This is a genomic window from Rhodovulum sp. PH10 (assembly GCF_000293785.1).
Classification (GTDB): domain Bacteria; phylum Pseudomonadota; class Alphaproteobacteria; order Rhizobiales; family Xanthobacteraceae; genus Rhodoplanes.
On sequence record NZ_AKZI01000013.1, the window covers coordinates 1 to 57,276 of the forward strand.

A 57,276-nucleotide genomic window follows, 5' to 3' on the forward strand; every position below is an offset into this window, starting at 1 on the left:
CGTGCTGCAGCGCGGGCTCGCCCGGCTCCCCCGCCATTACGGCCTCGAAAGCGCCGCCCGCGGCCCCGATCGTGGCCGGATGCGCGCCTGGCAGGCACCGGCGGAGGTTTAGCGGCGAGGCGTGACGCTCGCGACCTCGGCGTTCGCGTCCTCGGCGGTGGCGCCGGGGCCGCGCAGTGTATAGTTCGGGACCCGCTTTCCCGAGGCCCCGAGTCAAAAATGCCCGCAGAACCGCTCGCCCGCCCGCTCGCGAAGGGCGACCACGTCTTCCTGATCGACGGGTCGTCCTTCGTCTTCCGCGCCTATTTCGCGATGTTCAAGGCGGCGCAGAGCCGGGGCCGTGCCTTCACCCGCTCGGACGGCCTGCCGATCGGCGGCGTGCTGACCTTCTGCAACATGATGTGGAAGATCCTTCGCGAAGGACTCGACGGCAAGACGCCGACCCACATGGCGGTGGTGTTCGATTATTCCGGCACGACGTTTCGCAACGCGATCTTCTCCGACTACAAGGGCCACCGCCCGGAGCCACCCGACGAGCTGATCCCGCAATTCCCGCTGATGCGGGACGCGGTGCGCGCCTTCGACCTGATCCCGGTCGAGCAGGAGGGTTTCGAAGCCGACGACCTGATCGCCACTTACGCCCGCGTCGCCCGCGAGGCGGGGGCCGACGTCACCATCGTCGCCGGCGACAAGGATTTGATGCAGCTCGTGCGCGACGGCGTCTCGATGTACGACCCGATGCCCGGCAACGAGCGGCGCATCGGCCCCGACGAGGTGTTGGCGAAATTCGGCGTGCCGCCGGAGAAGGTGCCGGACGTGCAGGCCCTGATCGGCGATCCGACCGACAACGTGCCGGGCGTGCCGGGGATCGGCGTGAAAACCGCGGCACAGCTGATCGGCACCTATGGCGACCTCGAGACGCTGCTCGCGCGCGCCTCCGAGATCAAGCAGGAGAAGCGGCGGCAGGCGCTGGTCGACAACACCGAGATCGCGCGGATGTCGAAGCGCCTGGTGCTGCTCGACGATCACGTGGATCTGGTCTGCCCGCTCGACGACCTCTTGCTCGACGGGCGCGACCCCAAGAAGCTGATCGCCTTCCTCAAGGCGATGGAGTTTTCCGGGCTGACGAAGCGCGTCGCCGAGGCGTTCGCCATCGATCCGAACGACGTCGAGGCCGATCCCGCGCTGCGCGCCAACGGCGGCGGCGAGGCGGAGGCGGACGCGGAGAGCACGCCGGACAACGGGTCGCGCCTGGCCGGCGCCTCGGCGCAGCTCGGGCTCTTGCCCGACGACGGCCGCCCGCGGCCGGCCGCGTCCCGCAACGGCGCGCAAACGCAGGCACAGACGCAGGGCATCGTGCTCTCACCGCAGGAGCTCGCCGACGCCCGCAAGGAGGAGGCGGCCCGGCAAAAGCTCGACCGTGCCGGCTACGAGACCGTGCACGATCTGGACAGCCTGTCGCGCTGGATCGCCGCCGCCACCGCGCAAAACCTCGTCGCGCTCGACGTGGCGACCAGCGCGCCCGACCCGATGCGCGCCGAGATCGTCGGGCTGTCGCTCGCGCTCGCGCCGGGGCGTGCGGCCTACGTGCCGCTCGGCCATCGCCGCGCCGACGATCTTCTCGCCGGTGGCGGGCTCGTCCCCGGCCAGGTCGGTCTCGGCGAGGCCCTCGCACTCCTCAAGCCGATGCTCGAAAGCCCGGGCGTCCAAAAGATCGGGCACGACCTGAAATCCGACCTGCACGCTTTTGCGCGCCACGGCATCACCGTCTCGGGCGTCGACGACGTGCAGCTCCTCTCCTACGTGCTCGATGCCGGCATCGGCGCGCACGCGCTGTCCGATCTCGCCCACCGCCATCTCGGCCACGAGGCGATGGCGCTCGCCGACGTGCTCGGCAAGGGTAAGGCGGCGGTGACCTTCGAGACGATCGAGATCGCGTCGGCGTGCCCCTATTGCGCCGAGCAGGCCGACCTCGCGCTGCGCCTGTGGCGGCTCCTGAAGGCGCGGCTGGTCGCCGAGCGGATGGTGACGGTCTACGAGACGCTCGAGCGGCCGATGGTGCCGGTGCTGATGCGCACGGAAAAGCGCGGCATCGCGATCGACCGGCAGGTCCTGTCGCGGCTCTCCGGCGAGTTCGCCCAGAAGGCAAACGGCCTCGAGGCCGAGGTGCACGGGCTCGCCGGCGAGCCGTTCAATCTCGGCAGCCCCAAGCAGATCGGCGACATCCTGTTCGGCAAGCTCGGGCTGCGCGGCGGCAAGAAGACCAAGACCGGCGCGTGGTCGACCTCCGCCTCGGTGCTCGACGAGCTGGCGGAGGAGGGCGAGATCCTGCCCGCAAAGCTGCTCGAGTGGCGGCAGCTGACGAAACTGAAATCGACCTACACCGACCAGCTGCCGACCTTCGTGAACCCCGACACCGGGCGGGTGCACACCACCTTCGCGCTCGCCGCCACCACCACGGGGCGGCTGTCGTCGGCCGATCCGAACCTGCAGAACATCCCCGTCCGCACCGAGGAGGGCCGAAAAATCCGCCGCGCCTTCGTCGCGCAGCCGGGCACCAAGCTCGTCTCGGCCGACTACTCGCAGATCGAGCTGCGGCTGTTGGCGGAGATCGCCGACATCCCGGCGCTGAAAGCCGCGTTCCGCGAAGGCCTCGACATCCACGCGATGACGGCCTCCGAAATGTTCGGCGTGCCGGTCGCGGGCATGCCCGGCGAGGTGCGGCGGCGGGCGAAGGCGATCAATTTCGGCATCATCTACGGCATCTCGGCGTTCGGGCTCGCCAATCAGCTCGGCATCGGCCGCGACGAGGCGGGCGCCTACATCAAGCGCTATTTCGAGCGCTTCCCGGGCATCCGCGACTACATGGAGGCGACCAAGCTCTTCTGCCGCACGCACGGCTACGTCACCACGCTGTTCGGCCGCAAATGCCACTACCCGGACATCGCCGCCTCGAACCCGTCGCTGCGCGCCTTCAACGAGCGCGCCGCCATCAATGCCCGCCTGCAGGGCACCGCCGCCGACATCATCCGCCGCGCCATGGTGCGGATGGACAAAGCCTTGGCCGAGGCGAAGCTGTCCGCGCAGATGCTTCTGCAAGTCCACGACGAGCTGGTGTTCGAGGTGCCCGAGAGCGAGGTCGAGGCGACGCTGCCGGTGGTCACGCGGGTGATGGAGGAGGCGCCGATGCCGGCGGTTTCGCTGTCGGTGCCGCTGAAGGTCGATGCCCGCGCCGCGGAGAACTGGGACGAGGCGCACTGATTTTTGCGGTCTCGGCGCTTCGGAGGGTGCGCAAAGCGGAGCGTGCGCACGCCTGCTGCAGCCCGTGTCTCGAGCCCGTGCGCACGGCGCGTTCCGCGCCGTTGCACACCCTACACGTCTCGTCTCGCGTTCACCGCCTGCGGATCGAGCCGACCACCTCGTCGGCGGCGGCCTCGAGGGCGGCCGCCTCCAGCACCGTGGCGGCAGGCCCCGCCGAGGCGATGCGCGGCGGCTGCGGCGCGCCCATGCTCGTCAGGAAGCCGCGCAGCGCCGGGTGGCGGGCGATCGCGTCGCTGCCGGCGTCGATCACCGCGTCGACCTGCGCCGCCGGCAGGCGGAAGCGGGTCGGCACCGCGTCGAGCACCTTGGCGCGCGCCGGCTCCAGCTGGTCGAAGGCGACGCGGCCGACGAACCACTCGACGTCGCGGCAGTTCCAGCCGGCGGTGGTGTCGCGCAGCCGCGCGACCTCGGACGACGACAGGCTGCAGCGCCACCGCACCAGGTCGTCGCGCCAGCGCGACAGCGTGGCGCGAAACGCGGTGTAGCTCGCCCTGACGCTCGCATCGAGCGCGGCATCGGCGGAGGCGGCGATCAGCTCGATGCCGCCCGGCCCGTCGAGCGTCTTGGCCCAGGTGCCCTGCGGCCCCTGCCCGGCATCGACCACGATGAACAGGATGCGGCGGAGCTTCACCGCCTGCCGCGCGCTGATCGGCCCGTAGGGCGTCGCCGCCGCCTCGCGCGCCACCGTGAAGCTCGACAGGCCGAAATTGTCGACCACCCCGCCGTCGACCAGCTTGACGTAGCGCATCGAGCCGTCGCGATAGCGCAGCATGCCGCGGGCGACCGCCTGCGCCATCGGGCTCGCCTGCGGGTCCTCGCTCGCGCGCAGCATCCAGGCGGGCAGCGGCGTGCGGCAGGTGTCGGGATAGGTCTCGAGCACCACCGGCGCGAAGGCGAGCGGCACCGCCGCCGAGGCCGCGACCGCCGCCGACACCGGATACTTGCCGAGGTCGCTGCACAGGGCCGCGAAGGTCTCCGGCGTGAAGACGAACGGCGTGCGGTTGTAGAGGTCGCTCGCATTGATCACGACCTGCGGACGCTTGCGGGCGAGCAGCGTGCCGAACGTCGCGCCGTGAAACAGGTTGGCGTCGAGCCAGCGGCGGAGCCCGACGTCGCCGTTGACGCCGCCGCCGAACGCCCGTGCGAGGGTGCCGAAGCTCAGTGTCGTCTCCAGCGCCGCCTCGGCGTCCTGGACGAGGAAGCGCTCGCGGAAATCGGCCAGCGCGCGCGGCCCCTTCAGGCCGAAATAGGCCGCCGTCACCGAGCCGCCCGACACGCCGGTGACGATGTCGACGCGGTCGAGCAGCGTCACCCGGTGACCCGCGAACGGCAGCGGGATGCGATCGAGCTCCTTCATCACGCCGAACGAGAACGCCGCCGCCCGGGTGCCGCCGCCCGAGAAGGCGAGCCCGACCATCACGTCGTCCTCGGACAGATAGTCGGCCGGACCACCGGTCACGGCGCCCGGCAGCGGCTGCGCGGTCGGCTGGTTGGCCGGCAGGTTCTGGACGTGAGCGCAGCCGACCACGGTCGCGGCGAAAGCGAGCGACACCAGCACACGAACGAAACGAACGAACACCATCACGCGACTCCCGGCGCGGCCCTCCACGCCGTACGACGATCGGGCCGACTATGTCACCGATCGGGTTACGTGGGCTTTACCTCGCCGGGCGCGGCGCGATTTCCCGGCGCGTGCGGCAAACGGGAGACACTTGCGCGCGCACTGCGCGGAACGTGCAGGAGTGCCATCGCACCATGTGGAAAAGGCGAGCCCTGACGAAAACGACCCGAATGGTGCGCGCCGAACTGCCCGCCAAGTGCCAGGGAGCAATGCGCTGCGGTTCTGGTGGTACGGTTGCGGCCGCCGCGCGCCGTGTGATCGACTTGACACCTGCACGAGCGTGATCGAGCTTCACGCCCGGTATCGGAGGGAACCAACCGATGAAGCTCGTCGGTGTCGCGGGCGTCGTCGTTTTCACGCTCATCACCAGCCCCGTTTTCGCCGCCGAGGGTCCGCATCTCGACGGCGCGAATCTCGATCTTCTGTGGGGCGTGCCGTTCGTCGGCATCCTGATGTCGATCGCGCTGTTTCCGCTGATCGCGCCGCATGTGTGGGAGCATCACTTCGGCAAGATCGCGACGCTGTGGGGCGCGGCGTTCCTGCTGCCCTGCGCGGCGCTGATCGGCCCGACCACCGCGGCGACCGAGCTGTGGCACACCGCGGCGCTCGAATACGTGCCGTTCATCATCCTCTTGTTCTCGCTGTTCGTGGTGGCGGGCGGCATCTGCATTTCCGGCAGCCTGGTCGGCACGCCGGCCGTCAACACGACGATCCTCGGCATCGGCACGATCGCGGCGAGCTTCCTCGGCACCACCGGCGCCTCGATGCTGCTGATCCGCCCGCTGATCCGCGCCAACCAGGCGCGCCCGACCAACGCGCACGTGTTCGTCTTCTTCGTCTTCCTGGTGTCGAACATCGGCGGCTCGCTGACGCCGCTCGGCGATCCGCCGCTGTTTCTCGGCTTCCTGAAGGGCGTCGACTTCCTGTGGACCGGCAAGGCGCTGATCGGCCCGATGGCGTTCGCGAGCGGCATTCTTCTGATGCTGTTCTTCCTGATCGACACTGTGCTGTGGCGCCGGGCGAGGATCACGCCGGTGCCGGCACCCGAGCCGGTCGGAGCCGCGGCGACGGACGCCGCTCCCGCGAAGCTGCGGATGATCGGCGGGCACAATATCGGCTATCTCGGCGGGATCGTCGCCGCGGTGCTGATGAGCGGCGTGTGGGAGTCGGGCATCGAGGTGCCGGTCGGGCTCGGCGTGACGGTGCCGCTCGAGGGCCTCGCCCGCGACGTCGTGCTGCTGGCGATCAGCCTCGCCTCGTGGCTGACGACCCGGAAGTCGATCCGCGTCGAGAACGCGTTCGCCTGGACGCCGATCCAGGAGGTGGCGATCCTGTTCGCCGGCATCTTCATCACCATCATCCCGGTCTTGGCGATTCTGCGCGCCGGGTCGGCGGGGCATCTGGCGTCGCTGGTCGCGCTGGTGTCGCACCCCGACGGCAGCCCCAACGATGCCGCCTATTTCTGGATCACCGGCGGCCTGTCGAGCTTCCTCGACAATGCGCCGACCTATCTGGTGTTCTTCAATCTCGCCGGTGGCGACCCGGCGACGCTGATGGGGCCGCTGCACACCACGCTGGTGGCGATCTCGGCCGGCGCGGTGTTCATGGGCGCCAACAGCTATATCGGCAACGCGCCGAACTTCATGGTGAAGGCGATCTGCGCCGAGCGCGGCATCGCGATGCCGAGCTTCTTCGGCTACATGCTGTGGTCGGGCGGCATTCTGCTGCCGCTGTTCGGGCTGATCACCTGGGTGTTCTTTTTGTGAGGCGCGCAAGAACCTCGTCGGCGAGCGACAGCGCCGCGGTGAGGCCGGGCGACTCGATGCCGAACAGATTGACGAGGCCCGGCAGACCGTGCTCGGCCGGGCCGTCGAGGAGAAAATCCGCGGCGGGCTCGCCGGGCCCGGTCAGTTTTGGGCGGATGCCGGAATAGTCCGGCACCAGCGCCCCGTCCTTCAGCGTCGGAAACCAGCGGCGGATGCTCTCGTAGAACGCGTCCGCCCGGTGCGGCTCGACGTCGTAGCTTTCGCGGTCGATCCACTCGACGTCGGGACCGAACCGCATGCGGCCGGCGAGGTCGAGCGTGACGTGGGTGCCGAGCCCACCCTCGACCGGGGTCGGATAGATCAGCCGGGAAAAGGCCGGGCGGCCGGTGTGCTGAAAATAATTGCCCTTGGCGAGGACGAGCGGCGGCACCCGCGCGGCCGGATACCCTTCGATGTTGCGCGCCAGCGCTTGCGCCCCCAGGCCGGCGGCGTTGACCACCGCGTCGACCGTGAGCGTGCCGGGCTCGGTGCCGCCAAAAGCGACCTGCCAGCCGGCGGGCGTCGGGGTCAGCCCGGTGACGGGCGTTTTAAAGGCGATCGCGCCGGAGCAATCCTCGATGTCGCCCTGCAGCGCGAGCATCAGCCGGTGGCTGTCGACGATCCCGGTTTCCGGCGACAGCGCCGCCAGCTTGCACCTCAGCGCCGGCTCGAGCTTTTGGGCATCTGCGCCGTCGAGCATTTGCATGCCCTCGACGCCGTTGCGCGCGGCCTGCGCGCACAGGCTCTCGACCTTGGCGGCCTCGGCGTCGCTGGTGGCGACCAAGAGCTTGCCGCACTTGCGGTGAGGAATCCCGTGGCTTTCGGCATAGTCGAAAAGCATCCGCCGGCCACGCACGCAGTGGAGCGCCCGCACGGATCCCGGCGGGTAATAGATGCCGGCGTGGATCACCTCGCTGTTGCGCGACGAGATGCCGGTGCCGATCGCGCCCGCCGCCTCGGCGACCACCACCTCGTGCCCGGCGAGCGCGGCCGCCCGCGCGACCGCGAGCCCCACCACCCCGGCGCCGACCACGAGGACTTGCATGCCGATCCTCCCGCGCCCGACCGAGGCGCCGAGCGGTGCCGGCTACCATCTCGGGCCAAGGACCGCAATCCGGCGCGGCTCGAAACGCCTCCGGCCCTCTACCGCCGGCGGAGCGCGCCCCCTACATGAATCCCGAAACCGGCGAGGTGCCTTGCAGGGCCTCGCCGACCCACCGAAGGCGCTCGCGCGCATCCCCGAGACAAAGGCGCCCACGAGCGCCGTTGAAACTCGGGCGCTCGCGCGCCCTGTGACGATGATCCGGTCGGCGCCAGCAGGGCTGCCGGGTCATGCCGAGGGAGAGACCGATGAATTTCGACAAGTACACCGACCGCTCGCGCGGCTTCGTGCAGTCGGCGCAGTCGCTCGCGCTGCGCGAGGGACACCAGCAGTTCGCCCCCGAGCATTTGCTGAAGGTTTTGCTCGACGACCCCGAAGGGATGGCGTCGGGCCTGATCCAGCGCGCCGGCGGCCGCGCCCGCGACGTCCATGCCGGCGTCGAGGCGGCGCTGAAGAAGCGGCCTAAGGTGGGCGGTAGCGGCGCCGGCCAGCTCTATATCGATCCGGGCCTCGCCCGCGTGTTCGACACCGCCGAGACCGCCGCCGAGAAGGCCAAGGATTCGTTCGTCACGGTCGAGCGGCTGTTGCTCGCGCTGGTGATCGAGAAGGACACGGAAGCGGGAAAAATTCTCGCCGCCGCCGGCGTCACGCCACAAAACCTCAACGCGGCGATCGAGGCGTTGCGCAAGGGCCGGACCGCGGATTCCTCCTCCGCCGAGAACGCCTACGACGCGCTGAAGAAATATGCCCGTGATCTCACCCAGGCGGCGCGCGACGGCAAGATCGATCCGGTGATCGGCCGCGACGAGGAAATCCGCCGCACGATTCAGGTTCTGTCCCGCCGCACCAAGAACAATCCCGTGCTGATCGGCGAGCCGGGCGTGGGAAAAACCGCGATCGTCGAGGGCCTCGCCCAGCGCATCGTCAATGGCGACGTGCCGGAAAGCCTCGCCGACAAGAAGCTCCTCGCGCTCGACATGGGGGCGCTGATCGCCGGCGCGAAATATCGCGGCGAGTTCGAGGAGCGGCTGAAGGCCGTGCTGCAGGAGGTGACCTCCTCGGACGGCGGCATCGTGCTGTTCATCGACGAGATGCACACGCTGGTCGGCGCCGGCAAGGCGGACGGGGCGATGGACGCCTCGAACCTGCTGAAGCCCGCGCTCGCCCGCGGCGAGCTGCACTGCATCGGCGCCACCACGCTCGACGAGTACAAGAAGCACGTCGAGAAGGACGCCGCGCTCGCCCGCCGGTTCCAGCCGGTTTTCGTCCCCGAGCCGACGGTGGAGGATTCCATCTCGATCCTGCGCGGCCTCAAGGAGCGCTACGAGGCGCATCACGGCGTGCGCATCACCGACTCCGCGCTGGTCGCGGCGGCGACGCTGTCGAACCGCTACATCACCGACCGCTTCCTGCCCGACAAGGCGATCGACCTGGTCGACGAGGCGGCGGCGCGGTTGAAGATGCAGGTCGATTCCAAGCCCGAGGAGCTGGATCTGATCGACCGCGAGATCATCCGGCTGAAGATCGAGCAGGAGGCGCTGAAGAAGGAGCACGACGCCGGCTCGCGGGCCCGCCTCGACGGCCTCGAGACCGAGCTCGCCGCGCTGGAGAAGCAGTCGGCCGACCTCACGGCCCGCTGGAAGGCCGAGAAAGAAAAGCTGTCGTCCGCCCAAAAGCTCAAGACCGAGCTCGACCAGCTCCGGGTGGAGCTGGCGAACGCGCAGCGCAAGGGCGAGTACCAGAAGGCGGGCGAGCTCGCCTATGGCCGCATCCCGGAGATCGAGAGGCGGCTCGCCGAGTCGGAGGCGGCCGAGCACAAAGGGCACCAGGGGGGCGCGATGGTCGAGGAGGCGGTCACCGCCGACCACGTCGCCCAGGTGGTGTCGCGCTGGACCGGCGTGCCGGTCGACAAGATGCTGGAGGGCGAGAAGGAGAAGCTCCTGAAGATGGAGGAGGGCCTCGCCCGCCGCGTGGTCGGCCAGGCGGAAGCGGTGCGCGCGGTCTCGACCGCCGTACGGCGCGCGCGTGCCGGCCTGCAGGACCCGAACCGCCCGATCGGCTCGTTCATGTTCCTCGGCCCCACCGGCGTCGGCAAGACCGAGCTGACGAAGGCCTTGGCGGAGTTCCTGTTCGACGACGAGCAGGCGATGGTGCGCATCGACATGTCGGAATACATGGAGAAGCACGCGGTCGCCCGGCTGATCGGCGCCCCGCCCGGCTATGTCGGCTACGAGGAGGGCGGCGCCCTCACCGAAGCGATCCGCCGGCGGCCCTATCAGGTGATCCTGTTCGACGAGATCGAGAAGGCCCACCCGGACGTCTTCAACGTGCTCCTGCAGGTGCTCGACGACGGCCGGCTGACCGACGGGCAGGGCCGCACAGTCGACTTCCGCAACACGCTGATCATCATGACCTCGAACCTCGGCTCGCAGGTCCTGATGGAGCAGGCGGAGGGCGAGGACTCCGACCTCGTGAAGGCGCAGGTGATGGCGGTGGTACGGTCGGCGTTCCGGCCAGAATTCCTCAACCGCGTCGACGAGATCATCCTGTTCCACCGGCTCGAGCGCGAGCAGATGGGGCGGATCGTCGAGATCCAGCTCGGCCGGCTGCAGAAGCTCCTGGACGAGCGCAAGATCGCCCTCTCGCTCGACGCGCGGGCGAAGGAGTGGCTGGCCGACAAGGGCTTCGATCCGACCTATGGCGCACGCCCGCTCAAGCGCGCGATCCAGAAGGCGGTGCAGGACCCGCTCGCCGAGCTGATCCTCGCCGGCAAGGTGAAGGACGGCGACACCGTCTCGGTGACGAGCGGCCCCGCCGGCCTCGTCTTCAACGGCGAGACGGTCGCCGAGGCGGCCTGACGGGCGCAGGTGCCGGCAGGCCGGGTGAACGGTCGAATCGGCCGGCGAATCCGGCGGCGAGCCGCCGAAAACGCCCCGCTTCGCGGGCGATCACGAACGACATCGCGGCAGGCGGTCGGAAACGGCCGCCTGCCGCTTGATTCTCGCCGTCGTTTGTCGTTCACGAGGACACGCTTTTCTTCACGCGTCGGGGGGACTCGTTCCGGGGGCTCGCCCTGGGGGACTCGTCTTCGGACCGACCCCGGACTCTTCCCCGCACCTGTTCGCAGGGACGAGTCCCCCGACGTTCGTTCGCACAAACCATCGGAGCACCCGCGCAATGACCACCTGGCCCGTGCATGCCCGAATCGACGGACCGATCGTCATGATCGGGTTCGGCTCGATCGGGCGAGGGACCCTGCCGCTGATCGAGCGGCACTTTCAGTTCGACAAGTCCCGCCTGGTGGTGGTCGATCCGTGCGACGCCGACCGCAAGCTCTTGGACGAGCGCGGCATCCGCTTCGTGCAGGCGGCGGTGACCCGCGACAACTATCGCGAGCTGCTGACGCCGCTGCTGACCGCCGGCGAGGGCCGCGGCTTCTGCGTCAATCTCTCGGTCGACGTGTCGTCCGTCGCGGTGATGGAGCTCGCCCGCGAGCTCGACGTGTTCTACATCGACACCGTCGCCGAGCCGTGGCCGGGCCTCTATTTCGACCGCACGGCGAGCACCGAAGCGCGCTCCAACTACATGCTGCGCGAGGCGGTGCTGGAGGCGCGGCGGCGCAATCCGGGCGGCCTCACCGCGGTGTCGTGCTGCGGCGCCAATCCGGGCATGGTGTCGTGGTTCGTCAAGCAGGCGCTGCTCGACGTCGCCCGCGACACCGGGGTCGCGACCGACGTGCCGACCACCCGCGAGGGCTGGGGCCGGCTCGCCCAGACGCTCGGGATCAAGGGCATCCACATCGCCGAGCGCGACACCCAGCGCGCCAAGTATCCAAAACCGCAGAACGTGTTCATCAACACCTGGTCGGTCGAGGGCTTCGTCTCGGAGGGCTTGCAGCCGGCCGAGCTCGGCTGGGGCACCCACGAGACCTGGATGCCGGACAATGGCTGCAGCCACAGCATCGGCTGCGGCGCGGCGATCTATCTGCTGCAGCCCGGCGCCAACACGCGGGTGCGCTCCTGGACGCCGACCGCGCAGGCGCAGTACGGCTTCCTGGTCACCCACAACGAGTCGATCTCGATCGCCGACTATCTCACCGTCCGCGAGGGCGACGCGGTGGTCTATCGGCCGACCTGCCACTACGCCTATCACCCGGCGAACGACGCGGTGCTGTCGCTGCACGAGATGTTCGGCGCGGCCGGCAAGCGGCAGGACAAGATCCACATCCTGGACGAGAACGAGATCGTCGACGGCATCGACGAGCTGGGCGTGCTGCTCTACGGCCACGCCAAGAACGCCTATTGGTACGGCTCGCAGCTGTCGATCGAGGAGACCCGTGAACTCGCGCCCTACCAGAACGCGACCGGCCTGCAGGTGACCTCCGCCGTGCTGGCCGGCATGGTGTGGGCGATCGAGAACCCGCAGCGCGGCATCGTCGAGGCCGACGACATGGATTTCGCCCGCTGCCTCGAGCTCCAAAAACCCTATCTCGGGCCGGTGATCGGCACCTACACCGACTGGACCCCGCTGACCGACCGCCCGGGCCTCTTCCCGGAGGACATCGACACCTCCGACCCGTGGCAGTTCCGGAACGTCCTGGTGCGCTGACCGCGGACGGGCACGGCGCGCCGGCTCACCGGTGCGCCTGCCTTCGGCTCATGAGACCTGCACGTCTGCGGCCGGGCGGCCACAGACGTGCGACGGGTTTGTAAACGGAACGTAAATGCGCTGGCACCGGCGGGACGGCTCCGACTAGCCTCGGAGCCGTTCCGTTCAGGAGTCGCCCATGCGTATCCGCGTCAGTCTTCGCCCGCTCGCGCTCGCCTTCACCGTCGTGCTGCTCGGCCTCGCCGTGTCGGCGTGCTCCAAATGCGACATCCCGACCTGGGGCGGCCCGGGCTCGTGCCGGGCCGGCGTGCCGCTGCAATGACGAGACTGCAGTGACGAGGCGACCGCCGGTGGTTTCACACGCGGGCGCGCGGAAAGAGAATCAACCGGAGCGCAGCACGAAGCGGCGATGCGGCTTCTGCACCGGCCGGGCGTTCATCGCATAGAGTTTTGCGAACGCATCGACGTCGGAGGACGCGACCTCGACCGGCTCGGTCATCAGCAGCCACTCGACCGTCTCGGAGCAGGGCGGCGTCGTCAGCGAGCCGGTGTAGCGGTAATAGCTGCGCGCCTTCGGCAGCAGATCCTCGGGGTGCAGGTCGCCGTCGAGCGCCGCGGATTTTCCGGCCTCCCTCGGCATCTCGTCGATCACCTCGGCGAACAGCGGGTTCTTGTCGCCGGTCTCCATCAGCACGCCGACCACCGCGAGACCCGCGTCGTTCTTGTGAACGAAGTGTACCTCCATCGGAAAATGCTTGCCGGCGACGGTGTGCTCGCTCGGCCGATGGAAGTGGAACTGGAGGAGCTGATAAGTCTGGTCGCCGAGCTCGAGCGTGCTGCCCGGCTTCACGTTCACCTGAATCGTGTGGCCGTTGTTGACGATCTTCTCGACGCCCTTGCTCCAGTCGATTTTCAGCTCCGGCAGCTCGGCGCGGATGGTCGGGCCGATGTCGATCGGCGACTGCTGCGCGCCCGCGCCACAGACATTGCTCGCCTTGTCGAGCTCGCCCCAGTGGGCGGGACCGTGGTCGCCGTCGTAGCCCCAGTGCACGCCCTCGTCGGCGCGCGCGATGCCGGCGCACAGCGGGCACAGCGCGAGACCGGCCAAGGCCTTCAGGGTGTGACGTCGATCGAGCTTCATCCGTGATCTCCTCGGGGTTTGGGCGCGACGAGGGGCGTCGCGAGCGTGAGGACGCGGCGGCGGACAAAAAAGAAACGCGACATCGAGTTGCAGAGGATTCGCTCTTAACGCAGCCGCTGAATCGGGGCAAGGGTGTGCGGCCCGCGCGCGCCTCGCGATCGCTCACGAGGGTTGACGAAGGCTTGGCCGACGCGCGAAGCGCCGGCGCCACGCTTTGTATAAATACGATGATACCGGAGAGTTTTCGTTCAGATGCCGGCGCCGCCGCAAACGTCCGCCTCGAGGTCGGCGCGCACCGCGCGCGCGGTGTGCTGGAGGTCGCGGTCGGTGCGCCGGCGGGGCCGCTCGGACGTGATCGCGTGGGTCGCGACGATCCGGCCCGGGCTGCCGGCCAGCACCACCACGCGGTCGGCGAGATAGGTCGCCTCGTCGATGTCGTGGGTGACGAACAGCACGGTCTTGCCGGTCTTCTCGCGCACCCTGATCAGCTCGTCCTGCAGGGTCTCGCGGGTGATCGCGTCGAGCGCCGAGAACGGCTCGTCCATCAGGAGCACGGCGGGGTCGACCGCGAGCGCGCGGGCGAGCGAGACGCGCTGGCGCTGCCCGCCGGACAGCTGGTGTGGCCAGCGCTGCGCGAGATGATCGAGCCCGACGGTGGCGAGTGCCGCGTGCGCTCGCGCCTTGCGCTGGTCGCGCGGCACGTCGCGATGCTCGAGGCCGAACGCGACGTTGTCGATCACCCGCCGCCACGGCAACAGCCGCGAATCCTGAAACACCAGCGCCACCGGGCGCTTTCCGCCGCCGCTCCCGGCGACCGTCACCGTGCCGGCGCTCGGCCGGGCGAGCCCGGCGATCACCCGCAGCAGCGTCGATTTTCCCACCCCCGACGGGCCGACGATCGCCAGAAGCTCGCCGCGGTCGATGTCGAGGTCGAGATCCTTCAACACCTCGGTCGACACGCCGTCGCGTGCAAAAGCGAGCGCGAGCCCGCGGATCTCGATCACGCCCGCCATCGCAACAGCCATCCCTGCAAGGCCACGAACACGGTGTCGATCACGCCGTAGAGCGCCGCCATGGTCAGCATGTAGACGACCACGAGATCGGTCGCGAGCAGGCTCGAGGCCTGCATCATCCGCTGCCCGAGGCCGAACACGCCGAAGATCTCCGCGGCGACCACGGCCATCCAGGCCTGACCGAGCGCGGTGCGGACGCCGACCAGGATGCCGGGCGTCGCCGCCGGCAACAGCACCTTGATCAGGCGCGCCCAGGCCGAGCGGAAGCCGAACGCGTCGGCCACCTCGATCAGATCACGATCGACCGCGCGCACCGCGCCGTGCGCGGCGAAATAGACGATCCAAAAGACGCCGACCGCGATGATGAACACGGCCGCCGCCGGCTGCACGCCGAACCAGATGATCGCGAACGGCACCCAGGCGAGGCCCGGCACCGGCCGCAGCACCCGCACCACCCACGCGGTGAGCGTCTCCAGAACGCCGAACATGCCGGTGAGGACGCCCGCCGCGATGCCGAGACAGATGCCGACCAAAAGGCCTACCACATAGTGCGAGAGGCTCGCGGCGATCGCCGCCGGCCACATGCCGGAGGCGAACTCGCGCAGGAAGGCTGCGGGCACCACGCTCGGCGGCGGCAGGAAGGCCGGGTTCACCAGCCCGAGCCGCGGCACCGCCTCCCAGAAAGCGAGGAAGGCGGCGAGGCCGAGCGGCGGAAGAAGAATTCGTTTCAGTTGCACGGAACGGCTTTCGGAGGTTTCTTGCGTCGCGAGGCGACGTGATCACATGGCGCCTGTCGCCGTCGGGCTCACAAGGTCGCGGACGCCTTCTCGTAATAACGCGGCTCGAACAGGCCATCGAGCGGCAGCTCCTTGTCGAGCGAGCCGAGCACGACCTGATAACGTTGCATCGCGGCGGTCGCCTCGACGATGATGCGCGGATCGGCGATGAACTTCGAGGCGGGCGAGCCGAGCGCCTTCCTGATCGTCGCGGTGTCGATGATGCCTTTTCCGAGCGCGGCCTCGATCGCCGGCGCCGCGCGGTCCGGCTTCTCCTTGATCAGCTTGGTCGCCTTCACCACCGCGTCGACCAGGCCCTGCGCCTGTGCCGGGTTCTTGTCGAGAAACGCGCCGGTCGCCGCCACCACGGTGCCCGGCTGATTGGGGAACATCTCGCCGCCGAGCGCCACCAGCGCGATCGCCGGATTGCGCTCGCGGATGATCGTCACCGCCGGCTCGCGCACCGTGGCACCTTCCACCGCACCGACCTGCACCGCCTGCTGCGTCGCATCGATCCCCATCGGCACGATGGTGACGTCGGCCTTGTCGACCTTGCTCACCTCCCACAGCCAGTGCTGCAGCGTGGTGTTGGGCACCGATCCGGGCGGCTGGGTGGCGAGCCGGGCCGGCGCGCCGGCCTTTGCCCGGTAGTGCGCGAAGGCCTGCGCCGGCGCGACGCCGCCGGCAAAATGCTCGGCGAGCTTCGGCGCCGCGACGAAGGTCATCTCCTCGATCGCGGTGGCCGCCACCACGCGCACGTCGACGCCGCGCGAGCGGGCGACGATCAGCGGCGAGACACCGGCGACATAGACGTCGATCGTGCCGGAGGCGACCGCCGCGATCATGTTCGGCCCCGACTCGAAGGTGGTGAAGGCGGGCGCGATGCCGGCCGCTTTCAGCCAGCCCTCGTGATCGGCGACGAACGCCTGCGAGGCGCCGAGCACCGGAATGAAGCCGATGCGCGCCGGCACGAGAGCGCCGGCGGCAGCCGCGCGACCGATCACGGCGGGGGCGGCGAGGGCGCCGGCGAGGCCGGCGAGAACGAGGCGGCGGGACAGGGCCATGACGGGGATGCTCCGAAAATGCGTCGGGGGCGGTCGCGAGCGACGGGGCGCTCTTGAAGAATGTTTTTCTTTGCATGGCAATATTGCCGCACCAAAAGAGGTGGCTCTTCGGTTCTGCCCGGTTTCGGTAGAACGATCTCGCTCCGCGGCGCCCGTTCGGAGAATCCCCTCCGCAGCCCGGCCGGCGGCGAAACTCTCGCGTGTGCGTCGCAGCCGAGACAGGCCGCCGGCCTCTGGTCCCGGCCCGGCGCTCGTGCTCTATGGCGACAGTCGCCAGGCGTTTTCCGCCCGGCGCCGTGTCCCGAAACGATCCGAGAGCCGCGACAAAAAATGCTCGACACCAAAGCCGGCGGGGCGACCCCCGCGCCCGACCGTCCCGATTCGCTGGCCGGTCTCCATCCCGAGACGCGTCTCGTCCATGCCGGCATCCTGCGCTCGCCTTACGGTGAGACCGCCGAGACGCTCTATCTGACGCAGGGCTTCGTCTACGACCGCGCGGAAACCGCCGAGGCGCGCTTCAAGAACGAGGACCCGGGTTATCAGTACACGCGCTACGGCAACCCGACGCTGTCGATGTTCGAGGACCGGCTCGCCGCGCTCGAGGGGGCCGAGGCGTGCCGCGCCACCGCGACCGGCATGGCGGCCGTGCACGGCGCGATCGTGAGTCTCGTCAAGGCGGGTGATCACGTCGTCGCCCCGCGGGCGATGTTCGGCTCGTGCCGCTGGATCATCGAGGAGATGCTGCCGCGCTTCGGCGTGTCGTTCACGCTGGTCGACGGCGCCGACGTCTCGTCCTGGCGGAACGCCGTGCGGCCGGAGACGACGCTGTTTTTCCTCGAGACGCCGTGCAATCCGACGCTCGAGGTGATCGACCTCGCGGCGGTGGCAGAGATCGCCCACGCGGCCGGCGCGCTTTTGGTGGTCGACAACGTGTTTGCCTCGCCGCTCTATCAGCGCCCGCTCGCGCACGGCGCCGACGTGGTGGTCTATTCCGCCACCAAGCACATCGACGGGCAGGGCCGCTGCATGGGCGGCGCGATCCTCGCCTCGCGCGAGCTGATCGAGGAGCGCATTCAGCTTTTCCTCCGCATGACCGGCCCGAGCATGTCGCCGTTCAATGCCTGGGTCTTGGTGAAGAGCCTCGAGACCTTGCCGCTGCGCATTGCGCGCCAGGCGGAGACGGCCGGAAAACTCGCGGACGCGCTGGCGACGCTGCCCGGCGTGACCAGGGTGATCTTTCCGGGCCGGCCGGACCATCCGCAGGCCGAGGTGATCGCCCGCCAGATGAGCGGGCCGTCGACGCTGATCGCCTTCGAGGTGGCGGGCGGCAAGGCGGGTGCCTACGCCTTCCAGAACGCGCTGAAGGTGGTGAAGATCTCCAACAATCTCGGCGACGCCAAGAGCTTGATCACTCACCCGGCGACCACCACGCATTCGCGCTTCAAGCCGGAGGAGCGCGCCCATCTCGGCATCTCCGACGGCTTGTTGCGGCTGTCGGTCGGGCTCGAGCACGTCGACGATCTGATCTGCGATCTGTCGCGCGCCGCGGGCGCGCCTGCGGCGGCGTGAGGCGAGGCGCCGCAGCAAGACTTGCGGCGACAGCGCGATCGCGACCGGATCTCGTCACGGCGATTCACATCGTCGTGACGAGGCGCCGCCGGCCCGACCACGAACAAATCATGTTCTGATCACGTCGTCGGCACACTGATGCGTCCGCGATCACCTCGGCGGCGCTCGGTGCCGCGCGCGTGCGCAGCCGCGTGCGCGATGGCGGAGTGGGTCCGCACGTCTCGGTAGCGTCACGGATTGCGTGTAACACGCCTCTCGTGTATCCATGACTCGTGCACGAGGGCTGGATCCGGTTCGGGTGGGCGCCGCCGGGTGCGGGCGCTTCGGGCGCACGACCGTGAGGATCGCCCCGTTCGTGACGTGACATTTCGCAGGTGCGAAACGCTGCCGCGCAAGACAAGAGGCTTCGTGCGGCATGATCGTATGTGACCGCTCGGCGTGACTGCTCGGGCGCGACTGGTGTGCCTGACGATCGGGTCGGCGTTGTTGGTCGGTACCCGACCCATTCGGTGCCCGACCTATTCGGTGCGTGACCTGTTCGGTGTGTGACTGCTGGAGCGAGACCGCGAGAGCACCGCGAGAACCGGGCCGCGGGTAGGGCGTCTCGAGGCGGACGGGTCGAGCCTTCGATCCGAACCTCGCGAATGTCGGCGCGTGAACTCGGACTCGTGAACTCGGACGCATGACTTTGGACGCATGACCTTGGACGCATGACCTGGGACTGGCGAACTCGGACCTCGCAGCTGCCGCCCTCGCGAACCTGGACCGTGCGAACGTGAACCTCGTGAACGTGAACCTCGTGAACGTGAACCTCGTGAACGTGACGTGTGACGTGACGTGTGGACGTGAAATCGTGACGACGTGAAACCGTGTGAAGGAGGGACCGTGGAGCATCTGCGACCGAATTATCTGCGCGACGTCGCCTACATCTCCCGCGACTGGATCGAGGCGCACGGCCTGCATCCGGCGGTCGGCGTGGCGATCGAGGTCGCCGCCGAGATCGAGCTGCCGGACGATCGCTCTCCGAGCGAGATCGTCGCGGCGCCGACCGACGAGGAACGCACGATCATCGAGCGTTTGGTGCGCTCCTACATCGCCAGTGGCGTGTTTCCGCCCTCCGCCGACGGCACCTACGGTTTTGCCGAGTGGGAGTTCTCGGTCGAGCCCCGTTGACGATCCAAGAACGACCCCGACGACCTCCGAACGAACGACCTCCGACCGAACGAAGAGCCGAATGCACGAAGAGCCCGGGATCTCCGGGCTCTTCGCGTCTCGTCTCGATGTGTCTCGTCTGACGCGTCTCGTCTGATGCGTCTCGTCTCGAGATGTCGCGTCACGATGTGCCGTCGCCGATCTGCTCCGCCGGGCGGATCGGCGACCGGCCGGCGATCACTGATCGGCCTTGAACGACGGCGCGTTCTGCAGGTCGGCCTTGGTCATGCCGCGCAGCACCACGCGGACCGGGTCGACCATCTTGGAATCGTCCGCATCGGCGCGGGCGCCGGCCGTGCCGCTGGCTCCCGTGCGGCCCGCATCGGCGCGGTTGCCCGCATTGGTGCCGGCGGCGTTCGAGCCGCTGCCGGTGGTCGCGGTGCTGCCGGTCGCGGTGCTGCCGGTGGCCGAGCGGTCGGTGGCGGTGGTGCCGGGCAGCGGCGCGCCGGGCGCCATCCGGCCGCCGGTGTACATCGCGGCGCGATCGGTGTTCTTCTCGTCGACGATCTCCAGCGCCTGGAACGGCACCGCGACGTCCTTCTCGCCGATCCCCAGGAAGCCGCCGACGCCGACGATCGCCGCGACCACCTTGCCGTCGCGGTCGAGCAGCAGGTCGCTGATGTCGCCGATCTCCTCGTTGTTGGCGCCGTAGACGGTGGTGCCGGAGAGGTCCGAGCCGAATATGTGGCCCTGTTGCGGCGCAGCGAGCGGCCGCAGGTTGCTCTGCGATTGGCCGGCCTGCCCGGCGCTCTGCGCCTGGCTGCCCTTCGGTGCGGTCTGGGAGCCGGATTGCGCGAGCGCGGGGCCGGTGATCATCGTACCCGCCAGCAGGCAGGCGAACAGTGTGCGAGTCATGTCGTCTCCTCGAAATGGCTGGGACGTGAGGGCAACGACCGAGGGCGACGATGGTTCGGGGACGCGCCCGAGAGAAAACGCCGCGGGATACGCCCGCGTGGCGGGTTACCGCCGTCTCGGTCCGGGTGCGAAAGGCGGGCGAAAGGCGTCACCCGTTCAGCGGCCACACCAGCACGATCAGCGGCACCGCGACCACCACGACGACGATCTCGAGCGGCAGGCCGAGCCGCCAGTAGTCGCCGAACCGCAGCCCGCCGGGGCCGAGGATCAGCGTGTTGTTCTGGTGGCCGATCGGCGTGAGGAAGGCGCACGAGGCGCCGACCGCCACCGCGATCAGGAACGGGTCGACGCTGACGCCGAGCGTTTGCGCCGCACCGATCGCCACCGGGCACATCACCGTCGCGGTCGCGGCGTTGTTCATGAAATCGGACAGCGTCATGGTCAGCACCAGCACCGCGGCGAGGCCGAGGATCGCGTTGCCCTGCGCCACCTCGTGCAGCAGGAAGCGGGCGACCAGATCGGCGGTGCCGGTGGTCGCCATCGCGCCGGCGACCGGGATCAGCGCGCCGAGCAGCACGATCACCGACCAGTCGATCGCCTCGTAGACCGTGCGGGCCGGCACCAGCCCGGTCACCACCGCGGCGAGCGCGCCGGCGGTGAAGGCGACCGCCGCCGGGGCGAGGCCGAGCGCGGCCGCGCCGACCGCGAGCGCCATGATCACCGCGGCGGTCACCGCATCGCGCAGGCGCGGCAGGCGGATCGAGCGGGCGGCGAGCGGCACGCAGCCGAGCTGCGTGGCAAAACTGTTCAGGCGCTCGGGCAGGCCCTGCATCAACAGCACGTCGCCCGCCTGCAGCGGCAGCCGGCGCAGTCGCGCGCGCGAGCGCTGGCCCTGCCGCGAGATCGCCAGCATGTTGATCGCGTAGCGGGTGCGCAGCTGCACGTCGGCGACCGAGCGGCCGACCAGGGGCGAGGCCGGCAGCACCACCATCTCGAGCAGCGCCAGCTCGCTGTCCTGGGTGGCGGCCGCCACCTTCTGCCCGCTGCCGTCGGCGCTCGCGACGCCGGCCGGCGGCCCGGTGCGCTCCTTCACCTCGGCGCGCTCGTGCACCAGCTCGAGCCCGAGCGCCGGAAGCGCCGCGGCGAGCGCCGCGGAATCCGCTTCGATCACCAGGATGTCGCCGGCGCGCACCCGCTGGCGCGGGTTGAAGGCGGCGAGCCGCACCTCGCGGCGGATCATCCCGACCACGATGGCGTCCGCCTCGTCGAGCTCGGCCTCGATCTCGCGCAGCGTCATGCCGGCGGCGCGGGCGTCGGGCGGGATGCACACTTCCGTGAGATAGACCTCGATCTCGAAGCTCTCCGCGCCCGCCCGCGGCCGCGCCGGCACCAGGATGCGGGCGGCGAGCACCAGGAAGGCGCCGCCGGCGAGCGCCACCGGTACGCCGACCGGGCTGAAATCGAACATCCCGAACCCGACCCCCTCGGCCTGCGCGCGAAACGCCGAGACGATCAGATTGGGCGGCGTGCCGATCAGCGTCGTCATGCCGCCGAGAATCGAGCCGAAGGCGAGCGGCATCAGCATCTGCCCCGGCGGAATCTTTTGGCGGTCGGCGATCTGGACGCCGATCGGCATCAAAAGCGCCAGCGCGCCGACATTGTTCATGAAGGCCGAGAGGAGGGCGCCGAGCGCGGTGAGCGCGGCGATCGAGGCGCCGGGGCCGAGCCCCTTCGGCAGCGCCCGCTGCACCAACAGATCGACGGTGCCGGACTCCTGCAGCGCCCGGCTGAGGATCAGCACCGCCGCCACCGTCACCACCGCCGGGTGGCTGAAGCCGTCGAACGCCTGGGCCGAGGGCACGATGCCGACCAGCACGCAGGCGAGCAGCGCCCCCACCGCGACGAGGTCGTGCCGCCAGCGTCCCCACAGGAACATCGCGGCAGCGGCCGCGAGGATCGTCGTGAGGGCGATCTGGGGAAAGGCCACGCGCGTAAAACTCCTTCGGCCGGAGGCTCGGGCCCGGTGGAGATCGTCGCTACGGTCTTTGCCGGCCCGGCGTCAAGCGCGGACGCGGCGGGCGTTGCGGCGCGGAACCCGCCTCGAGGCGCGGCATTGAGCCGGCATGGCTCCTCTCGACACCCTGGTCGGACTGGCGGCGGCGGTGCTCACCTCCGCGTCCTACGTCCCGCAGGTGCGCAAATGCTGGCGGACCCGGCAGACGGAGGATTTGTCGCTGCGGATGCTGCTGATCCTCTCCGGCGGTATCGGCCTGTGGGTGGTGTACGGCCTCCTGCGCGGTGACGCGGTGATCGTGCTCGCCAACGGCGTGAGTCTGATGCTGCTCGGCAATCTTCTGTATTTCAAGCTCGCCGAGCGCACTCGTGCGGGGGGAACTCGTTCGGGACGCACTCGTTCGGGACGCACTCGTGCGGGGCGCACGCGGGCCGGCCGCGCGGCCGGCGAAGACGTCAGCCGAGAGACTCCATCGTGACGTCGCGTTGTGCGGTGCGCAGAGAGACGACGAAGCCGGCGATCACGTCGAGGAAGGTGATCACCAGAAGGAGGAAGAAGGTCGAGGTGGCGGCCTGTGCGACCAGCAGAAACTCGACCAGCACGGCGATGAACAGCACCAGCGACAAAATGTGGTCGACCACGCTGCGGCGCGACATGCGGGTCGCCTTGGCGATCTCGAGAAACAGGAAGCCGAGGGCGAACACGGTCATCAGGTCGCCGAAGGTCATCGTCCAGGTCGCCTGCGAGATCATCGGCACCCGCAGCACGATGTCGGACCAGGCAAAGCCCGGCAGCAGGAAGGCGACGATGTTGTAGATCGCCACCGGGACGAGGAGCAGCGGAAATCCCATCAGAAACATCGGCGGGTCCTCGCAGGGGCGCAGTCACGGCTCGGGCGCGGTGACGGTTCGGACGCGAACGGCTCGTTCGCACCGGCACAAGACCGCGTTCCGGCCGCGCATGCAACCGGTTCCATCGCACCGAGGGGACTCGTCCCTCTCCCCGGCGCTCGTCGGGACGTCCTGCGTCGTGCGGACTGCTTCGGCCGGACCGCGGGGAGACCAACGCCGAAAACCGCCGCGGCGGGACACCACGGCGGTCGGGTAAAAATCAGTTCGGCGAAGCGCGGCGCGCGGGCGAGAAAAAATCCCGCGGACCGGTCCGCTCAGTCCTCGGACTTCTTCGCGAGGATCTGCCGGCCGCGATACATGCCGGTCTTCAGGTCGATGTGGTGCGGGCGGCGCAGCTCGCCGGAATCCTTGTCCTCGACATAGGACGGCGCCTTCACGGCGTCGGCCGAGCGGCGCATGCCGCGACGGGAGGGCGAGGTCTTTCGTTTCGGCACGGCCATCGTGCTGTCTCCTCGACGTGGGCCGGCTGCGAGAGCGCGCCGAGGCCCCGGTTTTCGGGAAAGTCGGGCTTATAGAGCATGCGGCCCGGCCTGGCTAGGGGGCCCGACCAGGAAATGGCGAGACGTCGCCGTCCGATGCCCCGTTTGCGGGGCTGCTGCGGCCGGAAACGAAACCTCAGCGCCGGGCGTCGAGCACGCAGCCGGCGACCGCCTGCCGGGCGCGCCGCACATAGAGCCCGGCGAGCCGCTGCAGCCCGCGGCCGGGCTTTGCCGCGTTGCGCTTCACCGGGTTCGGCAGGGTGGCGGCGAGCAGCGCCGCCTGGTGCCGCGTCAGGCTGTCGGCCGGCTTGCCGAAGGCGTGCCGGGCTGCGGCCTCGGCGCCGAACTGCCCGTTCGGCCCCCATTCGGCGATGTTGAGATAAATCTCCATCAGCCGCCGCTTGCCGAGCACCAGGTCGAGCCACATCGCCAGCGGCGCCTCCAAAACCTTGCGGACATAGCTGCGGCCGGACCACAGGAAGAGGTTTTTTGCGGTCTGCTGCGACAGGGTCGAGGCGCCGCGGGCGTCGTCGAGCCCGTCCTCCAAAGCGTCGCGGAGTTCCGCGAAATCGATCCCCCAGTGCTGGCAGAAGCGGCCGTCCTCGGCGGCGATCACCGCCTTGACGAGATCGGGGTCGATGTCGGCGATCGGCACCCAGCTGCGCTCGACCGGCATCCGGGTGAGCCAGCGCGCCAGCATCGGCGTCGAGACCGGCCGGCCGACGAGATAGAGCGGCGTCAGCAGGTAGGGCAGGGCCACCAGGACGACCAGCACGGCGGCGGCGAGCCGCAGCCACTCGAACGGCGTGGCCGGCCAGCGTGTCAGGGGGCGGAGGCGTTCGACGAGTTGCATGGCCATGATCTTACCGCGATGCCATGAGCACGTCGTCGTCCGATCTCCCGATTCCCCGAAGATTTGGCGCCGCCGCCGAGATGACCGCGATCATTCAAACCCTGCTGCTGCTGCTCGCCGTGCTGGTCGCGGTCGCGGTTCTGGCGCGCCGGCTCCATGTCGCCCCCTCGATCCTGCTGGTGATCGCCGGGCTCGCGCTGTCCTTCGTGCCGGGCCTGCCGGCGATCGAGCTCGCCCCGGAGTTCGTGCTGCTCGTCGTGCTGCCGCCGCTGATCTATCTCGCCGGCGTCGCCATGAGCTGGCGCGAGTTCCGCTTCAACCTGCGGCCGATCGCCCTGCTCGCCTTCGGCTGCGTGGTGTTCACCACCTGTGCGGTGGCGGCCGGTGCGCATTTCGTGCTCGGGTTGCCGTGGAGCATCGGCTTCGTGCTCGGCGCGATCGTCTCGCCGCCCGACGTGGTGGCGCCGCTCGCGGTCGCCCGCCGGCTCGGCCTGCCGCGCCGCATTCTCGTGGTGCTGGAGGGGGAGGGGCTCGCCAACGACGCGACCGCGCTGATCCTCTACCGCTTCGCGGTCGCCGCGGTGTCGACCGGCGTCTTCTCGCTGCCGGAGGCGATCGGCACCTTCTCGGCGATCGTGGTCGGCGAGATCGCCTACGGCCTCGCGGTCGGCTGGATCGGGCTTCGGCTGCGCCACTGGGCACGCGACCCGCGGGTCGAGATCACGCTGGCGATGATGATGCCCTATCTCGCCTACTGGGTGCCGGAGCATCTCGGCGGCTCGGGCGTGCTGGCGACCGTCGCGGCGGGCCTCTATGTGAGCTGGAACGGGCCCCTGCTGATCTCGTCGGCCACCCGGCTGCAGGGCATCTTCGTCTGGGACCTGTTCACCTACCTGATCGAGGGCTTCATCTTCCTGATCGTCGGCATGCAGGCGCGCGCGCTGGTCGACCGCATCGAGTCGCACTCGCTGTCGGAGCTGGTGGTCGGCGTGCTGGTGACCACCGCGATCTGCATCGTCGCCCGCTTCGTGTGGGTCTATCCGGCGATCTACCTCCCGCGAAAGATCCCGGCGGTGCGGCGGCGCGATCCGGCGCCGATCTGGCAGCGCCCGTTCATGATCGCCTTCGTCGGCGTGCGCGGGGTGGTGTCGCTCGCCGCCGCGCTCGCGCTGCCGCTCACCCTCGGCAACGGCGAGCCGTTTCCGCAGCGCGAGTTCATCCTGTTCGTGGTGTTCGGGGTGATCGTGCTGACGCTGGTCGGGCAGGGGCTGATGATGCCGCTGGTGATGCGCTGGCTCGGGCTCGCCCGGGTCGGCCTGGCCGAGCAGCGGCGCGAGCGCGAGGCGGAGCTGCGGGCCCGCCACGAGGCGACCGACGCCGCGCAGAAGCGGCTCGACGAGCTCGCCGCCGAGGGCGAGGTCGATGCCGGCATCGCCGCGCTTCTGAAGGCGCGCAACGTCCAGCGCACGCTCCAGGTGCCGCGCACGCTGGAGGAGGGGTTCGAGATCGCCGCGCTCGGCGCCAAGCTCAGGCTCGAGCTGATCGACGCCGAGCGGCGCCATCTCCATCAGCTCGAGCGCGACGGCAAGCTGACCGACTATGCCCGCCGCCGGATCGAGCGAGAGCTGGACCTCGAGGAGGCCTCGATCGCCTGCAAGGCGGAGACCTACGAGCCGCCGGTGTCGGGGGGATGAGGGGCAGATCCTTTTCACCTCGTTCTTGAGGGTGTCGGAACGATGAATGTTTATGTCTCCCGACATCCTCGAGATGACATCCTCGAGATTTTCTTGTGTTTCGCGGAAACCGTGTGTATTGTTAAGCTAGTTGGAGTCTGTGATGATGTCTGTTTCCGCATTGGCGGCAGCCAAGGCCGTGTGTGAGATGAGGGGTTGGACACTCTCCAACTTGGCCCTTCAAAAGATCCTGTACATCGCGCACATGTTTCACCTCGCTATGACAGGCAAGCCCCTGATTAACGAGGAGTTCGAAGCCTGGGATTATGGGCCTGTGGTGCCGGAGGTGTATCGACGAGTTCGGGCGTTTGGTAGTGATCCGATCAGAAACGTCTTTCATTGGGAGCCCGCCCTTGAGCGAGATACGACTGAATATCAGGCCCTCAAGGCGGCAGCGGATGCTACCAATGGAATGAGTCCTGCGAGTCTTGTTGCGTTCACGCATTCCCCAAAAGGCGCGTGGAGCCGTTGTTATAAGCCAAATGTCCGCGGTATAACTATTCCGAATGAGCTGATTTTGGACGAATACCGTGCCAGAAAATCTAAATGATGGAAATGAGCTGGGGCGGATTCTGTCGGGCGAGCCGGCTCCAGACCAAAAAGACGAGAAAATTGCAGCATTGGAGACAAAATTAAAAGACATCGAAAACATCTTTTACGAAGAGCGCTTTCTCTGGATAATTATTTCCATCATTCTTTTTGATGCATATATATTCACGCACATGGCGAATTGGGCTGGAGCTGTCGTAGTTGGCATATTTGAATTAATTTTTGTACTGATCATGGCGGATCGTTGCGGAGTTGACACAGTAGCTCCGTTAATTGACAAAATAACTGGATTTCTAGTCCGCACCTCTCGCGATGCGAGTTCGTAATCTATCACCTTATGACTATTGAGGTCGATGGCGACAGGAAAGCCGTCACCGCCCCTTCTCGGCCAGAAGGTCGCGATAGAGCTGGGCGTAGCGGCGGGCGGAGCGGCGCCAGGAGACGTCGGCGCGCATGGCGTTCCTCTGCACGCGGCGCCATACCCGGCCGTTCCGCCACAGCGCGGTGGTGCGCAGGATCGCCGCCTCCAGCATGCCGATCGTCGGCGTGAACTGGACGCCGGTGCCGACCCCCTCGGCGATCGCCATGTCGTTGCAGTCGATCACCGTGTCGGCGAGCCCGCCGACATGGGCGACCACCGGCAGCGTGCCGTAGCGCAGCGCGCACATCTGGGCGAGGCCGCACGGCTCGTAGCGCGACGGCATCAGCAGCGCGTCGGCGCCGGCCTGGATCAGGTGGGCGAGCTCCTCGTCGTAGCCGATCACGCAGCCGACCCGGCCCTGATGGATCCGCGCGGCATCGATGAAGGCCTGCTGAAGCGCCCGCTCGCCGGTGCCGAGCACGACCAGCTGTGCGCCGGTCGCGAGCAGCGTCGGCAGCACCTCGACCAGCATGTCGAGGCCTTTTTGCCAGGTCAGCCGGCTCACCACGCCGAACAAGAGCGCGTCGTCGTTGGCGAGCCCGAGCCGCTGCTTGAGCACCGCCTTGTTGGCGATCCGTGGGGCGATCCGGCGGGCGTCGAACTTTGCCGCGATCAGCGGGTCGGTCGCCGGGTTCCACACCGCGTCGTCGATGCCGTTGAGGATGCCGGACAGCCGCTCGGTGCGCACCCGCAACAGGCCGTCGAGCCCCATGCCGTATTCCGGCGTGCGGATTTCGGCGGCATAGGTCGGCGACACCGTGGTGATCCAGTCGGCGAGCGCCAGCCCCGCCTTGAGGAAGCCGATCTCGCCGTGGAACTCGACGCCGTTGATGCTGTAGGCCTGCGGCGGCAGCGCCAGCGCCGGCAGGAGCGATGCCGGAAACAGCCCCTGGAAGGCGAGGTTGTGCACCGTGGTGACGGTGCGCGGGCCGCGCTCGTGGCCGTAGCGCAGATAGGCCGCGGCGAGGCCGGACTGCCAGTCGTGCGCGTGCAGGACGTGCGGCTGGAACGACGGCACGGCGCCGGCGGCGAGGCTCGCCGCGACCTTGCCGAGCGCGCCGAAGCGGATCGCGTTGTCCGGCCAATCGCGCCCGTCAGGCGCCATGTAGGGGTTGCCCGGCCGATTGTAGAGATGCGGCGCGTCGATCGCGATCAGCTCGAGGCCGTGCGCCCGCCCGTGCAGCAGCTTTGCCGGGTTGCCGAACAGGTCGGCGATCTGCAGGACCGGGACGACCTCGTCGAGCGCCTTGAGAACGGCCGGATAGCCGGGCACCAGCGTCACCACCCGCACGTGCTCGGGCGCGAGCGCCGCCGGCAGCGCACCGGCGACGTCCGCGAGACCTCCGGTCTTGACGAGCGGGAAGATCTCCGAGACGACGGACAGAACGACGATCGGTGCCGAGGTGGTCACAACCGATCGATCATGTGCTGGGTGATCAGGCAGATCCCGCTCTCGGTGCGGCGGAACCGCTCCGCGTCGAGCTCCGGGTCCTCGCCGACCACCAGCTTGGGGGGAATCTGGGTGCCCTTGTCGACCACCACCTTGGTGAGCCGCGCGCCACGGCCGATATCGACCTGCGGCAGGATCACCGAGCTGTCGACCGAGGCGAAGGAGTGCACCCGCGCGCCGGTGCCGACCAGCGAGCGCTTGATCGCCGCGCCCGAGACGATGCAGCCGCCGGCCACCAGCGAGGCCACCGCCATGCCGCGCCGGCCCTGCTCGTCGTGCACGAACTTGGCGGGCGGGGTGATCTCGGCATAGGTCCAGATCGGCCAGTTGTGGTCGAACAGGTCGAGCTGCGGCACCACCGCGGTGAGGTCGATATTGGCCTCCCAATAGGCGTCGATGGTGCCGGCGTCGCGCCAGTAGACGTCGGCCTCCTCGCGCGAGCGTACGCACGAGCGCGAGAACGGATGCGACACCGCCTTCCCGTACTTCACGAGGTACGGCACGATGTCCTTGCCGAAGTCGTGCTGCGAGTGCGGGTCGTGGGCGTCGCGGCGGACCTGGTCGATCAGGAATTTCGTGTTGAAGACGTAGATGCCCATGCTGGCGAGCGCCTGGGTCGGGTCGCCCGGCATGTGCGGCGGCGTCGCCGACTTCTCGATGAAGTCGGTGATCAGCTCGTTCTCGTCGACATGGACGACGCCGAAATGCTTGGCCTGCTCGATCGGCACCGCGAGGGTGGCGACCGTGATGTCGGCCTTCTGCTCCACGTGCTGCTGGAGCATCGGCTCGTAGTCCATCTTGTAGACGTGGTCGCCGGCCAGCAGCACGATGTATTCGGGATTGTAGCCCTCGATGATGTCGAGGTTCTGATAGACGGCGTCGGCCGTGCCGGCGTACCAGCTGGCGCCGGCGATGCGCTGGCTCGCCGGCAGGATGTCGAAGCTCTCGTTCCGTTCGGGGCGGAAGAAGTTCCAGCCCCGTTGCATGTGGCGGATCAGGCTGTGCGCCTTGTACTGGGTCGCCACCGCGATGCGGCGAATGCCCGAATTGAGGGCGTTGGAGAGCGTGAAATCGATGATGCGTGACTTGCCGCCGAAATAGACCGCCGGCTTGGCGCGGTTGTCGCACAGCTCGTGGAGCCGGCTGCCGCGCCCGCCGGCGAGGACGTAGGCCATCGCACTACGCGCGAGCGGGCCCGACATGGGATTGTCGATCGGCACGGAATTGCCTCTTGTGGTTGGGGTGCGATTGTCTCCGGGTCGTCACTCCGCTCGACGCGCAATACCGGACCGACACGACAGTCCCACGTCGTTGCCGAGCCGGCTCAGGACCTCAGATAAGCCTCCGTCGCGTAGCGCCGCATCATGCGGGTGCTGTTGAACACCGCGCCGATCTTGGCGATGGTCTGCTGCATCATCCAGATCCAGCGCGCGCGGTTCTCGCAATAGAGCGGCAGCACGGTGGATTCGAGCTTGCCGTACATGTCGTTGGCGTGGGCGGTGGCCGAGGAGTCGCTGCCGTCGGTGCCGATCGACCAGCCGGTGACGCCCTCTTCCCAGCCTTCCAGCCACCAGCCGTCGAGCACGCTGAAGTTCAGCACGCCGTTGAAGGCCGCCTTCATGCCGCTGGTGCCGGACGCCTCGAGCGGCGGCACCGGGTTGTTGAGCCACACGTCGACGCCGGACACCAGCTTGTTGGCGACGGCGATCGAGTAGTTCGGCAGGAAGGTCATCGGGATGGAGTCGATCGCCCGCATGTGGGCGTGGATCCCGCGGATCATGCCCTTGCCCTCGAAGTCGCGCGGATGCGACTTGCCGGCCATCACCACCTGGAACGGATAGCGCTGGCCGATCGCCTTCAGCCGCTCGACGTCGTGGAACAGCAGGTCGGGCCGCTTGTAGCCGGTCATCCGGCGGGCGAAGCCGATCAGCGGCACCTCCGGGTCCATCTCGACGCCGGTGGTGGCGCGGATGTGGGCGAGCAGCTCGCCCTTGGCCTTCTGGTGGGCGGCCCACAGCGCGTCCGGCGGCATCTGGTCGGCCTTGAGGAGCTCGTCGAGCTGATAGGCCCAGTGCGGCGCGATGGTGCGGAACAGCTCGGCGATCGCCGGATGCATCCAGGTCGGCACGTGGGCGCCGTTGGTCACCGTGCTGATCTTGTACTCGGGGAACATCTTCTGCGCGGTCTCGGCGTGCCGGCGCGCGACGCCGTTGGCATAGCGCGAGAGGTTGAGCGCGAGCCGGGTCATGTTCAGCTTGTCGGCGCCGGCCAAGAGCTTGAGCTGGTCGAATTCGATCAGGTCGCCGACGATCGAGCGGACGTCCGCATAGTCGAAGCGGTCGTGGCCGGCCTCGACCGGGGTGTGGGTGGTGAACACGCACTTCTCACGCACGGCGTGGACGTCGTAGCTGAACGGCTCCGGGATGCCGGGGATGCGGTTGATGCGGTGCTGGTCGAGCAGCGCCAGCGACAGGAACGCCGCGTGCCCCTCGTTGAGGTGATAGGTGTCGATGCTGAAGCCGAGCGCGCGCAGCACGCGGACGCCGCCGATGCCGAGCACCGCCTCCTGCTTGATGCGGTCCTTCTGGTCGCCGAAATAGAGGCGATTGGTGATGATGCGGTCGCGCGGGTCGTTCTCGGACACGTTGGTGTCGAGCAGGATCACCGGGATCTTGGGGCCGCGCGGCGAGGCGAGCTCGTAGAGCCACGGCCGGATCCACACCTGCCGGCCCTCGATCTTGACCGCCACCAGGGCGCCGATCGGGATCGCCCACTCCTCGGGGTTCCACGGGTCGGGGGCGTCGATCTGATTGCCGTCGGCGTCGATCTCCTGCTTGTTCGAGCCCTCGCGCGAGGCGAGCGTCACGAACACCATCGGCAGGTCGAGATCGGCGGCGGAACGCGCGGCGTCTCCCGCCAGCAGGCCGAGGCCACCGGAATAGGTGTGCATCTCCTCCCGGATGCCGACCTCCATGGAGAAGTAGGCAATGCGGTTGACGGACAGATAAGGGGCGACTTCGATCATTTCAGCTCCGGAAGGGGATGGAGACGACGACATCGGGCTCGACGCGAGGGCGGTCGTATCGCCTTGTGCGGACGAGCCCGTTCGGCCGCGCCGGACCGTCGTCGCGACGGGATCGGCACGGGCCGGGCGCTCAGGACGGCCGAGACGGCCGACCGGGGTGTTGCCTCGACCGGGACACGCCTTGCGGCCGCGGCTCACAATGATGGCCGGGCATCGGCAACGACGGTCCTGTCGACGAATGTGCCATCCGGTTCGGCTCCCCCTGTTCGCATCCGAGTTCGATGCAATGCAACAGACGCATGGGTCTTTCAAGCATGGAACTCGTCGATCGCACGTTTCTGTGTCGCACATTATGCAGCGGTCACGCAAAGGCCACCAGAGCGTCGCACGGCGAATCCGGCCGCCGGACGGGGGTGGCGGGCGGTGGCGCGGACGTTTGGGCGGGCGATCTGCAGATCCGGCAAAATAAGAAAATAATTTGCACTCACGACCGGCGTCGTGCGGCGGCGGATCACGGCGGACGCAGGACGCGCCGGGCCGGGACCCGGACATCTCCACGGAAAAAGACGTCGGCCCGAAAAGCGTCGTCGGCACGGAAGCCGGCGGCACGGAAGACGTGGACACGAAAAAAGAGAGCGCCGCGGCGGGCGGCGCTCTCCGAAACGCGGGGGTGCGCGGTGGGGCGGCTCAGCGGCCGAGCACCGCGATCGTGACCGGCGCGAGGCCGTGGCCCATGCCGATCGCGCGGGCGCCGGCGGGCGTGAGGTCGATCACCCGGCCCTTCACGAACGGGCCGCGATCGTTGATCCGCACCACGACGGAGCGCCCGTTGCGGCGGTTCGTCACGCGGACCTTGGTGCCGAAGGGAAGATGGCGGTGGGCGGCGGTCAGTCGACCGGGATGGGCCCGCTCGCCATTGGCGGTCTTGCCGCCGGAATAGACGGACGCGACACCCGACTGGGTGAATGCGTGGGCGCGGTCCGCGACTACAATAAAAGCTGTCATGAATACGATAAAGGCGACAAGAACGTGTGTATAGTTTCGTACCTTCATGCTGGACTTACTCTCCCTCTTGCTACGTGCCGCAGCGCATTAAAGGGAGAAATGTGCACATAACGTGGCCGGCCCGGAGGTTCCGATCACGTTGTGTGTCTTGTATTTCAACACGAAGGAGAGTCGAATTGACCGGGTTGCCGATCCGCCCGGCTGCACGTCGCCTGGCTGTTTCGCCCCGGCGAGGGCGCGGCGCAGGCACGGCGAGCGCTCGCGAGGGAGCGGCGCGGCGGGCGACGGCGCGCGAAAAAAAACGCGCCCCGACCGGGATCGGGGCGCGCGACCCGCGGGGCCGCCGCGGGTGGATCGAAAGCCGTCGGGCTCGTTACTTCTTCGAGCCGTCCGCCTTGAACGAGGAGAGATAGGCCCAGAGGTTCTCCCGATCCTGCTCGTTCTTGATGCCGGCGAACACCATCTTGGTGCCCGGAATCTTCTTGCGGGGATCGGTGATGTATTCGAGGAAGGTTTCCTTGTTCCAGGTGATGCCGGAATTCTTGTTGGCGTCGGAATAGTTGAAGCCCTCGACGATGCCGCTGTGCCGGCCTTCGAGGCCGTTCAGTTCCGGGCCGACCTTGTTCTTCGCGCCGGGGCCGATGTTGTGGCACGGCGTGCACTTCCGGAACTGGACCGCGCCGGCTTCGGCGTCGGCGGCCACCGCAACGCCGGTCGAGGCGGCGAGGGCGAGTGCCATAACGAACGCTCTCGTAATCATTTTGCCTGGTTCCCTTATTCGCTCGCGAGGACCGGCCACCGAGTCGTTCGGCCCGAACTGGAGGCCTCGCAGCGTGCAAAAGAGCCGGATGTCAGCCGAAAATCAAGCCGTCGTGCGAAGATCGGTGCGGCATGGTTCGCGGTCCGTGATCGTTCCGGCCGCTCACGGCGCCGGTTCCGTCGGTGGCTCCGGTCGGGAACCGGGGCGGTTCGCTTGAAACCGATCGGCGCCTCGAGCATCATCTCGCGATGACCCCCGTCCCCCGCCTGCAGCCGTTCTCCGGACCGGCGATCCTGAGCTACGGCTTCCGTCCGTTCTTCCTGCTCGGCGCGCTCTATGCCGCGGTGACGGTGCTGATGTGGCTGCCGGTCTACGAGGGTCGCATCGCGCTCGACGGCGTCTTCACGCCGACCGACTGGCACGCGCACGAGCTTCTGTTCGGCTATGTCGCCGCGGTCGTCACCGCCTTTCTGCTCACCGCGATTCCCAACTGGACCGGACGGCTGCCGCTCAATGGCTGGCCGCTCCTGATGCTGGTTCTGGTGTGGGTCGCCGGCCGGCTCGCGGTGGCGGCGGGAGGCCTGCTCGGCTGGGGGCTCGTCGCGCTGATCGATGCGAGCTTTCTCGTGCTGGTGATCGCGGTCACCGGACGCGAGGTCGTCGCCGGCAAGAACTGGCGCAACCTGCGTGTCCTCGTCGTCCTCGCCGTGTTCGCGATCGCCAACGTGGTGTTTCACGTCGAGGCGCATCGGTGGGGCGGGGCGCTGCTCGGGCGGCGGCTGGCGGTCGCCGCGGTGCTGATGCTGATCGTGCTGATCGGCGGGCGGATCGTGCCGAGCTTCACCCGCAACTGGCTGGTGCGCGAGAATCCGGGGCGGCTGCCGGCGGCGTTCGGCCGCTTCGACGCGATCTCGATCGTGGTCACGGTCCTCGCGCTTGCGGCGTGGCTGGCCGCGCCCGGCTCGGCGGTCGCCGGCGCGCTGCTGATCGCCGCCGGGCTTCTGCATGCGGTGCGGCTCGTCCGCTGGGCCGGCTGGCGGGCGCTGCGCGACCCGCTGGTGTGGGTGCTGCACGCCGGCTACGCCTTCGTGCCGCTCGGCTTCCTGCTGACCGGCGCGGCCGCCTTCTTCCCGCTGGCGATCGCCGAGAGCGCCGGCATCCATGCCTGGACGGTCGGCGCGTTCGGCGTGACGACGCTCGCGGTGATGACCCGGGCGACCCGCGGCCACACCGGCCATCCGCTGATCGCGCCGCCGGCGACGCTGGCGGTCTATCTCGCGGTGATCGCCGCCGCGCTGTTGCGCATCGCCGCCGGCCTCTGGCCGGAGACCGGCATGCTGCTGCTGTGGCTCGCGGCGATCGCGTGGGGCGGGGCGTTTCTCGGCTTCTGCGCCGCCTATCTGCCGATGCTCGCGAGACCACGCCGCGGCGGGGCCTGACCGGGCGCCCCGATGGGGCGTCTCGACACGGCGTCAGCGCGACCACCGCTCCGCATCGAGCGCGAGAAGAACGTCGGCGGCGGTGTCGTCCCACGAGACCATCCGGAATTTTTTTGCGATCTCCGCCTCGGCCGCCGCGAGCGCGTCGTCGTCGAGGAGGCGCAGCACTTCGGCGCGCCACGCCGCGCCGTCGTGCGGATCGAGATGAATCGCCGCACCCTGGCTCGCCTCCGGGATCGCCGTGGCATTCGAGGCGATGCACGCCTTGCCGGCCGCGAGGCTTTCCACCACCGGCAGCCCGAACCCCTCCGACAGCGACGGGAACAGCGTGAAGCGGCAGTGCGCATAGAGCCAGCGCAACGCCTGGTCGTCGACATTGCTGAGGAAGCGCACCGTGTCCCGCAGCACGGGATCGCGCTCGGCCGCCGCGACCAGCGCCGCCCCCTCGTGCCCGACCCGGCCCGCCACCACCAGCACGGGCAGATTCTCGGTGCCCGGGCGGGCGAGCCCGTCGCGGGCGAGCGAGGCCCACACGTCGAGCAGCAGCCGGTGGTTCTTGCGCGTCCCCACGTCGCCGACCGTCAGCACGAAGCCGCCCGGCGCGAGCCCCTCGACCGGGGTCGGCGGTGGTGCGTCGGCGGCGGCGAGGCGATGCCCGAGGCGGATCACCGAGACCGGCGGCCCGGCGACCCCCCGGGTTTTCGCGTGACTCGCCAGCGCCGAGGCGCTGAAGGCGGAGATCGCCAAAACCCGGTCTGCGTGGCGCAGCACGAACTCGCTCGACGGGATGTCGGCGGCGTCCGGGTCGTCGAGCCGCGGGTCGCCCGGCGGCAGCGTGCCGAGCAGATCGTAGAAGAGGAGTGCGAGCGCGAGCCGGTGCTGGCGTTTCAGCGCGATCAGGTGGCCGAAGTCGTGCCGCTGCAGCTCGCCCGGCACCAGCAGCCGCGCCCCCGCCGGAAGGCAACTCGTTGCGCCACCTGTGGCCCCGCGCGCGGACGAGTCCGCGGGACGGCTCGCCACCGGTCGGGCGGCCCCCTCCCGCAGCGCCGCCCGGAAGCGGCGGAAGCGGTCGCGGATTTCCGTGCGGACGAACCGCTCCACCCGGCGCCCCACTTGCAGCAGCGGATGCGAGCGCCAGGCCGGGCGCGGCGCTCGCCGCCGCTCCGGCTCGGTCGGCGCCCTGACCACCGCCAGCGCCTCCTCGCGCGAGACCGCGACGAAACGATGCGCCGTTTGGTCGAACCGGCAGAAGGCGAGGTCGGGTCGCGTCGTACCCGCGAGCGTCGCCAGCGCGCCGATCAGCTCGCGCTCGACCCGCACCGTGCCGTGCGCGATCCGCCCGCGCTCGGCATAGGCGGTGCTGAGATCGACGAACAGAGGCGGGCGGGCGGAGGCCATCGGAGGAAAACCGCGCGGCGAGACGTGGGAGCGGGACATGGGACGGCGACCCGCGGGCGTGGCGCACGCCCGGGTCGCGGCGGCGCATCCATAGAGCATTTTTCGCGGCGCCGTGAAGGGGCGGCGCGGCCGGCCGGGCGACCGGCACCGCGGCCGCGATGCACCTCCTCGCCGGTCCCGTCGGCCGAGCGCTCGCGATGCGCGCCGCGGGCCGTGCCCGCCCTCGTCCGCGGCCCGCGATCCCACCTCAGGATGCGTTCGCCATATTGCACCGCCTTCGGCGCTGTGTTAGCAAACCCGCGGTTTTCAACGGGGCGCGGGCCGCTCGCCGCTCCGATTGCCCCTCACATCCTGGTCCCACTTTTTTCCAGGGGCTTACGCGCGTTCCGCGGACCGCGCGTCGGGACCTTGGATGCCGAAACGCCGAAAGAGAGCGCCGTGGCAGGAGACAGTCCGATCGCTGCCGGAGTGGCAGGACGTTACGCGACCGCGTTGTTCGAGCTGGCGCTCGAGACCGATGCCATCGACACGGTCGCCGCCGACCTCGCCCGGTTCGAGGCGCTGATCGCGGAGAGCCCGGATCTGCAGCGCCTGGTGAAGAGCCCGGTGTTCGACTCCGAGGAGCAGACCCGCGCCGTCACCGCCGTGCTGGCGAAGGTCGAGATGGGCGGCATTTCCGCCAACTTCCTGAAGCTGGTCGCGGCGAACCGCCGGCTGTTCGCCGTCCAGCGGATGATCCGGGCGTACCGCGCGCTGGTCGCCCGCCACAAGGGCGAGGAGACCGCCGAGGTGACGGTCGCCGAGCCGCTTTCGGACGCGCACCGGGCCGAGCTCGAGGCGGCGCTCGACGAGATCACCGGCAAGGACGTCCATGTCGAGGTCCGCGTCGATCCCGCCATCATCGGCGGGCTGGTGGTCAAGATCGGCAGCCGCATGGTCGACGGCTCGCTCCGCACCAAGCTCAACGCAATCAAGCACGCCATGAAAGAGGTCGGCTGATGGACATCCGCGCCGCAGAGATTTCTGCGATCCTGAAGGAGCAGATCAAGAACTTCGGCCAGGAAGCCGAGGTGTCCGAGGTCGGTCAGGTTCTCTCGGTCGGCGACGGCATCGCACGCGCGTACGGGCTCGACAACTGCCAGGCCGGCGAGATGGTCGAGTTCGAGAACGGCGTGCGCGGCATGGCGCTGAACCTCGAGATCGACAATGTCGGCATCGTGATCTTCGGCAACGACCGCGAGATCAAGGAAGGCCAGACCGTCAAGCGCACCGGCGCGATCGTCGACACGCCGGTCGGCAAGGGCTTGCTCGGCCGCGTGGTCGACGCCCTCGGCAACCCGATCGACGGCAAGGGCCCGATCGAGGCGACCGAGCGCCGCCGCGTCGACGTAAAGGCGCCCGGCATCATTCCGCGCCGCTCGGTGCACGAGCCGATGGCGACCGGCCTCAAGGCGATCGACGCCCTGATCCCGATCGGCCGCGGCCAGCGCGAGCTCGTCATCGGCGATCGCCAGACCGGCAAGACCGCGATCATCCTCGACACCATCCTCAACCAGAAGCCGCTCAACCAGTCGACCGACGAGCACGTCAAGCTCTACTGCGTGTATGTCGCGGTCGGCCAGAAGCGCTCCACCGTCGCCCAGTTCGTGAAGGCGCTCGAGGAGAACGGCGCGCTCGAATATTCGATCGTCGTCGCCGCCACCGCCTCCGACCCGGCCCCCATGCAGTTCCTCGCGCCGTTCACCGGCTGCACCATGGGCGAGTATTTCCGCGACAACGGCATGCACGCCGTCATCTTCTACGACGACCTGTCGAAGCAGGCGGTCGCCTATCGCCAGATGTCGCTCTTGCTGCGCCGCCCGCCGGGCCGCGAGGCGTATCCGGGCGACGTGTTCTATCTGCACTCCCGGCTGCTCGAGCGCGCCGCCAAGATGAACGAGGACAACAAGTCGGGCTCGCTGACCGCGCTGCCGGTCATCGAGACGCAGGCGAACGACGTGTCCGCCTACATCCCGACCAACGTGATCTCGATCACCGACGGCCAGATCTTCCTCGAGACCGACCTGTTCTACCAGGGCATCCGCCCGGCGGTGAACGTCGGCCTGTCGGTGTCGCGCGTGGGCTCCTCGGCCCAGACCAAGGCGATGAAGAAGGTCGCCGGCAAGATCAAGGGCGAGCTGGCGCAGTACCGCGAGATGGCGGCGTTCGCCCAGTTCGGCTCCGACCTCGACGCCACCACCCAGCGCCTGCTCAATCGCGGCGCGCGGCTGACCGAGCTTCTCAAGCAGCCGCAGTTCTCGCCGCTCAAGATGGAAGAGCAGGTGGTGGTGATCTATGCCGGCGTGAACGGCTATCTCGACCCGCTGCCGGTGTCGAGCGTGCGGGCGTTCGAGCAGGGGCTCCTGTCGCTGTTCCGCACCAAGCACGAGGCCGTGCTCAACACGATCCGCGACAAGCGCGATCTCGACGACGCCACCGCCGCCAAGGTCAAGGCGATCGTCGACGAGTACGCCAAGACCTTCGCGTGATCGCGACGCGCGGTGATGCCCGAGGGCATCGCCGCGCCGAACCGTTCGTTCCCTCCCCCGCGTGGGGAGGGCTAGGGTGGGGGGTCGGCCGCAAGGCCCTGCCCCGCCGTCTGCCCCCCTCCCCAGCCCTTCCCGACGAGTGGGGAGGGAGCGAGCCGGAGCCATCGGGTAAACCATGCCGAGCCTGAAAGACCTGCGAAACCGGATCGCCTCCACCAAGGCGACGCAGAAGATCACCAAGGCCATGCAGATGGTCGCCGCCTCCAAGCTGCGCCGCGCCCAGGCGGCGGCGGAGGCCGCGCGGCCCTATGCCGAGCGGATGCAGGCGACGCTCGGCAGCATCGCCGCCTCGGTGCAGGGCAATCCGCAGGCGCCGCGGCTCCTGGCCGGCACCGGCTCCGACCAGGTCCATCTGCTGGTCGTGTGCACCGGCGAGCGCGGCCTGTGCGGCGCCTTCAACTCGTCCATCGTCCGGCTCGCCCGCGATCACGCCAACAGCCTGATCGTGCAGGGCAAGACGGTCAAGATCCTGTGCGTCGGCCGCAAGGGCTACGAGCAGCTCCGCCGCCAGTTCGCCGACAAGATCATCGATCTCGTCGACCTGCGCAGCGTGCGCAAGATCGGCTTTGCGAACGCCCACGAGATCGGCCAGCGCGTCATCTCGCTGTACGACGCCGGCGAGTTCGACGTCTGCACGCTGTTCTTCGCCCGCTTCAAGTCGGTGATCGCTCAGGTTCCGACCGCCCAGCAGATCGTCCCCGCGGTGTTCGAGGGCACGCCCGCCGCCGGCGATGCCGGCCCGGTCTACGAGTACGAGCCGGACGAGGAGCAGATCCTGCACGAGCTTTTGCCGCTCAACATCTCGGTCCAGATCCTCAAGGCGCTGCTCGAGAACATGGCCTCGTTCTACGGCGCGCAGATGAGCGCGATGGACAACGCCACCCGCAACGCCGGCGAGATGATCAAGAAGCAGACGCTGGTGTACAACCGCACCCGGCAGGCGATGATCACCAAGGAGCTGATCGAGATCATCTCCGGCGCCGAGGCGCTTTGACGAGAGGACGGCGGGCGACGACCATGACGGACGGGACCGAGAGCATCGTGCTGGAGCACCTGCGGCGCATCCGCGCCTCGCAGGAGCGCACCGAACTCGACCTGTCCGAGCTGAAGTCGCGCGTCTCGGGTCTCGAGCATGTCGCCGGGCAGATGCTCGCCATGCTCGGGACCATGAACCAGCGGATGGATCGTTTCGACGAGCGCCTGGGACGGATCGAGCGTCGGCTCGATCTCGCCGACGCCTGACCCCCGAGGAGAAGGAGCACCCCCATGGCCTACACCACGACGGCGACCACCAAGGGCGGCCGTGACGGCCGCGCGGTTCTGGAGAACGGCGGCCTCGCGCTGGCGATGGCGCTGCCCAAGGAGATGGGCGGCTCCGGTGAGGGCCACAATCCCGAGCAGCTGTTCGCGCTCGGCTGGTCGTCCTGCTTCGGCCAGGCGATCCTCGCGCTCGCCAAGAAGCACGGCGTCGACGGCCAGGCCGCGAAGGTCACCGTCGCGATCGGCATCGACAAGGACGACGTCAGCTTCGCCCTGACCGCCGACATCAAGGTTTCGATCCCCGGCGCCGACAAGGACAAGGTCCAGGCGCTGGTCGAGGACGCTCATCGCATCTGCCCGTATTCCCGCGCCACCCGTGACCTCGTGCCGGTCACGCTGACGGTGGTCTAGGAGCCCAACGCTGTCGGAATCGTGCGGGCCGTCGCGCCGCGGTCCGTGCCTCAAGGAGACTTCCATGGCCACTGAAAGCAAACCGGTCGGACACATCACCCAGGTCATCGGCGCCGTCGTCGACGTGCAGTTCGAGGACCACCTGCCGGCGATCCTCAACGCGCTCGAGACCGACAACCAGGGCAAGCGGCTGGTGCTCGAGGTCGCGCAGCATCTCGGCGAGATGACCGTCCGCACCATCGCCATGGACACCACCGACGGCCTGGTCCGCGGCGACGCGGTGACCGACACCGGGCAGCCGATCGCGGTGCCGGTCGGCGAAGGCACGCTCGGGCGCATCCTCAACGTGATCGGTGAGCCGGTCGACGAGGCGGGCCCGGTCCCGCATCAGGAGACGCGGCCGATCCACCAGGACGCGCCCGCCTACACCGAGCAATCGACCGAGTCGCAGATCCTCGTCACCGGCATCAAGGTGGTCGATCTGCTGGCGCCCTACGCCAAGGGCGGCAAGGTCGGCCTGTTCGGCGGCGCCGGCGTCGGCAAGACCGTGATCATCCAGGAGCTGATCAACAACATCGCCAAGGCGCACGGCGGCTACTCGGTGTTCGCCGGCGTCGGCGAGCGCACCCGTGAGGGCAACGACCTCTATCACGAGTTCATCGAGTCCGGCGTCAACAAGGACCCGCACGAGAACAGCGGCGACACCAAGGGCTCCAAGTGCGCCCTGGTGTTCGGCCAGATGAACGAGCCGCCCGGCGCCCGCGCCCGCGTCGCCCTCACCGGCCTGACCGTCGCCGAGTATTTCCGCGACCAGGGCCAGGACGTGCTGTTCTTCGTCGACAACATCTTCCGCTTCACCCAGGCGGGCTCGGAAGTGTCGGCGCTGCTCGGCCGCATCCCCTCGGCGGTGGGCTACCAGCCGACGCTGGCGACCGACATGGGCGCCCTGCAGGAGCGCATCACCACCACCACCAAGGGCTCGATCACCTCGGTGCAGGCGATCTACGTGCCGGCCGACGACTTGACCGACCCGGCGCCGGCGACCTCGTTCGCCCATCTCGACGCCACCACGACGCTGTCGCGCTCGATCGCCGAGAAGGGCATCTATCCGGCGGTCGACCCGCTCGACTCCACCTCCCGCATTCTCGACCCGCGGATCGTCGGCGAGGAGCACTACGCGGTCGCCCGCCAGGTGCAGCAGGTTCTCCAGCGCTACAAGGCGCTGCAGGACATCATCGCGATTCTGGGCATGGACGAGCTCTCCGAAGAGGACAAGCTCACCGTGGCGCGTGCGCGAAAAATCGAGCGCTATCTGTCGCAGCCGTTCCACGTGGCGGAAGTGTTCACCGGCACGCCGGGCGTGTTCGTCGAGCTGGCCGACACCATCAAGGGCTTCAAGGGCCTGTGCGAAGGCAAGTACGATCACCTGCCGGAGCAGGCCTTCTACATGGTCGGCTCGATCGAGCAGGCGGTGGAGAAGGGCAAGCGGCTCGCCGCCGAGGCGGCGTGAGTTCATTTTTTGGCGAATAGCGAATAGGGAGTAGCGAATAGGGAAGAGCCGTCGCGGATAGTCCAACTATTCGCCATTCGCTATTCGCTACTCGCTAACGCACCATGGCCACCTTCCATTTCGAGCTCGTGTCGCCGGAAAAGCTGATGTTCTCCGGCGAGGTCACCCAGGTGGACGTGCCGGGCGAGGAGGGCGACTTCGGCGTCTTCGCCGGCCACGCCCCGTTCGTCACCACGCTACGGCCCGGCGTCCTCACCGTCTATGGCGGCGAGCACGCGCCGACGCTCGCGGTGGTGCGCGGCGGTTTTGCCGAGATCGGGCCGAACGGCCTGACCGTGCTCGCTCAGGAGGTCGTCTCGGTCGACGAGATCCAGGCCGAGACGATCGAGCAGGCGATGCAGGACGTTCGCGAGGACATCGCCGACGCCAAGGATTTCCGCACCAAGGACAAGGCGAGCGAGCGGCTCGCCCAGCTCCAGCTCCTCAAGGAGGCGGTGGTGCGCTGATCGTCGCCGGCGGCCCGCGGGTCTCGCGAGCGTCGGCAGGTGCCAGATCGACGAGATCGAGGCCGGGTGCGCTTTCGGCGCCCCGGCCTTTTTCGTGCCCGATCCGGTGCCGCGCGGCGCGGCGGCCGAACGCTCTACTCGGCGGCGAGGCGGAAATGCGCCGAGCGGAGCGTCTCCTCGGTGCGGTCCTCGAACACGTTGAGCACGAAGGTCGGTCGGCCGGTCTTGCCGACCACCGGAAACCGCCGCACCGACACCACCCGCCGGCCGTTGCCGGGCGTGTCGATCGGGTGGTCGTCGTGGGCGGTCGCGCGGCGCGACACCACCACCTCGCGGTCGTTCTCCTCGAGCATCCGGCCGACATGGTCGGGAAACACCTCGCGCGCGGTGCGGCCGATGATGCCCGGCCGGGACACCCCGAACAGCCGGTGGGCGGCGCGGTTGAGCAGCGTGTAGCGCAGCTCGTGGGCGTCGATGACGACGATCGCCTCCGAGACGTTCTCGATCACGATGCCGATCAGCTTCTCGGTGAAGGCGAGCTCGCGCTCGGTGCGCAGCCGCGCGGTGATGTCCTCGTGCACCGAGATCCAGCCCGGGCTCGTCAGCAGCGGCCGGTTGCTGATGCGGATCACTCGGCCGTCCGGGAGCTGGAGGTCGCCGGTGGTCGGCTCGCGGCCGGTCGCCCAGCGCGCGAACGTCGCGGGGTCGCCGGCGAAGGCGCCGAGCTTGGCCTGCTTGCGCATCAGCCCGTCGAGCCGCATGCCGGGCTCCGCCACGCCCTCCGGCAGCCGGTACATCTCGCGATAGCGGGTGTTGCACAGCACCAGGTTCATCGCCCCGTCGAGCATCAGCATGCCGGTCGGCACGTGGGTCAGGGTGGTGTCGAGCTGATGCCGTCCGCGGCTGATCTCGTCCTGCATGCCCTGCCGCTCGATCTCGGCATTGGCCGACATCGCGTCGAGCAGCTCGTTGCGCAGCATCGTGTGCTTGAACACCGCGACCGCGGCGGCGAGCGCGCCGATCTCGTCGCAGCGCCCGGCATGCGGGATCGGCGTCGCGTAGCGCCCCTCCGACACCTCGCGGATGGCGTCGGTGATCTCGGCGAGCGGGCGGCTGATCGAGCGGCGCACCAGGAGGGTGCCGCCGACCACCAGCATCAGCGTCGCGGCGGCGATCAGCATCAGCACCCACGAGACCGCCATCACCGCGCTCTTCAGGTCGTCGAGGGCGTCGGCTCGGCGGGAATAGACGCGTGCGAGGGCGCCGAGATCCTGGTTGAGCGCGCGGCGGATCGTGCGGACGGCCTGGTCGTCGCCGAGCGCGCGGGCGGCGACCGGCCCCTGCGCGACGGCGGTGGCGGCCAGCTCGCGGCGAAACTTGCGGAACTTGTCGATGCGGTCGCTGAGGCCGGCGAACTCGCGGGCGTCGTCCGGCCGCACCCGCGGCCGCCAGTCGGCCATGACCTCGCCGATCTCGTCGGTGTAGCGCTCGATGTTCTCGGCGTACGGTTTCGTCGCGGCGGCGTCGGGCGACATGTAGGCGCCGCGCGACTCCATCACCGTGGCGTAGACGAGCGCGTTGATCCGCTCGAGATACACCGCGCCGAGTTCGTAGTCGCGGGTGGTGGCCTGCAGATGCGCCTGCTGGCCGAGCGCCGTGACGGCGATCACGGTGAGTAGCGCCACGCAGGTGCCGAGCGCGAGCGAGATGCGGAGCAGCTTGCCCGAAACCGTCGGACTTCGGCAGCACGCGATTGCGGCCCGGAGGGCAATGGATCCTGCGGTCACGGCAGCCTCCTCGTCTGCCCCCCGGACGATGAGACCAAGCGCGAACTAACAATAAATTATCGTACTGATTGATTCGTTCGGCCGGATGCTACCGCCGGGGTGCTCGCGTCACCGCCTGGCGAGCTTCCAGACCTCCTGCATCACCTTTCTCCTGCACCACCCGCTCGTGGACCCGCCGCGCCGGGGCGGCTGGCGGCCGCGGTCCCGGCGCGCCGAGTCGCCCCGTGCCAAGTCCCCGTGCCAAGTCCCCGTGCCAAGTCCCCGTGCCAAGTCCCCGTGCCAAGTCGCCGTGCCAAGTCGCCGTGCCCGCGATCAGCTGCGGCTCGGCTTGCCCGTAAAGGCCGAGATCGGCTTCTCGGGCTCGCGGTCGAGGCCGCTCGCGAACGCCTCGAGCCCGGCGAACAGCGGCCGCAGCGCGCGCCACAGATCGTCGTCGTTGAGCATCCGGTAGGCGCCGCCCAGGCCCGGTGCCCCGTCGCCGTTCTCGGCCGGCCGGTGGGCGCCGACCGCGGCCACCGCGTCCTTCACCGCGAACGCCATCCGGTAGAACTGGTCCGGCTCGATGCGGGACAGCACCATCAGCAGGATCGACAGGTTCTGGATGGCGTCGAGCGTGCCCTTCTTGCTCAGGCCGCCGATCAGCACGCGGGCGATGTCGGTATTGGCGCCGACCAGATCGTTGGCGAGCCGCAGCACGCCCTTCTCGTGGAGCGTGGCGAGCAGCCGGTCGAGCTCCTGGTGGGCGTCGGGGCCGGTCTCGGTCGGCGGCACGTCGTAGCCGATGCGCGGGGCCATCAGAACCTCTCCGGGGACGGGGCGTGCGCGGGCGGCTCGGCATAGGCCGGCTGCCGCCACTTGACCTCGACGGTGACGCCGGGCGCCGGGGTGCGACGGCCGTGGCGAAAATTCTCGGGCGGCAGCGGCGAGCCGTTCGCCGGCCGGTCGAGAACCTCGAGCTTCACCGCGGTCTCCTTGTAGGCCGGGGTGTTGACGTCGGGGTCGTGGTGCTCGCCGGTCAGCGCGTTGAGGCCGGGCTTGCCCTGGTGGATCGGCATGAACAGCGTGCGTCCGCGCACCCGGTCGGTCACCACCACCGGCACCTCGACCGTCGCGCGGCGCGACGTCACCCGCACCCAGCCGCCCTCGGCGACGCCGCGCTCGGCGGCGAGCTCCGGGCTCATCTCGACGAACCAGTGCGGCGTCAGGCCGGTGATGCGCGGGCCGCGGCCGGTCTGGTTGGTCGACTGGAATTGCTCGAGCATGCGGCCGTTGTCGAGCATCAGGTCGTACTCGTTGTCGGCCGCCTCCGCCGGCTCCTTCCATTCGAGCGGATGGAGCTTCGCCTTGCCGTCCTCGGTGTGGAAGCCGTCGGTGTAGAGGAGCGGCGTCGAGGTGCCGTCCGGCTTCACCGGCCACAGCTGCGACTGCCAGCCTTCCAGCCGTTCGTAGGAGACGCCGGCGAAGATCTCGGCGATGTCGGCGACCTCGGCCATGATCTCGGAGGGGTGGCCGTAGCCCCAGTCGTGGCCCATCCGGGCGGCGAGGTCGGTGAGGATGCGCCAGTCCGGCCGGCTGTCGCCGAGCGGCGGCATCACCTCGTAGAAGCGCTGGATGCGCCGCTCGGTGTTGACGAAGGTGCCCTCCTTCTCGACGCTCGGGCAGCCCGGCAGCACCACGTCGGCGAACTCCGCCGTGCGGCTCATGAAGATGTCCTGCACCACCATGAAGTCGATCTTGGTGAAGGCCTGGTGGACGTTGCGGGAGTCGGCGTCGGAGAACGCGGTCTCCTCGCCGATCACCATCATCGCCTTGATCGTTCCCTCGTCGGCGTGCTGCACCATCAGGAAGTTGTCCTCGCCGATCCGGTCGGAGAGGTGGTCGGGCGGCACGCCCCAGGCCTTTGCCCACTTCGCGCGGACGGCGTGGTCGGTGACCTTCTCGTAGCCCGGATACATGTTCTTCAGGCAGCCGAAGTCGCTCGCGCCCTGCACGTTGTTGTGGCCGCGCATCGGATAGCCGCCGGTGCCGGGCCGGCCGTAATTGCCGGTGACGAGGAGCAGGTTCGACAGCGCGGTCGAGGTGTCGGAGCCGTGGCTGTGCTGGGTGATCCCCATCGCCCACAACAGGCAGACCGACTTCGCCCGCCCGATCGTCTCGGCGGCCTCGACCAGCTGCGCCTGCGGGATGCCGGTGACGCGCGCGGCGAACTCCATCGTGAACGGCTCGAGCGAGCGGCGATAGTCCTCCACCCCGTTCACCTGCGTGCGCAGGAAGTCCTCGGCGGCGAGGCCGTTGTCGAACATGTAGCGCGCCAGCGCCGAGGCCCAGACGAGGTCGGTCGAGGCGTGCGGGCGCAGGAAGAGGTCGGCGCGCTCGGCCATCTCGTGCTCACGGACGTCGAACACGATCAGCTTCTGCCCGCGGAGCTTCTTGGCGGCCTTCACCCGGGAGGCGATGACCGGATGGTTCTCGGCGAGATTGCTGCCGACCAGCACCACCAGCTCGGCCTGCTCGATGTCCGCGACGGTGCCGGCGTCGCCGCCGTGGCCGACCGTCCTGAACAGGCCCTTGGTCGCCGGGTTCTGGCAGTAGCGCGAGGAGTTGTCGACATTGTTGGTGCCGACCACCAGGCGGGCGATCTTCTGGGTGAGATAGGCCTCCTCGTTGCTCGCCTTCGACGAGCCGATGAAGCCGATGCTGTCGGGCCCGTGCTCGGCCTCGATCTCGAGCAGCCGGCGCGCCACCAGATCGAGCGCCTCGTCCCAGCTCGCCTCGCGGAACCGGCCGTTCTCGCGGATCAGCGGCCGGGTCAGGCGCTGGTCGCTATCGACGAAGTCCCAGGCGAACTTGCCCTTGATGCAGGTCGAGATGCCGTTGACCGGCGCCTCGACCACCGGCTGGACTTTCAGGATCGTCCGGTCGCGCGTCCACATCTCGAACGAGCAGCCGACGCCGCAATAGGTGCACACGGTCTTGGTGCGCCGGATCTCCGGCTGACGCCAGTGCATGTCCATCTCGGACAGGCCGGTGATCGGCGGCGCGCCGATCGTGTTCTCGAGCGACTTCACGATGTCGATCATCGGCCGCTTGAGATCCTCCGGCATCGCCGTGAAGGGCCCGGCGTCCGGCTGCATGGTCTTCTCCATCAGCGCGTTGCACGGGCAGACGGTGACGCAGTGGCCGCAGCTGACGCAGCTCGAGCCGGCGATCGTCTCGCCGCCGTCCCACAGCACGCGCGGATGCTCCATCGCGAAGTCGATGGTGAGCGTCTCGTTGACCTCGACGGTCTGGCACGCCTCGACGCAGCGCCCGCACAGGATGCACTGGTCGGGGTCGTAGGTGTAGAACGGGTTGGAGTGATCCTTCTCGTAGGGCTTTCGCTCGAACGGATAGCGCTGCACCGGCATCGCCATGCCGGCCATCGTGTTGTGCAGGGTGCAGTCGCCGGTGTTGTTCTCACACAGCGTGCAGTAGAGCTCGTGCTTGGCGAGCAGCCGGTCCATCCCCTCGCGGCGCGCCGCGGTGGCGGCGGCATCGGCGCTGTCGACGACGAGCCCGTCCTCGGCGTGCAGCGTGCAGCCGCGCACCAGCTGGCCGTCGCGCTTCACCCAGCAGACGTCGCAGGTCTGAATGGCGCCGAGCGCGCGGTGATAGCAGACGTGCGACAGATCGATGCCGTGCGCGGCGAGGAAGTCGATCAGCGGGGTGCCGGCACGGCCGCGCAGCGGGCGGCCGTCGTAGGTGATGGTGCAGTCGGTGGCGTCGGCCATCCGCGGAGGTCCTTCTCGACACGGTTCCGCCGTCGCGTCGCGCGGCGGTGGCGCGGCGTGTCGAGGCGGACCCGTCGGGCCCGTCCTCGCCGCCATCGTTTCGAGATAGAATGCCTCCGGCTCGCAGTCGGTTCGGACGGCCGACCGCATCCGGGCGTTTCGCGCGGGCGGGCGGTACGCCAGCGGGCGATGTCCGCGGCGTCGCGCGTCTCGATGGTCGGCGGGCCGACGTCTTCAGCGGGTGGCGAACCGCGAGAATTCCTGCACCACCCGCTGGTAGACCGGCCGCTTGAACGGGATGATCAGGCCCGGCAAATTCTCGAGCCGCTCCCAGCGCCATTCGGCGAACTCGGCCGGGTGGGCGCCGCCGCCGGGCGTCGCGACGTCGATCTCGGCGTCCTCGCCGGTGAACCGCAGCGCATACCACTTCTGCTTCTGGCCGCGATACTTGCCCTTCCAGGCCTGGCCCACGATGTCGCGCGGGATGTCGTAGGCGAGCCAGCCCTCGACCTCGCCGAGCTTCTCCACCGAGCGGATCGAGGTCTCCTCCCACAGCTCGCGCAGCGCCGCCGTCCACGGGTCCTCGCCGGGATCGACGCCGCCCTGCGGCATCTGCCAGGCATGCACGGCGTCGACGTGCTCGGGCCCCTCGGTGCGGCGGCCGATGAAGGCGAGGCCGTCACGGTTGAGCACCATCAGGCCGACACAGGGGCGATAGGGGAGATCTTCGAAGCGGGTCATCGGAAAGGCTCTTTCGCACGGGCGCCACGAGACCGGCGCGTCCTCTCTCTAGCACCATCGTGCGGCGGGGCGGGATGCTCGCGTCGCCTTTTTCGCGCCGCCGGATGGCCGGACGACCGGCGACCGGATGCACGGGCAGGGGGCACGGACGCCGGAGGGGGCACGGCCCAGGTCCGACACACGCGTGTGCGACACACGAGTGTGTGGGTCAGGTGGGCTTGGCCTTGACCGCCACGGCGGTGATCGGCACCACCACGAAGCCGCGGCCTTCGGCGGCCTGCGCCCAGGCGGCGATGCGCTCGATCGACAGCGGCAGCGCGCGGGCGATGCCGACGGCGCTGCCGCTCTCGCGGGCGGTCGTCTCCAGCCGCTCGAAGGCGCGGTCCATCTCGGCGTTGGAGGGCACCTCGTCGAGCACCACGGTGCCCTTGGCGAACGGCAGGTTGTTGGCGCCGGCGATCTGGCCGGCGAGGCTGCGCGGCGAGGCGCCGTCGTCGACATAGAGGAGGCCGCGCTTGGCGACCTCGCGCAGCATCGGCGCGACCGCGGTCTCGGTCGAGGTGAAGCGCCCGCCCATGAAGTTCATGATGCCGACATAGCCCTGGAAGCGGCCCATCGCCCACTGCATGCGGTCGACGTTCTGGTCGCCGGCGAGCGAGGTGAGCAGCGTCTGCGGGCCGGGATCGTCGTCGGGATAGTCGAACGGCTCCATCGGCACCTGAAGCAGCACCTCGTGCTTTTCCGCGCGAGCCTGTCCGACCAGCCGGGCGAGGTCGTCGCCATAGGGCAGGAAGGCGAGCGTCACCGCCGGCGGCAGCTCCTTCAGGGCGGCGGCGGTGGTGGTCGGGCTGACGCCGAGCCCGGCGACCACGATGGCGATCTTTGCGCCGGTGCCGGCCGGGGTGGGCTCGGCATAGGCGACCGAGGGGCGGGCGCCGTCGAGCCCGATGCGCGGCAGCATGCCGTGCCGGCTCGCCTCGAGCAGGTTGCTCGGCGATTCGCCCGCCTTGGCGGGCGCCGGCTTCTCGCCGTGTGCGGGCGTGCCGGCGGCGGCGTGGTCGGCGTTTTCACCCGCCGGCTGGGCGAGACCCGCCGGCGAGCCGTCGGACGGGATGCGGACGTCCTGGCGCTTGCCGGTCGAGCCGTCGATGATGGTGACGGTGTGGCCGTCGCCCGCGCCGGCCCCTTCGCCGTGCGCCTCGCCGGCGGCGTTCTTTTCCGGCGCGCCGGCCTCGGATTGCTTCGCGGCTTCGTCCGGCTTCGCGGCGGCGTCGGGCTTCGCCGTGCCGTCCGGCAGCGCGACCACCGCCATCGGCTCGCCGCCCAGCGGGTCCTTCACGAAGGCGGCCCAGCCGAGGAAGCCCAAAAGGCACAGCGCCAGCAGCACCGTCACCGGCAGCCCGATCGGGATCGACCGGCGCTTGCGCGTTTCCGTCACGCCGAGCGGCGTCTCCAGGTCGTCACTCGCCACGCCGGGCCTCTCTGCCTCTCCGAATCAGCGGTTCCAGTCTAGCACGCGACGAATCGCCGCCGCCGCTGCGGGCGAGCCCGGACGGTCTTGCCCGCAGTCTTGCCCGCGGCCTTGCCGGACGACGCGAGCCGGCCCGAGACGCAAAAAAGGGGCGGCCAACCGGCCGCCCCTTCCGCCGGCGAGCGGTGCTCGCCGGATCGTTCTCGCCGATCGGGTGCGCCGATCGGTTGCGCCGATCAGTTGCGCATCGTGGTCTCGCGCGGGCTCGGCGGGAAGGCGGCGTTGACCTGGGTGCCGCGCATCAGCTCGAGCGCCATGCCGAGCGCCTTGTCGTCCTTCGCCTCCGGCGGCACGTAGGACTGCGAGCCGGCCTTCTCCTCGCCGTCGCCCTTGAGGTGGCCGCGCAGCGAGGACTCGCCGCGCATCTCGGTGCGGCCCTTCACCTCGTCCGGCACGTCCTGCAGCACCTCGATGTCGGGCACGATGCCCTTGGCCTGGATCGAGCGGCCGGCCGGCGTGTAGTAGCGGGCGGTGGTGAGGCGCAGCGCCCCGTTGCCGGCGCCGAGCGGGATGATGGTCTGCACCGATCCCTTGCCGAACGAGCGGGTGCCGATCAGGGTCGCCCGCTTGTGGTCCTGCAGCGCGCCGGCGACGATCTCCGAGGCCGAGGCCGAGCCGCCATTGATCAGCACGATCACCGGCTTGCCCTTGGTGAGATCGCCCGGACGGGCGTTGAAGCGCTGGGTCTCGTCGGGGTCGCGGCCGCGGGTCGAGACGATCTCGCCGCGGTCGAGGAAGGCGTCCGACACCGAGATCGCCTGGTCGAGCAGGCCGCCCGGATTGTTGCGCAGGTCGATGACGTAGCCGCGCAGCTTGTCGGCCGGGATCTGGCTCGAGATGTCGCGGATCGCCTTCTTGAGGCCGTCGGTGGTCTGCTCGTTGAACTGGGTGATGCGGACATAGCCGACGTCGTCGCCCTCGACCCGCATGCGCACCGAGCGCACCCGGATGATGTCGCGGGTGATGGCGATCTCCAGCGGCTTGTCGGCGCCCTTGCGCATCACCTTCAGCTTGATGGTGGTGTCGACCGGGCCGCGCATCTTCTCGACCGCCTGGTTCAGGGTCATGCCCTGCACCGCCTCGCCGTCGAGATGGGTGATCACGTCGTTGGCCATGATGCCGGCCTTGGCGGCCGGGGTGTCGTCGATCGGCGCCACCACCTTGACCAGCCCGTCCTCCATCGTCACCTCGATGCCGAGCCCGCCGAACTCGCCGCGGGTCTGCACCTGCATGTCCTTGAAGCTCTTCGGATCCATGTAGCTCGAATGGGGATCGAGCCCGCTCAGCATGCCGTTGATGGCGGATTCGACGAGCTTCGAATCGTCCGGCTTCTCGACATAGTGCGAGCGCACCCGCTCGAAGATGTCACCGAACAAATTGAGCTGGCGGTAGGTGTCCGAGGCGGCCGCGTTGGCGGTCGAGTCGAGAAAGCCCGGCAGCGTGCTCGTCGGCTGCGTGGCGAACGCCGTCAGGGCGGCGCCGGCGACGGCCCCGAGGAGAATCAGTGAAGTCTTGCGCATCATCCGCGGACCTTCTCGCTCTCGTTGGTTGCCCACCAGGGGGACGGATCGACCGGTAGGCCGTCCTTTCGGAATTCCACATAGAGAACCGGCTGGGTCGGTGGCGTGGTGGCCATGCCGAACAACGACGTGCCGCCGCCTCCGCCCATCGTCCCGATCGGCTCTCCGGTCAGGACGAATTGGCCGAGATCGACCGTGATCCGCTCCATGCCCGCCAGCAGAACATGATATCCGCCGCCCGCATTGAGGATCAAGAGCTGGCCGTAAGAGCGGTAGGGGGCGGCATAGACCACCCAGCCGTCGCACGGCGCGGTGACCTGGGCGCCGGGGCGGGAGGCGATCGACACGCCCTTCTCGGTGCCGCCGAGCGGGTTCGTCGCGCCGAACTCGCGGGTGCGGGTGCCGTTCACTGGCAGCGGCAGCATGCCCTTGGCGGCGGCGAAGGCGATCGCCGGCGTCAGCCGGCCGGGATCGTGCAGCGCCGCGAAATCGGCCCGCGAGGGCGCCTCGGCGGCCCGCGAGGCGGGGCCGCCGCGCTCGAGCTTGGCGATCAAATCCTTGAGATTGTCGGCCTGCAGAGCGAGCTGCAGGGCGCGGCGGCGCGCCGTCTCCAGCTCCTTCTCGACCTCGCCGAGCCGGCGCTGGCGGGCCTCGACCAGCAGGCCGAGGCGGGAGCGCTCCTCCTCCAGCACGGCGAGGTCGGCGGTGCGCTTGGCCCGCTCGGCGGCGGCCTCGCGGCGCACCCGCACGAGGTCGGCGAGATCGGTCGCCAGCGCCTCCGCCTCGTGGCGCAGCTCCGGCAGCACGGCGCCGAGCAGGATCGCGGTGTGCACCGACTTCAGCGCGTCCTCGGGCGACACCAGGAGGGCCGGCGGCGGCCGGCGGCCGAGCCGCTGCAGGGCGGCGAGCACTTGCGCGATCACGTCGCGGCGCGAGTCGAGCGAGCCGTTGATGCCCTTCTCGGTCGAATCGAGCAGCTCGAGCCGGGATTCGATCGCCGAGATCGCCTGCTCGGCGTTGCGCACCTTGGCGGCGGAATCGATCATCGCCTGGTTGAGGTTCTTGCGGTCCTCGGCGAGCCGGTCGATCTCGGTGCGGAGCGCCTTCTCGTCGTCGGCGGCGCGCTTCTGCTCGGCGCGGATCGCCTCGAGCTCCTTGTTGCGCTGCTCCAGCACGCTCGCCGGCTGGCTCGGCGACGCTTGGCCGGCGTTCTGGGCATGCGCCGCGCCGGCGCCGGCGATCAGGCACACCGCGGCCGCGCCGAGCGCCGCCGCGACGAGGCGCGCGGGAGCGCGGCACGCGGGGACCGCCGCCCGCGCGAGGATCGCGGGCACGCCCGTGCGAAACGGTGAGTTCGACGCCATCGAGTCGCGCAAGAAGCCCAGTGAACGAGTATTCGGAGGAGCGCAGCCGTAGCGGCGGATTGGGGCAGCTTCGCGTCTCGCGACCGGCGCCGACATGAAATAACCGTCATCCGCCGAAGCACCGGATCCGCCGAACCGCCCGCCGCCGCCGGTAACGCCGGCGGGGTGAGCCGTCAGCCGCGGTGGTAGGGGTGGCCCGAGAGAATGGTCACGGCGCGATAGAGCTGCTCGAGCAGCATCACCCGCACCAGCTGGTGCGGCCAGGTGGCGGCGCCGAACGAGAGCCTCGCATCGGCGCGCCGCTCGATCTCGGCGCCGATCCCGTCGGCCCCGCCGATCACCAGGGCGACCGCCTCGCGGCCGCCGTCGCGCCACGCCCGCAGCTTGCCCGCGATCGATTCGCTCGACAGATTCTCGCCGCGCGGGTCGAGCAGCACGGTGACGGCGCCGTCCGGAATCAGGTTGGCGAGGGCGATCGCCTCCTCGAGCTTGCGCCGCTCGGCGTCGCGCGCCGGGCTGTCCTTGACCTCGAGCAGCTCGACGCCGCGCAGCCCGATGCCGCCGCCCGCCTTGACCAGCCGGTCGAGATAGCGGTCGGCGAGCTCGCGCTCGGCGCCCGCCTTCATGCGGCCGACGGCGGCGACCAGGATGCGCACGGGCCGGTCCGCCGTCAGGAGGCGTGGCGCTCGGAGGCGTGGCGCTCGCCCGCCTCTCGTCCCGCCCACATCTTCTCGAGGTTGTAGAAGCTGCGGACCTCCGGGCGGAAGACGTGGACGATCACGTCGCCGGCATCGATCAGCACCCAGTCGCAGTGCGGCATGCCCTCGACCTTGACCGTGAGGCCGGCGGAGTCGAGGTCCTCGACCACCCGGTCGGCGATCGAGCCGACATGACGGTTCGAGCGGCCGCTGGTCACCACCATGGCGTCGGCGAAGGCGGATTTGGCGCGCAGATCGATGGTCGCGGTGTCCTCGGCCTTCATGTCGTCGAGGCGGGCGAGCACGAGGCGCAGCGTCTCGTCGGTGTCGGGAAGCGTTTTCGCGACGCTTTTCCCGCCGGCGGATGCACCGTTCGTGGATGCGCCGTTCGTGGTGGCGGGGGTCGCGAGAGGCCCGGGAGCGGGCTGCGCGGCGCCGGGGCGCGAGGCGGCGGCGGAGCGTGCAGCGGACGGCACCTTCGAGACCTTCGAGGCGGTGGCGGACCGGGTTGCGGACGTTTCGGGTGCGCTCGCCCGCGAGCGTGCTGTCGTCGTCAGGGGACCTTCCTTCCGGCTCGTGTACGCCCCGGGCACCGCGCTCGGGAGCGAATCACAGGGTACACGGTCGATATTGAAGATAAGTGGCCGCGCGCGGCCGATTCAACCACCCCCGATGCGCTGCCGGAGCTTTCTTTCGCCGGCGTGGCGCGGACGCTCCATCTCGTCGTCGCCCGGCGCGTGCGGCATCGCCTCGTGCGGCATCGTCTCGTGGGCCGGCGCGCCGAGCGGGTTCGCGCCGTCGTGGTGCGCGTCGGCCGACGTGTCGGCCGCGGGCTCGACCCGGCGCCGCGCCCGCAGCATGGTCGAGGAGAGCGGCGACTTCAGCCCGTGCAGGAAGACCCAGGCGGGCGGCCGGCGGCTCGGCAGCAGCGACGCCTTGTGCTCGGGCAGCCGGGCATGGGCGAGCGCCTTGCCGGCGGCGCCGGCGCCCGCATAGAGGCTCGGCCCCAGCCGGTCGACCACCACGATCGGCACCGCCTCGGCGATGCCGCGCCAGTTGTTCCAGCGGTGGAAGTGGCGGAGATTGTCCGCCCCCATGATCCACACGAAGCGCACCCCGGCGCAGCGCGTGACCAGATAGCGGATGGTGTCGTAGCTGTAGCGCACGCCGATCTCGGCCTCGAAGCCGGTGACGTCGATGCGCGGGTGATGGGCGAGCGCGCGGGCGGCGGCGATCCGCTCGGCGAGCGGGGCGAGGCCGGCGGTGTCCTTGAGCGGATTGCCGGGGGTCACCAGCCACCACACGCGGTCGAGGCCGAGCCGGCGCATCGCCAGCAGCGAGGCGGCGAGATGCGCTTCGTGCGGCGGATCGAAGGTGCCGCCGAACAGGCCGATGCGCATGCCGGGAGCATAGGGCGGGACGCGGACGTCGCGGCCGCGGAGCGCCACGCCCTTCGCCGGAGCGGGCCGGGCCGAATGGTACGCCATGGGCATGAAGGTCGAGGATCCCTCCGGCTCCGCTGGGTCCTCCCGGACGGGAGGGGGCGACCTTATGGACGGGTCTGGCCCGCGCCGCGGATGCGGTACTTGAACGTGGTGAGTTGCTCGACCCCGACCGGGCCGCGCGCGTGCAGCCGGCCGGTGGCGATGCCGATCTCGGCGCCGAACCCGAACTCGCCGCCGTCGGCGAACTGGGTCGACACGTTGTGCCCGACGATGGCGGAATCGACGCCCGCGAGGAAGCGTTCCGCCGCCGCCGGATCGTCGGTGACGATCGCGTCGGTGTGGTGCGAGCCGAAATGCTCGACATGGGCGATCGCCTCGTCGACCCCGTCGACCACCCGCACCGCGATGATCGCGTCGAGATACTCGGTGCCCCAGTCCTCGAGCGTCGCCGGCTTCACGCGGGAATCCACGGCCTGCGTCTCGGCGTCGCCGCGCACCTCGCAGCCGGCGTCGAGCAGCATCTTCACCAGCGGCGCGAGATGGGTCGCAGCGACCGCGCGGTCGACCAGCAGCGTCTCGGCCGCGCCGCAGATGCCGGTGCGCCTCAGCTTGGCGTTGCGCACGATCGACAGGGCCATCTCCAGGTCGGCGCCGCGGTCGACATAGACGTGGCAGTTGCCGTCGAGATGCGAGAAGGTCGGCACCCGCGCCTCGGCCTGCACGCGGGCGACCAGATCCTTGCCGCCGCGCGGCACCAGCACGTCGATATTGCCGTCGAGGCCGGCCAGCATCATGCCGACCGCACCGCGGTCGCGGGTCGGGACGAGCTGGATCGAGGCCTCCGGCAGGTCGCCGGAATGCAAGCCCTCGACCATCGCCGCGTGGATCGCGCGGGCCGAGCGAAAGCTGTCGGAGCCGCCGCGCAGGATCACCGCGTTGCCGGCCTTGAGGCACAGCGCGCCGGCGTCGGCGGTGACGTTGGGCCGGCTCTCGTAGACCACGCCGATCACCCCGAGCGGCACCCGGACGCGCTCGATGCGCATGCCGTTCGGCCGCGTCCAGGCGTCCATCACCGTGCCGACCGGGTCGCGCAGGGCGGCGACCGCGGCGACGCCGTCGGCGATCGCGGCGATCCGCTTGTCGTCGAGCTTCAGGCGGTCGAGCAGCGCGGTGGTGACGCCGCGCGAGCGCGCTTCCGTCACGTCCTCGGCATTGGCGGCCAGGATGTCCGGCGCGGCGGCGCGGATCGCCTCCGCCATGCCGGTCAAGGCCTCGTCCTTCTCGGCGGTGGTGGCGACGGAGAGCGCACGCGCGGCCTCCCGCGCCCTGCGACCGATCTGGTCCATCACGGTCGCCAGGTCGGTGCGGCTGCTCACGGTGGTCAAAGATGCGTTCATCGCCGACATGCCCTTGTCACGCCTCCTTCCTAGCATGGCACAGGGCCGCCTGCGAAGCCGCCGGACGGTCCGCCTGTCGCGGGGCTGGGGGGCGTTTCCGACGGACCACCTCGCCCGATCGGACGACCCGACACGGCGAGAACCGTATCGGGATGGGCCCGCGTGAGGGGGCGAGGCCGGCGAAGGCCGCGCCCACCGGCGCCGGGCGGTCTGTCGTCGGTCGGCCGCACCTCGTGAAAGACCCGCGCCACCACGAAAGTTCCCGAGTCGCCATGACCCGCCGTCGCACCCCCGACACCACCGATCCTTTGCCCGACGATTTGCCCGCTGTCGCCCGTCCGAAAGACGGTGACGCCGCGGCGGCCTTGCCGCGCCGCTTCCCGGTCGGAACCCGGCTGGTGGTGGAGGGCGAGCCCGACCCGCACGGCGTGCTGCGCATCGTCCAGCGCTATCTCGTGATGCCGAACGGCCGCCGCTTCGACCTGCCGCCGCGTCCGGGCAGCGACCGCCGGCCGCGCGTCGCCCGCAAGCGGGCGTCGGCGCAGGGCTGACCCTGCACCGTCGTCTCGCCCCGCCGTCGTCTCGTGCCGTCGTCTCGCGCCGTCGTCGTGGTGCGGCGCCGGA

48 protein-coding genes are annotated in these 57,276 nt (G+C 69.5%); 20 read left to right on the top strand and 28 right to left on the bottom strand.

Features of this window, described 5'->3' with window-relative positions; genetic code table 11:
• Nucleotides 1–219 precede the first annotated feature (219 nt).
• On the top strand, nucleotides 220–3,261 hold the full coding sequence (polA, locus tag A33M_RS03295) for a DNA polymerase I (protein WP_008383446.1): 3,042 nt from the start codon (nucleotides 220–222) through the stop codon (nucleotides 3,259–3,261).
• Nucleotides 3,262–3,391: 130 nt separating this feature from the next.
• On the opposite strand, the gene A33M_RS03300 is transcribed toward polA, so the two are convergent.
• On the bottom strand, nucleotides 3,392–4,903 hold the full coding sequence (locus tag A33M_RS03300) for a patatin-like phospholipase family protein (protein ID WP_008383448.1): 1,512 nt from the start codon (nucleotides 4,901–4,903) through the stop codon (nucleotides 3,392–3,394).
• A gap of 359 nt (nucleotides 4,904–5,262) precedes the next feature.
• Between A33M_RS03300 and A33M_RS03305 the strand changes: the two genes are divergently transcribed.
• Nucleotides 5,263–6,708 (top strand): sodium:proton antiporter, encoded by a 1,446-nt coding sequence (locus A33M_RS03305; protein WP_008383451.1) that lies wholly within the window; start codon nucleotides 5,263–5,265, stop codon nucleotides 6,706–6,708.
• Here A33M_RS03305 and A33M_RS03310 read toward each other — a convergent pair.
• Nucleotides 6,686–7,792: an NAD(P)/FAD-dependent oxidoreductase gene (locus A33M_RS03310; RefSeq protein ID WP_008383452.1), complete on the bottom strand. Its 1,107-nt coding sequence runs from the start codon at nucleotides 7,790–7,792 to the stop codon at nucleotides 6,686–6,688. The two genes, A33M_RS03305 and A33M_RS03310, sit on opposite strands and share 23 nt — an antisense overlap.
• Before the next feature lie 305 nt (nucleotides 7,793–8,097).
• Between A33M_RS03310 and clpB the strand changes: the two genes are divergently transcribed.
• The 3 genes from clpB to A33M_RS23645 all read left to right on the top strand — a co-directional run bounded on the left by clpB (nucleotide 8,098) and on the right by A33M_RS23645 (nucleotide 12,779).
• Nucleotides 8,098–10,707 carry an ATP-dependent chaperone ClpB gene (gene clpB, locus A33M_RS03315; protein WP_008383454.1) on the top strand — a complete coding sequence of 870 codons (2,610 nt, stop codon included), beginning with the start codon at nucleotides 8,098–8,100 and terminating at the stop codon, nucleotides 10,705–10,707.
• A 319-nt stretch (nucleotides 10,708–11,026) separates the two neighbouring features.
• On the top strand, nucleotides 11,027–12,457 hold the full coding sequence (locus A33M_RS03320; RefSeq protein WP_008383458.1) for a homospermidine synthase: 1,431 nt from the start codon (nucleotides 11,027–11,029) through the stop codon (nucleotides 12,455–12,457).
• A 178-nt stretch (nucleotides 12,458–12,635) separates the two neighbouring features.
• Entirely contained in the window at nucleotides 12,636–12,779 is a 144-nt protein-coding gene (locus tag A33M_RS23645; protein WP_008383459.1) for a hypothetical protein, read from the top strand.
• A gap of 60 nt (nucleotides 12,780–12,839) precedes the next feature.
• Here A33M_RS23645 and A33M_RS03325 read toward each other — a convergent pair whose 3' ends face one another.
• The 4 genes from A33M_RS03325 to A33M_RS03340 form a co-directional block, all read right to left on the bottom strand.
• The gene (locus tag A33M_RS03325; RefSeq protein ID WP_008383462.1) at nucleotides 12,840–13,598 is read right to left on the bottom strand and encodes a carbonic anhydrase; all 759 of its coding nucleotides are present in this window, start codon (nucleotides 13,596–13,598) and stop codon (nucleotides 12,840–12,842) included.
• A 248-nt stretch (nucleotides 13,599–13,846) separates the two neighbouring features.
• Nucleotides 13,847–14,611 carry an ABC transporter ATP-binding protein gene (locus A33M_RS03330; protein WP_008383464.1) on the bottom strand — a complete coding sequence of 255 codons (765 nt, stop codon included), beginning with the start codon at nucleotides 14,609–14,611 and terminating at the stop codon, nucleotides 13,847–13,849.
• Nucleotides 14,599–15,348 carry an ABC transporter permease gene (locus A33M_RS03335; RefSeq protein ID WP_008383466.1) on the bottom strand — a complete coding sequence of 250 codons (750 nt, stop codon included), beginning with the start codon at nucleotides 15,346–15,348 and terminating at the stop codon, nucleotides 14,599–14,601. The genes A33M_RS03330 and A33M_RS03335 overlap by 13 nt, the downstream gene beginning before the upstream one ends.
• Before the next feature lie 68 nt (nucleotides 15,349–15,416).
• Nucleotides 15,417–16,451 (bottom strand): ABC transporter substrate-binding protein, encoded by a 1,035-nt coding sequence (locus tag A33M_RS03340; protein WP_008383468.1) that lies wholly within the window; start codon nucleotides 16,449–16,451, stop codon nucleotides 15,417–15,419.
• Nucleotides 16,452–16,781: 330 nt separating this feature from the next.
• On the opposite strand from A33M_RS03340, the gene metZ reads away from it, so the two are divergent.
• Both metZ and A33M_RS03350 read left to right on the top strand, forming a co-directional pair.
• Nucleotides 16,782–18,020 carry an O-succinylhomoserine sulfhydrylase gene (gene metZ / locus A33M_RS03345; protein WP_083850282.1) on the top strand — a complete coding sequence of 413 codons (1,239 nt, stop codon included), beginning with the start codon at nucleotides 16,782–16,784 and terminating at the stop codon, nucleotides 18,018–18,020.
• 885 nt (nucleotides 18,021–18,905) lie between these two features.
• Nucleotides 18,906–19,193, top strand: coding sequence for a hypothetical protein (locus A33M_RS03350; RefSeq protein WP_008383472.1), 288 nt, complete (start codon nucleotides 18,906–18,908; stop codon nucleotides 19,191–19,193).
• A gap of 216 nt (nucleotides 19,194–19,409) precedes the next feature.
• Here the strand turns inward: A33M_RS03350 and A33M_RS24360 are convergent, their stop codons facing one another.
• The gene (locus A33M_RS24360; RefSeq protein ID WP_008383474.1) at nucleotides 19,410–20,087 is read right to left on the bottom strand and encodes a PRC-barrel domain-containing protein; all 678 of its coding nucleotides are present in this window, start codon (nucleotides 20,085–20,087) and stop codon (nucleotides 19,410–19,412) included.
• Nucleotides 20,088–20,235: 148 nt separating this feature from the next.
• Nucleotides 20,236–22,074, bottom strand: coding sequence for an SLC13 family permease (locus A33M_RS03360; protein WP_008383478.1), 1,839 nt, complete (start codon nucleotides 22,072–22,074; stop codon nucleotides 20,236–20,238).
• A 136-nt stretch (nucleotides 22,075–22,210) separates the two neighbouring features.
• On the opposite strand from A33M_RS03360, the gene A33M_RS03365 reads away from it, so the two are divergent.
• Entirely contained in the window at nucleotides 22,211–22,579 is a 369-nt protein-coding gene (locus tag A33M_RS03365; protein WP_008383480.1) for a SemiSWEET family sugar transporter, read from the top strand.
• On the opposite strand, the gene A33M_RS03370 is transcribed toward A33M_RS03365, so the two are convergent.
• The 3 genes from A33M_RS03370 to mtgA all read right to left on the bottom strand — a co-directional run bounded on the left by A33M_RS03370 (nucleotide 22,557) and on the right by mtgA (nucleotide 24,344).
• Nucleotides 22,557–22,961: a hypothetical protein gene (locus tag A33M_RS03370; RefSeq protein ID WP_008383482.1), complete on the bottom strand. Its 405-nt coding sequence runs from the start codon at nucleotides 22,959–22,961 to the stop codon at nucleotides 22,557–22,559. The genes A33M_RS03365 and A33M_RS03370 overlap by 23 nt on opposite strands.
• Before the next feature lie 305 nt (nucleotides 22,962–23,266).
• Nucleotides 23,267–23,452 (bottom strand): 50S ribosomal protein L32, encoded by a 186-nt coding sequence (rpmF, locus tag A33M_RS03375; RefSeq protein WP_008383484.1) that lies wholly within the window; start codon nucleotides 23,450–23,452, stop codon nucleotides 23,267–23,269.
• Between the two features lie 175 nt (nucleotides 23,453–23,627).
• Nucleotides 23,628–24,344 (bottom strand): monofunctional biosynthetic peptidoglycan transglycosylase, encoded by a 717-nt coding sequence (gene mtgA / locus A33M_RS03380; RefSeq protein ID WP_157223306.1) that lies wholly within the window; start codon nucleotides 24,342–24,344, stop codon nucleotides 23,628–23,630.
• An 80-nt stretch (nucleotides 24,345–24,424) separates the two neighbouring features.
• Between mtgA and A33M_RS03385 the strand changes: the two genes are divergently transcribed.
• From A33M_RS03385 to A33M_RS23650, 3 genes are all read left to right on the top strand, one after another.
• Nucleotides 24,425–26,038, top strand: coding sequence for a Na+/H+ antiporter (locus tag A33M_RS03385; RefSeq protein WP_040619105.1), 1,614 nt, complete (start codon nucleotides 24,425–24,427; stop codon nucleotides 26,036–26,038).
• 142 nt (nucleotides 26,039–26,180) lie between these two features.
• Entirely contained in the window at nucleotides 26,181–26,627 is a 447-nt protein-coding gene (locus tag A33M_RS22715) for a Panacea domain-containing protein (protein ID WP_040619107.1), read from the top strand.
• On the top strand, nucleotides 26,608–26,952 hold the full coding sequence (locus tag A33M_RS23650) for a hypothetical protein (RefSeq protein ID WP_157223307.1): 345 nt from the start codon (nucleotides 26,608–26,610) through the stop codon (nucleotides 26,950–26,952). Before A33M_RS22715 ends, A33M_RS23650 begins: the two co-directional genes overlap by 20 nt.
• A gap of 45 nt (nucleotides 26,953–26,997) precedes the next feature.
• On the opposite strand, the gene glgA is transcribed toward A33M_RS23650, so the two are convergent.
• The 5 genes from glgA to A33M_RS03415 form a co-directional block, all read right to left on the bottom strand.
• Complete coding sequence (gene glgA, locus A33M_RS03395) at nucleotides 26,998–28,458, bottom strand: glycogen synthase GlgA (RefSeq protein WP_008383492.1); 1,461 nt, start codon at nucleotides 28,456–28,458, stop codon at nucleotides 26,998–27,000.
• Nucleotides 28,455–29,699 carry a glucose-1-phosphate adenylyltransferase gene (gene glgC, locus A33M_RS03400; protein WP_040619128.1) on the bottom strand — a complete coding sequence of 415 codons (1,245 nt, stop codon included), beginning with the start codon at nucleotides 29,697–29,699 and terminating at the stop codon, nucleotides 28,455–28,457. Before glgC ends, glgA begins: the two co-directional genes overlap by 4 nt.
• Nucleotides 29,700–29,821: 122 nt before the next feature.
• A complete protein-coding gene (glgP, locus tag A33M_RS03405; RefSeq protein WP_008383496.1) occupies nucleotides 29,822–31,522 on the bottom strand; it encodes an alpha-glucan family phosphorylase in 1,701 nt (566 codons plus the stop codon).
• A 687-nt stretch (nucleotides 31,523–32,209) separates the two neighbouring features.
• Nucleotides 32,210–32,527 carry a septal ring lytic transglycosylase RlpA family protein gene (locus tag A33M_RS03410; protein ID WP_237718260.1) on the bottom strand — a complete coding sequence of 106 codons (318 nt, stop codon included), beginning with the start codon at nucleotides 32,525–32,527 and terminating at the stop codon, nucleotides 32,210–32,212.
• Between the two features lie 373 nt (nucleotides 32,528–32,900).
• A complete protein-coding gene (locus A33M_RS03415) occupies nucleotides 32,901–33,266 on the bottom strand; it encodes a c-type cytochrome (protein ID WP_008383501.1) in 366 nt (121 codons plus the stop codon).
• A gap of 269 nt (nucleotides 33,267–33,535) precedes the next feature.
• On the opposite strand from A33M_RS03415, the gene A33M_RS03420 reads away from it, so the two are divergent.
• The gene (locus A33M_RS03420) at nucleotides 33,536–34,726 is read left to right on the top strand and encodes an NnrS family protein (RefSeq protein WP_008383504.1); all 1,191 of its coding nucleotides are present in this window, start codon (nucleotides 33,536–33,538) and stop codon (nucleotides 34,724–34,726) included.
• A gap of 33 nt (nucleotides 34,727–34,759) precedes the next feature.
• Here the strand turns inward: A33M_RS03420 and A33M_RS03425 are convergent, their stop codons facing one another.
• Nucleotides 34,760–36,124, bottom strand: coding sequence for a glycosyltransferase (locus A33M_RS03425; RefSeq protein WP_008383506.1), 1,365 nt, complete (start codon nucleotides 36,122–36,124; stop codon nucleotides 34,760–34,762).
• Nucleotides 36,125–36,562: 438 nt separating this feature from the next.
• Between A33M_RS03425 and A33M_RS03430 the strand changes: the two genes are divergently transcribed.
• From A33M_RS03430 to A33M_RS03460, 7 genes are all read left to right on the top strand, one after another.
• Nucleotides 36,563–37,123 carry a F0F1 ATP synthase subunit delta gene (locus A33M_RS03430; protein ID WP_008383508.1) on the top strand — a complete coding sequence of 187 codons (561 nt, stop codon included), beginning with the start codon at nucleotides 36,563–36,565 and terminating at the stop codon, nucleotides 37,121–37,123.
• Nucleotides 37,123–38,652: a F0F1 ATP synthase subunit alpha gene (gene atpA, locus A33M_RS03435; RefSeq protein ID WP_008383510.1), complete on the top strand. Its 1,530-nt coding sequence runs from the start codon at nucleotides 37,123–37,125 to the stop codon at nucleotides 38,650–38,652. Before A33M_RS03430 ends, atpA begins: the two co-directional genes overlap by 1 nt.
• Before the next feature lie 175 nt (nucleotides 38,653–38,827).
• Nucleotides 38,828–39,706 carry a F0F1 ATP synthase subunit gamma gene (locus A33M_RS03440; protein WP_008383514.1) on the top strand — a complete coding sequence of 293 codons (879 nt, stop codon included), beginning with the start codon at nucleotides 38,828–38,830 and terminating at the stop codon, nucleotides 39,704–39,706.
• Between the two features lie 23 nt (nucleotides 39,707–39,729).
• Nucleotides 39,730–39,954 (top strand): hypothetical protein, encoded by a 225-nt coding sequence (locus A33M_RS03445; protein ID WP_008383516.1) that lies wholly within the window; start codon nucleotides 39,730–39,732, stop codon nucleotides 39,952–39,954.
• 24 nt (nucleotides 39,955–39,978) lie between these two features.
• Complete coding sequence (locus A33M_RS03450) at nucleotides 39,979–40,383, top strand: organic hydroperoxide resistance protein (RefSeq protein ID WP_008383518.1); 405 nt, start codon at nucleotides 39,979–39,981, stop codon at nucleotides 40,381–40,383.
• A gap of 64 nt (nucleotides 40,384–40,447) precedes the next feature.
• On the top strand, nucleotides 40,448–41,893 hold the full coding sequence (atpD, locus tag A33M_RS03455) for a F0F1 ATP synthase subunit beta (RefSeq protein WP_008383522.1): 1,446 nt from the start codon (nucleotides 40,448–40,450) through the stop codon (nucleotides 41,891–41,893).
• A 104-nt stretch (nucleotides 41,894–41,997) separates the two neighbouring features.
• Nucleotides 41,998–42,399, top strand: a complete 402-nt coding sequence (locus tag A33M_RS03460; protein WP_008383523.1) for a F0F1 ATP synthase subunit epsilon — start codon at nucleotides 41,998–42,000, stop codon at nucleotides 42,397–42,399.
• 134 nt (nucleotides 42,400–42,533) lie between these two features.
• On the opposite strand, the gene A33M_RS22100 is transcribed toward A33M_RS03460, so the two are convergent.
• The 11 genes from A33M_RS22100 to A33M_RS03515 form a co-directional block, all read right to left on the bottom strand.
• Complete coding sequence (locus A33M_RS22100; RefSeq protein WP_157223308.1) at nucleotides 42,534–44,084, bottom strand: PAS-domain containing protein; 1,551 nt, start codon at nucleotides 44,082–44,084, stop codon at nucleotides 42,534–42,536.
• Between the two features lie 414 nt (nucleotides 44,085–44,498).
• Nucleotides 44,499–44,981, bottom strand: coding sequence for a DUF1641 domain-containing protein (locus A33M_RS03470; protein WP_008383528.1), 483 nt, complete (start codon nucleotides 44,979–44,981; stop codon nucleotides 44,499–44,501).
• Nucleotides 44,981–47,956 carry a formate dehydrogenase subunit alpha gene (fdhF, locus tag A33M_RS03475; RefSeq protein ID WP_040619113.1) on the bottom strand — a complete coding sequence of 992 codons (2,976 nt, stop codon included), beginning with the start codon at nucleotides 47,954–47,956 and terminating at the stop codon, nucleotides 44,981–44,983. Before fdhF ends, A33M_RS03470 begins: the two co-directional genes overlap by 1 nt.
• A gap of 234 nt (nucleotides 47,957–48,190) precedes the next feature.
• The gene (locus tag A33M_RS03480) at nucleotides 48,191–48,697 is read right to left on the bottom strand and encodes an RNA pyrophosphohydrolase (protein ID WP_008383533.1); all 507 of its coding nucleotides are present in this window, start codon (nucleotides 48,695–48,697) and stop codon (nucleotides 48,191–48,193) included.
• A gap of 208 nt (nucleotides 48,698–48,905) precedes the next feature.
• Complete coding sequence (locus A33M_RS03485; protein WP_008383535.1) at nucleotides 48,906–50,168, bottom strand: divergent polysaccharide deacetylase family protein; 1,263 nt, start codon at nucleotides 50,166–50,168, stop codon at nucleotides 48,906–48,908.
• 236 nt (nucleotides 50,169–50,404) lie between these two features.
• Nucleotides 50,405–51,751 (bottom strand): S41 family peptidase, encoded by a 1,347-nt coding sequence (locus A33M_RS03490; RefSeq protein ID WP_008383537.1) that lies wholly within the window; start codon nucleotides 51,749–51,751, stop codon nucleotides 50,405–50,407.
• Nucleotides 51,748–53,082, bottom strand: coding sequence for a murein hydrolase activator EnvC family protein (locus A33M_RS03495; protein ID WP_237718261.1), 1,335 nt, complete (start codon nucleotides 53,080–53,082; stop codon nucleotides 51,748–51,750). The genes A33M_RS03490 and A33M_RS03495 overlap by 4 nt, the downstream gene beginning before the upstream one ends.
• Before the next feature lie 203 nt (nucleotides 53,083–53,285).
• Entirely contained in the window at nucleotides 53,286–53,768 is a 483-nt protein-coding gene (gene rlmH, locus A33M_RS03500) for a 23S rRNA (pseudouridine(1915)-N(3))-methyltransferase RlmH (protein WP_008383541.1), read from the bottom strand.
• Nucleotides 53,769–53,782: 14 nt separating this feature from the next.
• The gene (gene rsfS / locus A33M_RS03505; RefSeq protein WP_237718263.1) at nucleotides 53,783–54,094 is read right to left on the bottom strand and encodes a ribosome silencing factor; all 312 of its coding nucleotides are present in this window, start codon (nucleotides 54,092–54,094) and stop codon (nucleotides 53,783–53,785) included.
• Nucleotides 54,095–54,469: 375 nt separating this feature from the next.
• Entirely contained in the window at nucleotides 54,470–55,303 is an 834-nt protein-coding gene (locus tag A33M_RS03510; RefSeq protein ID WP_237718262.1) for a nicotinate-nucleotide adenylyltransferase, read from the bottom strand.
• 56 nt (nucleotides 55,304–55,359) lie between these two features.
• Nucleotides 55,360–56,661: a glutamate-5-semialdehyde dehydrogenase gene (locus A33M_RS03515; protein WP_008383547.1), complete on the bottom strand. Its 1,302-nt coding sequence runs from the start codon at nucleotides 56,659–56,661 to the stop codon at nucleotides 55,360–55,362.
• Between the two features lie 263 nt (nucleotides 56,662–56,924).
• Between A33M_RS03515 and A33M_RS03520 the strand changes: the two genes are divergently transcribed.
• Nucleotides 56,925–57,203 (top strand): hypothetical protein, encoded by a 279-nt coding sequence (locus A33M_RS03520; protein ID WP_008383549.1) that lies wholly within the window; start codon nucleotides 56,925–56,927, stop codon nucleotides 57,201–57,203.
• Nucleotides 57,204–57,276 lie beyond the last annotated feature (73 nt).

Coding starts and splice junctions, on each gene's coding strand:
- polA (WP_008383446.1), top strand. CDS start 220: ATGCCCGCAGAACCGCTCGCCCGCCCGCTCGCGAAGGGCGACCACGTC.
- A33M_RS03300 (WP_008383448.1), bottom strand. CDS start 4,903: ATGGTGTTCGTTCGTTTCGTTCGTGTGCTGGTGTCGCTCGCTTTCGCC.
- A33M_RS03305 (WP_008383451.1), top strand. CDS start 5,263: ATGAAGCTCGTCGGTGTCGCGGGCGTCGTCGTTTTCACGCTCATCACC.
- A33M_RS03310 (WP_008383452.1), bottom strand. CDS start 7,792: ATGCAAGTCCTCGTGGTCGGCGCCGGGGTGGTGGGGCTCGCGGTCGCG.
- clpB (WP_008383454.1), top strand. CDS start 8,098: ATGAATTTCGACAAGTACACCGACCGCTCGCGCGGCTTCGTGCAGTCG.
- A33M_RS03320 (WP_008383458.1), top strand. CDS start 11,027: ATGACCACCTGGCCCGTGCATGCCCGAATCGACGGACCGATCGTCATG.
- A33M_RS23645 (WP_008383459.1), top strand. CDS start 12,636: ATGCGTATCCGCGTCAGTCTTCGCCCGCTCGCGCTCGCCTTCACCGTC.
- A33M_RS03325 (WP_008383462.1), bottom strand. CDS start 13,598: ATGAAGCTCGATCGACGTCACACCCTGAAGGCCTTGGCCGGTCTCGCG.
- A33M_RS03330 (WP_008383464.1), bottom strand. CDS start 14,611: ATGGCGGGCGTGATCGAGATCCGCGGGCTCGCGCTCGCTTTTGCACGC.
- A33M_RS03340 (WP_008383468.1), bottom strand. CDS start 16,451: ATGGCCCTGTCCCGCCGCCTCGTTCTCGCCGGCCTCGCCGGCGCCCTC.
- metZ (WP_083850282.1), top strand. CDS start 16,782: ATGCTCGACACCAAAGCCGGCGGGGCGACCCCCGCGCCCGACCGTCCC.
- A33M_RS24360 (WP_008383474.1), bottom strand. CDS start 20,087: ATGACTCGCACACTGTTCGCCTGCCTGCTGGCGGGTACGATGATCACC.
- A33M_RS03365 (WP_008383480.1), top strand. CDS start 22,211: ATGGCTCCTCTCGACACCCTGGTCGGACTGGCGGCGGCGGTGCTCACC.
- A33M_RS03370 (WP_008383482.1), bottom strand. CDS start 22,961: ATGTTTCTGATGGGATTTCCGCTGCTCCTCGTCCCGGTGGCGATCTAC.
- rpmF (WP_008383484.1), bottom strand. CDS start 23,452: ATGGCCGTGCCGAAACGAAAGACCTCGCCCTCCCGTCGCGGCATGCGC.
- mtgA (WP_157223306.1), bottom strand. CDS start 24,344: ATGCAACTCGTCGAACGCCTCCGCCCCCTGACACGCTGGCCGGCCACG.
- A33M_RS03385 (WP_040619105.1), top strand. CDS start 24,425: ATGACCGCGATCATTCAAACCCTGCTGCTGCTGCTCGCCGTGCTGGTC.
- A33M_RS22715 (WP_040619107.1), top strand. CDS start 26,181: ATGATGTCTGTTTCCGCATTGGCGGCAGCCAAGGCCGTGTGTGAGATG.
- glgC (WP_040619128.1), bottom strand. CDS start 29,699: ATGTCGGGCCCGCTCGCGCGTAGTGCGATGGCCTACGTCCTCGCCGGC.
- glgP (WP_008383496.1), bottom strand. CDS start 31,522: ATGATCGAAGTCGCCCCTTATCTGTCCGTCAACCGCATTGCCTACTTC.
- A33M_RS03410 (WP_237718260.1), bottom strand. CDS start 32,527: ATGACAGCTTTTATTGTAGTCGCGGACCGCGCCCACGCATTCACCCAG.
- A33M_RS03415 (WP_008383501.1), bottom strand. CDS start 33,266: ATGGCACTCGCCCTCGCCGCCTCGACCGGCGTTGCGGTGGCCGCCGAC.
- A33M_RS03420 (WP_008383504.1), top strand. CDS start 33,536: ATGACCCCCGTCCCCCGCCTGCAGCCGTTCTCCGGACCGGCGATCCTG.
- A33M_RS03425 (WP_008383506.1), bottom strand. CDS start 36,124: ATGGCCTCCGCCCGCCCGCCTCTGTTCGTCGATCTCAGCACCGCCTAT.
- atpA (WP_008383510.1), top strand. CDS start 37,123: ATGGACATCCGCGCCGCAGAGATTTCTGCGATCCTGAAGGAGCAGATC.
- A33M_RS03440 (WP_008383514.1), top strand. CDS start 38,828: ATGCCGAGCCTGAAAGACCTGCGAAACCGGATCGCCTCCACCAAGGCG.
- A33M_RS03445 (WP_008383516.1), top strand. CDS start 39,730: ATGACGGACGGGACCGAGAGCATCGTGCTGGAGCACCTGCGGCGCATC.
- A33M_RS03450 (WP_008383518.1), top strand. CDS start 39,979: ATGGCCTACACCACGACGGCGACCACCAAGGGCGGCCGTGACGGCCGC.
- atpD (WP_008383522.1), top strand. CDS start 40,448: ATGGCCACTGAAAGCAAACCGGTCGGACACATCACCCAGGTCATCGGC.
- A33M_RS03460 (WP_008383523.1), top strand. CDS start 41,998: ATGGCCACCTTCCATTTCGAGCTCGTGTCGCCGGAAAAGCTGATGTTC.
- A33M_RS03470 (WP_008383528.1), bottom strand. CDS start 44,981: ATGGCCCCGCGCATCGGCTACGACGTGCCGCCGACCGAGACCGGCCCC.
- fdhF (WP_040619113.1), bottom strand. CDS start 47,956: ATGGCCGACGCCACCGACTGCACCATCACCTACGACGGCCGCCCGCTG.
- A33M_RS03480 (WP_008383533.1), bottom strand. CDS start 48,697: ATGACCCGCTTCGAAGATCTCCCCTATCGCCCCTGTGTCGGCCTGATG.
- A33M_RS03490 (WP_008383537.1), bottom strand. CDS start 51,751: ATGATGCGCAAGACTTCACTGATTCTCCTCGGGGCCGTCGCCGGCGCC.
- rsfS (WP_237718263.1), bottom strand. CDS start 54,094: ATGAAGGCCGAGGACACCGCGACCATCGATCTGCGCGCCAAATCCGCC.
- A33M_RS03510 (WP_237718262.1), bottom strand. CDS start 55,303: ATGCCCATGGCGTACCATTCGGCCCGGCCCGCTCCGGCGAAGGGCGTG.
- A33M_RS03515 (WP_008383547.1), bottom strand. CDS start 56,661: ATGTCGGCGATGAACGCATCTTTGACCACCGTGAGCAGCCGCACCGAC.
- A33M_RS03520 (WP_008383549.1), top strand. CDS start 56,925: ATGACCCGCCGTCGCACCCCCGACACCACCGATCCTTTGCCCGACGAT.